The sequence below is a fragment of the Alloyangia pacifica genome (assembly GCF_900116195.1).
Lineage (GTDB): Bacteria > Pseudomonadota > Alphaproteobacteria > Rhodobacterales > Rhodobacteraceae > Salipiger > Salipiger pacificus.
This window is the reverse complement of sequence record NZ_FOZW01000019.1, coordinates 1-57249: the sequence shown is the minus strand read 5'-3', so window position 1 is coordinate 57249 and position 57249 is coordinate 1. Positions and strand designations below refer to the sequence as shown.

Below are 57249 nucleotides of genomic sequence, written 5' to 3'. Positions count from 1 at the left end.
CTGCGTCATCTCCTGCGCGAAGGCAGCGGGAGCCGCGGCCAGCGTCAGGGCGAGTGCTGCAAGGGTTGTTTTCATCAGGTCGTCTCCATTGTGCATGAGGCGGCCATAGGGCCTGCAGCAGGGGTCATTCCCTGCCTGCCCAAATGAGATGGCGATGCCGTATTGGCGGATAATGCCAGCGGTTCGGGACACGCTCATGAGGGGACCTCATGAAAGCCCAGCGTCACCACCCCGACTCCTCCCTGAGCCCGGAGACGGAGTACCCTTTGCGCGCTTCCGGTTTCATGAGCGTCATTCATGGCTGCATGCACTGAGCGCCCGATTATCCTACGTAGCGGATAGATTAGATGATGCGCTGTCCGATGCCCTCTCGCCTCGGTCTTCGATGACCCAAATGGAAAGGATCAGCCATGACCAAGGTACATGTGACTGTCGGAGAGGCGGTTCTTTCCGCCACGCTCGATGACACGCCCGCCGGGCGTGACTTCGCAGCGCTTCTGCCGCTGGAGCTGACCCTCAGCGACTATCACGGCATCGAAAAGGTCGCCGACCTGCCTCGCAAGCTCGACACCACCGATGCCCCGGCGCGCTACGCGGCGAAGGCCGGGGACATCGCGCTGTATGCGCCATGGGGCAACCTCGCGATCTTCTACAAGCCGTTTCAGGCCGCGCCGGGCCTCGTCCGCCTCGGTGCCTTTGACGGCGATTTCGAGCCGTTGCTCCGGCACGGCAGCTTCAAGGTGAGCCTGGCGCGCGCCGACTGACCCGGCCCGCAGCAAATTCACCCGTGGCGCCGCAAGAGGCCAAAAGGCCCGTCCCGGCGCTCCGCATTCCCTGGAGTCAGGTTGCATTGGATCCTAGGGCCCTGCGTGTTTCGCGGCTCCAACAACGGAGCGGTGACATGAACGACGTCTTTTGGCCGACCCACGCGCAGATGGCACGGCTGGAGCCTTACTTCTCCAAGTCGCACGGCAATCCCCGGGTTGACGACAAGAGGGTGCTGCGCGGGACTATCTTTATCAACCACAATGGCTTGCGCTGGCGTGACTCTCCCGCTGCTTATGGTCCTCACGAAACGCTTTGCAGGCGATGGAAGCGTTGGAGCGAAAAGGGCATCTTCGCGCGGATGATGGCCGGGCTGATGGCGGCGCTTGGCGCAGTACCAAGGGCCGCCATCCGACCACTCACCATGCACCGGCGCGGCGGTTTGCCGGCAGCCACATTGGATCGTCCGCTTCGATGCCGAACGCTTCATAGAAGGCATTCACATGCTGCAACAAGGCCGTCGAGCGATTGCAATTCGGCGCATGCCCATCGTTCGCAATGAGCGTCTGAAGGTACTGTTCTGTCGCCCACATCGTGGGGAACTGCGACCAGGCAGTGAAGCAGCGCTCGGCGGGGCTGAGGCGATCCAGCCCGACATTCTCCTCGGGTTGCTCGCCGAGTTGGTCCATGAGCGCCTCCTAGGCGAGGCTGGTGCCGCCGACAGCGGCCAAGTTCTCGCCGGCGCTGAGCGCGCGATTGATGAACAGCCCCGGAAGCACCTCATAGGCATCTCAGGGCCGGTCACCGCGCCGATGCAGCAGAACTTCAGTGGTGCGTCCATATCTGCCGAGGCCTCAGACCGGCTAGCGCAGGGCTCAGGCCACGAGGGCCCGGCGCTTGGCCAGGGCAAAGGCCCCGCTGAAGGCCGCCGACAGATCACCCGGGAACATCTCGAAGCCATGGATGGCACCGGGATAACATGTGCCTCGACTGGCACGCCGGCGCGGGACAGGCGCTGCGCGTAAGTCTGGCTTTCCTCCAGGAAAAGGTCCAGTGATCCGATGGCGATGAAGGTCGCGGGCAGGCCCTCGAGCGTCTCCGCCTCTGCGGGCGAGAAGTGGCCAAGTCGCTCAGCCGGGATCTCGGACGTGCCACGCATGGCCGACAAGCCGAAGAGGTTGGATTCGCGCACCCAGCCGAAGGTACCTGTGGTCGAGTTGTCGACCGGCGCCGCCTCCATTGCGGTGCGGGCGTCGAGCATCGGGTAAAGAAGGAACTGCGCCTTGACGGATGGGCCGTTCAGGTCGCGCGCCATTTGGGCGGTTGCCGCAGCAAGGCCTCCGCCTGCGCTCTGGCCGGAGATCGCGATACGTGCGGCGTCGATTCCGAGCATCCCCGCCTCAGCGGCCATCCATGTGAGTGCCGCGTGGCAATCCTCGACCGGGCCGGGGAACGGGGTCTCGGGCGCGAGGCGGTATTGAACGGACACGACGACCGCGCCCTGCTCTTCGGCCAGTTTCGCGCTGGCCGCCGCCATCATGTCGGGTGTGCCTGCAACGAAGCCGCCGCCGTGGCCGTAGAGGATCGCCGGAACCGCGCCTGCCGCCGATGCGGGGCGGTGAATCAGAACCCGCACGTCCGGCGCGCCGTCCACGCCGGCACATGGCGCGCTTCGAACGGGGCGTCGCTGGGGGGATAGAGGCCGGGCACCGCCTCGCGCAGCGCGGGCAGCAACTCGACCGTGGGCAGCAACGGCGGAAACTCTGCAACGATGTCGCGGACGTCGGGAGCGACAAGGTGAAGGTAGTCCATGTTCAGGCAAGCTCCTCGGGCGTGCAATCGGTGGAAAGGGCGATCTCGCGCTGCGCGTCGAGCGCGATGATGCGCGCCATGAGGGCCTCGCGGATCGCGGTGTGGGAGGTCGCGCCAAGGGCAAGGCGCAGCGGCATCTCGGGGGCGTCGGCGGTGGCGATCATCGCGTCGACCATGCGGACCGGATCGCCGGTGATGACCCAGTCGCCGCCCAATGCGGCATCGCGGGTGTCGTGGGTAGGCGTGCCGTCATAGGCCTCGATCGGCTCGGGCTGTACGACGCCGCCGACGAAGTTGGTACGGGCCGGACCCGGCTCCACCATCGTGAAGGAGATCCCGAAGGGGGCCATTTCCTTAGACAGCGCCTCGACGAAGCCCTCGATGCCCCACTTGGTCGCGTGGTAGCGGCTGAAGCCGGGATAGGCGATCTGGCCGCCCTCGCCGGAGACCTGCAGCACGCGGCCGCCGCCCTGTGCGCGCAGATGTGGCAGGACCGTCCGGATCAATGCGCACCGCTCTGCGGCGCGGATCCTCGTCACCCAGCTGGTGCCGCGGGTGCTTGCCCGGCAGGGCAGTGAGGGCGTCGTCGATGTGACGGGGCGTGTGGTACTCGATGATCAGGGTCTGATGGTCGAGGCGGCCCTGGCCGGGGCCGGGATCGCCTATGTCATCGACACGGACGCCAGCCGGCAGCTTGCCTCCGGCAGGCTGCGCACGGTGCTGGAGGATTGGTGCCCTTCGAGTGACGGGTTGAAGCTCTACTACTCGGGGCACCGCCGCGTACCGCCCGCGCTTCGTGCTGTGCTCGATGTCGCGCGGCAACTGGCGTTTGATGATGTCGAAGGGCTGTGATCGCGTGGAGTCGCAGAACCGCGGAGCGTTCCGGACGTTGAGAAGGCAGGGCAACTTGTGCCCTGCCTTCGCCGCCGCTCAGGCGCCGAAGCCGCCGTCGATCGTGTGCATCGCACCGGTGACGAAGCTTGCCTCCGGCCCGGCGAGCCACGAGACCATGCCCGCGACCTCTTCCGAGGTTCCGTGACGCTTGATAGCCATGAAGCCGTGCATCAGCTCCTTCATCGGGCCGTCGGCCGGGTTGGCATCGGTGTCGATGGGGCCGGGCTGCACGATGTTGATGGTGATGCCGCGTGGCCCGAAGTCGCGCGCCAGACCGCGCGCCATGCCCTGCAGGGCGGACTTGCTGAGCGCATATGAGGCCATGCCGGGGTTCGGCATCCGGTCGCCGTTGACCGATCCGATCACGATGATACGCCCGCCTTCGGGCATCTGTCGCGCGGCCTCGACGGAGGCGTGATAGGGCGCGTGGATATTGATGGCGAACAAGCGGTCAATCGCATCGGGGTCCTGCTCCAGTGCATCGCCGAAGACGGCAATGCCGGAGTTGACCACCAGCACATCCAGCGGCCCGCTGTCCTTTACCCGCTCGATCACGGCATCGCGGTCGGCGCTGTCGGTTATCACGGCGGTGGCACCGGTCTCGGCTGCAAGCGCCTCGGCGGCGGCCTGCGACCCGGCGTAGGTGAAGGTGACGTTTGCCCCCTCGGAAGCGAAGCGGCGGACGATGCCGGCGCCGATGCCGCGGCTGCCGCCGAGGACGAGAACGGATTTTCCAGTGAAGTCGGGCACGGTGGCCTCCTTGATATGTTTTGTAACGGAAGCTACATAAATATCCGAGCGCGGCGATCAAGGGGATAATGTAGTGACTGATACAAAAAAGGGACGCACACCCGGGCGGCCCCGAAATTTCGATGCGGACCAGGCCGTGGCCAAGGCTCAGGGCATGTTCCACGCCCGCGGGTACGATGCGGTGAGCGTCGCCGATCTGACCGCGGCCCTCGGGATCAAGCCGCCCAGCTTCTACGCAGCCTTTGGCAGCAAGGCCGGGCTCTACAGCCGGGTGCTGGAGCGCTACTCGGAGAGCGGAGCCATACCGTTTGCGGCCCTCCTGCGCGCGGATCGTCCGGTTGCCGTCTGCCTGGCGGAGGTGCTCGAAGAAGCGGCCCGCCGCTATGGTGCATCTGCCGATGCACCGGGGTGTCTGGTGGTTGAGGGAACGCGCAGCAACGATCCAGACGCGCAGGCAGCGGCCTGCGTTCACCACGATGCGGCAGAAGCACTGATCCACGACTATATCGCGGCCCGCTTTCCCGAAGGGGCGGACCGCATCACGGATTTCATGGACACGGTGATGGCCGGCCTCTCGGCCATGGCGCGCAGGGGGCACGGGACCGAGCGGCTTATGGCTTCGGCCAAGATGGCCGGTCGGGCGCTGATGCGGGAGTTCTCAGAGGATCATGCCTGACAAGGCTTGGATCAGGGGCGGATGAAGATTGCCACCTGCTGCTGACAATGCCGCGCAACCGGACGGCATGCCGGCGCTCTTGACCTCGGCTCGGGAATCTCTGTAACGAAAGGTACAGACTTTACTCATCGTTACGGAAATCGACATGCACCGCTATTTCACGCGCAGTCTGCCCGCGCCGGACATGAAGCTCATCCTTCTGGCTGGCCTGGGTGGCGTCCTTGCCATCGCCGCCCTGCGCCTCATGTCCGACAGCGCCCATATGCCGCTGATCATGGCGCCCTTCGGTGCCAGCTGCGTCCTCCTCTTCGCCGTGCCGGGAAGCCCGTTGTCCCAGCCCGCGAACGTGGTCGGAGGCCATGTCGTCACGACCCTCGTCGGGCTTATCATGCGCCTCTGGCTCCCCGATGACTGGTGGGCATTGGCTTTCGCGGTCGGGCTTGCCATCGCGGTCATGGTCGCCCTGAGGGTCACGCACCCGCCGGCGGGCGCCAACCCTCTCGTGGTCTTCGCGACGGATCCCGGCTTCGGCTTCCTCGTTCTGCCGGTGCTCGCCGGGTCGCTGTTTCTCGTGGCGCTTGCGGTGACCTTCCATCGCCTGACCGGGCAGGCCTACCCGCAGGGAAGAAGCTGATGGCCCGTATCGTGGCGGAGAAGGCCGACGTGGTGCCTGTCCTGGCCGAGATTTTCCGGCAGCACGGGTACGAAGGGACAAGCATCGGCATCATTTCCGAGCGCAGCGGCCTCGGACGCGGAAGCCTCTATCATTTCTTCCCCGGCGGCAAAGCGGACATGGCGGCGGCGGTCCTGGATCACGTTTCGGACTGGTTCGAGGTGAACGTCTTCCGCCCGCTGGAGGTTCTTCCTCCGGAGGCGGCCATCAACACCATGCTGGATGCGGTGCTGACCTATTTCGAAGGCGGACAGAGGGTCTGTATCGTGGGGGCGTTCGCGCTGGATCAGACTCGCGACCGTTTTGCCGGTGCAGTTGGCAGCTACTTTGCCCGCTGGGTCGCCGTGCTCGCGGCCTGCCTGCGCCGCATGGAGCCCTCGGCTGGCACTTGCCAGGAGCAGGCACACCGGATGATCGCGACCATTCAAGGAGGCATCGTTCTGGCCCGGGCGACCGGTGATGCCGAGACTTTCCGTACACTCATCAACGAACTGCGACCCAACGAAGGTCGCACAAACCATGGGGCCTTCAAAGCGCATGACTGATAAAGTTGCTAGCAAGGTGTTCTAATTTCCGGAACCACCTCGGTCCCTTTCAGTCTCAATCGCCCAATCGGCCACGGAGGATCTTGTCGATTTCATAGCTGCGCATCCGGCGGCTTGACGCGAAGATGATGATCTCGCCAATAAGGCCCAGAGCCATGATCTGGATACCCAGCACCATGATCATCACCGAAAACACCAGCGCAGGTCGGTCAGCCAGCGCGGTGCCGAAGGCCAGCCGGGAAACCACGAGCCACGCGGTGAAAAAAAAGCCCAGCGTCATCAGCGGCAGGCCGATCGCCCCGAAAAACCGTAGAGGGCGTTTCAGGAATTTTAGTGCGACGTAGAGCGAGGCCATGTCAAAGAATGCATTGATATGGGAGCCTGCATTCAACCTATGGAGTTCCGGCGTGACCGCATTCTCAGCCGAGGCGACCGGCACAGGCTCCACATTGTAACCCTCCGAAGCAGCAACCAGGGGCAGGAAATGCTGGCGGACGCCAAGTTCCGCCACTTTCTGGAAGGTTTCGGTGCGGCCTGCTCGGCTACGGCAGAAGATGTCCTTGAGAGATTGGCCGAAGAGCAACTTCAGCACGCCATGGGCCAGCGCGATCCTCGGACGATTCAGTGCGGACAAACCGAGGTCGGTCCGGCAGCCGGTCGCCATGTCTACGTCTTCGCGCGAGGCGGCTTCAAGAAGCTTGGGGATCTCACTCGGTGCGATTTCCTGCCATCCAGGCAGCGTCAGCACAATCCGTCCCGTTGCCCGGCGAATACCCTGGATGAGCGCAGCATCGAGCCCACGCCACGGCCGAGGCGAGACAAAGCTGACCTGGGTCCTGCCCTCCAACTCGGCAATCGCGCGTCGCATGCCAGGCTCTTTGTCGTCGCAGATTACGGTGGCATCGAAGCTTTTGCCAGTGGACTCCAGCGCCGCACAATAACTGTCAATCAAAGCCACCAGGCCCTGTCCATCGCCATCGGCGGCAATGATCACCGAAACCTCGGGCTCGCCAACGGAGGCTTCGTCAAACGTTTTATGAAGAGTCATGAAATCACCTGTGATCAAAATAGCGCCTAGCCTTCATCGAGCCACGTCGGCCGCATATGGGGGGTACGTTCAAACACCACTGCGGCCACAGTGCCCAGCAGGATCAGGAACACCGAGAGCGATCCGAAAAGCATCGTGACCGCGGTCAGGATCATCACGCTGCCACTGCCCGACGCACCCGAACCGAAGACGACCTGCCAGCCGGCGAGCAGCGCGCAGAAGGCAGACAGAAGGGCGAGGCCAACGAAGCGCGAAAGCGGTTTTTGGGCAAACAGAAGGATCATCTTGATCGCAATCAGGTCCAGAAGCACTTTGTAGATCCGTGAAAGACCGTATTTTGACTCGCCGAATTGGCGAGCATGGTGCCTTACGCCTACCTGCGCCACACGCGTACCGAGCGGCGAGGCCATGGCCGGAATGAAACGGTGCATGTCGGAATAGAGCGGGACCTTCTTGATAACTTCGGCGCGATAAACCTTGAGCGAGCACCCATTGTCGCGGATCGGCAGCCCCGTGACCTTGCCAATCAACCGGTTCGCGACCATGGAGGGCAGCTTCCTGGACAGCCACTTGTCCTGTCGCTTGATCCGCCAGCCCACGACAAGATCGTACCCCTCCTCAATCTTCTCCAGCATCATCGGAATATCGCCCGGATCGTTCTGCAGATCGCCATCCAGGGTGACCAGCAAGCGCCCGCGTGCAAACTCGATGCCCGCGGTCATCGCCGCGGTCTGCCCTGCGTTGCGGCGGAATTTGAGAACCACGACCCTCGGATCCCTCTCGGCCATTTTCGCAAGGCGGGGGAAGCTTTGATCCGTTGATCCATCATCGACGAAGATCAACTCGAAGTTGCGCCCGAGAGGTTCGAGCGCCTCGAAGACGCGATCCCTCATAAAGGATACGCTCTCTTCTTCATTCATGATGGGGACGATGACAGAGATATCTATGCTCTTCATGAAGCTCATCGCAAATATCGTTCGGAAGAAAATGCAAGAAAATAAAAATCCATAATCATGGTACGACGAACTTGGGAGCGCTCAAAGAAACTTTCCGGCCAAATTTTGAACCATCCGGAGATGAAGCCTAGGTTAAATGACGCCAAATCAAAATCTTATCTGACACTCCTTGGCACCAGGCCTCCCAGGAGGTGTAATTTTATTGGCTGATTTGCACATTTTCACGGCACCTGAGGGTCGCATCCGGCTTCGGAGCGTGACTTTTCCTAGGCCCCACCACAGACTGAGCCCATATTAGATTGATTCTTTGACAGACGCCCTTTGCTCCCGCGCTTCATTTTACTGAGGTGACGCTTTTGATTATTTACGGCAATTGCACTCCGATCTCCGCGTGCGTGGATACGCGCCAATCAGCGGGTCGGATATGAAGATTCTCGTTCTGGCACCGCAGCCCTTCATGACACAGCGTGGCACCCCCATCGCTGTGCACATGCTGCTCGAAACGCTTTCGGCCCGCGGCGATGAGTCCGACGTGATCTGCTTTCCCGAAGGAGACGATGTCGACATTCCCGGCTGCCGAGTGTTTCGCGTGGCCGCCCTGCCCGGCCTAAAGAACTTTCGACCGGGCTTTTCGGTCAAGAAACTGTTGGCCGACACTCTTATGTTTCCCATGGTCGCGGCGCGGATGCTGCGCGGCAACTATGATCTCGTCATCGCGGTCGAAGAAGCCGCCTTCATGGCGATGGCTCTGAAGCCGATTTTCGGGGTTCCCTATATTGCGGACATCGACAGCTCTTTACCCGAACAGCTCGACGACAAGTTTGCGCTCCCTGGCTGGCTGAGGCTTTGCTTCGAAGGAGCCGAAGCTGCGGTGATGCGCCGCGCCGACGGGGCGATCACCTGCTGCCAGGCGCTCGAGAAGATCGTCCGCGACCGCGCGCCAGGGATCCCTGTGCGCACGCTCGAGGACGTCACCATGCTGAGCGGTGAGGACAGCCAACCGGCAGCCGAATGCGCCTTCGACAAGCCGGTCGTGATGTATGTGGGAAACCTCGAACCCTATCAGGGCGTGGATCTTCTCATGGAGGCAGTGGCCGTGCTCGACCCGGAACGGCATCCCATGCGGCTCGTGGTGATTGGCGGGACCGGCGAGGATGTCGCTGCGGCGGAGCGGCGCGCGGTAGATCTGGGCATCGCCGCTCATGCCAGTTTCCTCGGCCCGCGCCCGGTCAGCGAGCTTGGGCACTACCTTTCGGCAGCGGCAGTCGTGGTATCGCCGCGTCGACAGGGACGCAACACTCCGATGAAGATCTATTCCTACCTCGACAGCGGCAGGCCGCTGCTCGCCACGCGCCTGCCGACGCATACGCAGGTCCTTGACGACCGGATCGCATGTCTGGTGGAGCCCACGCCCGAGGCGATGGCCGCCGGGTTACGCGACCTTCTGGGCGACCCCGAATTGAGTGGCCGGCTTGTTACTGCCGCCAAGGAACGTGTGGCGGCGGAGTTCACACCCGACGCGTACAGCCGGAAGCTGCGGGCGTTTCTTGAAACAGAGATCGAGCCCCGCCTGCCGCGTTCCCCTCGCCCGACGGTGGCGCAATGAACCGCATCGACCTTGCCCAAGCCAAGGGCCGCAAGTGGGACGTGATCCTCGTGGGCACGAGCTTCGCGGCAATGTTCTTTGCACATGCGCTCCGCGACCGAGATATTGACGTCCTCTTCGTCGAACGTGGTCCCTATATGGATCACGGAACCCAGCTTGCGGGCCGCCAAAGCGACGTGCCGCCGCAGATGGTGCAAACGAACAGTTCAGGCCAGCAAAAGGACTGGGCGCTTCGCTACCAGTTCGGAGGATGCTCGAACTGCTGGTGGGGCAACACTCCTCGACTGCATCCGTCGGATTTCGCTCTTCGCAGCCGCTACGGCGTCGGCGCGGACTGGCCGATCTCCTACGACACGCTGGAGCCATGGCTCTGCAAAGTCGAAGAGATCATGCAGGTGGCAGGCGGCGGTAACAACGCGATCTTTCCCCGCTCGCGCCCCTACCCCTATCCAGCGCACACCCCAACCCGAGCGGAGCGGCGGCTGTTCGAGAGCGACAAGAGCTGGACACCGATGCCAACCGCCCGCGCCAACGGTGGTGACCGCGGCACATGCTGCGCCTCTGGCGCCTGCCATCTGTGCCCGGTTGATGCGAAGTTTACCATTCTGAACGGACAAGCGGATTTTGAGGATCCGCGGTTCTACCTGCTGACCGGCGCGGAATGTCGTGCAATTCCCACGGCAGCGGGCCTCGCAACAGGGATCGTCGTACGTACGGTTTCGGAAGTGGAGACCGAGCTACGAAGCAGTTTCGTCGGACTGGCCGCCAACCCCATGGGCAGTTCCACGATCTTGCTGCGCTCCGGGCTAGGCGGGGAGCGCGTCGGACAGGGCATCCACGAGCAACTCGGACAATTCGCTTGGGCAGACATTCCCTTCGACAATTACTACGGCGGCACCTCTATAACGGGCGTAGGCTATGCTCTTTATGATGGCTCTTTCCGCAGCGAGGCTGCCTCTGTCCTGATCGAGAGCTGGAACGCCCCGCCTTCGCTTCGTCTCGAACCGGGAAAATGGCTGCAAAGGCTCAAGCTGAAATTCGTAGCCGAAGACCTCCCGCAGACATCAAACCGGATTGTGCTCGAGAACGATGAGCCTCGCCTGATGTGGGGCGGTCACAGCGCATACGCCTTTGCCGGGCTCGCGCGCGCGCGCAGCCGCGTCGCAGACCTCGTGAGTTTCGCCGACAACTTCAGCTTTGGCGGCTTCGAGCCGACCGAGGCGCATATTATTGGCGGAACACCCATGGCAGAGCGGCGCGACGACGGTGTCGTCGATCCAGAGTGCCGGCTTTTCGATGTGCCCAACCTCGCCTGCCTCGGAGCCAGCACCTTTCCAACGAGCAGCGCAGCCAACCCGACACTGACCTTGTCAGCCTTGTCCATGTTTCTCGGGAGCCGTTTGTGATGCGCCTCACCCGCCGTGCCGTTCTGACCGGAGGCGCCGCCGCCGTCACCGCCGCTGCCGTGCCTATAGCAATGGGGGGAATTCAGTCATTCCTGAACCGTATCCTCGCCGAGCATTTCGGTCCAGAAGTGCTGAAAATCGAAGGGGTCGATGGGTTCGTGTCGGACTACGCGGCGCAGGCAGGCAGCGGCAACTTCGCGAAAAAGGCTGCGGCAGAACTCTATTTCGCGTGGCACGGTGAACACCTCAAGATGACCCCCCAGGCCCAGGAGCTCAAATCTCTGTTCCTGCAGACCTTTCTCGTGCGCAGCAACATAATAGCGATCACCCAAGGGCGGGCGGAGCATTTCGATTACACCGAGGTCAATCCTTGGGAGCCGACCTGTGGCCTCTATCTGTCGGCCCTCGCGGAAGGAGCCGTTTGAGAGCCGCAAGATGGTGCTACCTGCGATGCTGTCCCGCACGAGACCCGGTGCAGCAAAGTCCAAGACTGCCAGCCACCAATCTCTTTTCCACCTGTTTGTCTCCGGAGCCGCGCAGGTACGCCCATGAAGATACCGCTGTTTTTCGATGGATACGATCTCAAGGCCTACGATCTCCCCTTCGGGCAAAACCTCTCGCAGCTTCGCGAAAGGGCACGATACCTTTACCGCTCCGCAAAGGGTGTGCAGCCACGCACGGGCTTCTATACGGCCTTTGCGAACCTGGTCCGCAGCATCGAAAGTACCGGGCACGAAGTGCATGTGAACAACTTCCGTCTCGCCCGCAACGATCCGGCGCGGCCGATCGGCATGAGTGGGTTCATGCCACCCTTCGCACGCTTCGGCCTCACCAACCCGGTGATCTACGGGCCCGGACGGGTACCGGACCCCAACGATCTCGACGAGCTCCGCCAAACACTCAATCTCAAGATCGTTACATATCCCTCGGAATGGCCAATCGAGCTCAACGCACCGGACCGACGCGACCTCTTCGCGACGATGTTCGTTGGCATCGACACGGACGCATGGCCCGACATTTCCAGCGAACCAAAGACATGCGACGTGCTGCTCTACAACAAGGTACGCTGGCACCAGGCTGAGCGCGAACGCGATCTGCTTCGGCCGATCCGCAGCATGCTGAAGCGACGCGGGCTGGGCTGGAAAGAACTGCGCTACGGCGCGCACAACCTGGAGACCTTCCGCAAGACCGTCACCGGCGCGCGAAGCATGATCTTTGTCGCCGAGCACGAAACCCAGGGCCTCGCCTACCAGGAAGCGATGTCTTCAAACCTGCCTGTCTTTGCCTGGGATGACGGCGAACTCGTCGATCCGTCGCAACGCAAGCTAGCGGGTGCACATCTCAGGGTGTCATCGGTGCCCTACTTCGATCAGCGCTGCGGGCTGACATTCACCCGGGACAACATCGAAGAGCGCTTCGAAGATTTCTGGAAGCGCCGCGCAGACTTCCGCCCGCGAGACTATGTGCTCGAGCACCTCTCGCTGGAGCGTGGTGCGCAGCGCTTCCTTGATCTCTACGCGACGATGTTGTGATCGAAGAACCTGGTTCAGGACGTTACCTTTGCGCGCCCGCGCGCAGAAGCCCAGCGCCCTATACAAACCAGCCACCACGCGACAACGAGTAAAAGTCCGGCATAGGAAGCGTAGTCGCGGATTCCGGCTCGATGCCTGTGTGTGGCGTCAACCGCGATGGCGTCGCGGGCAGAGAAGTGCCCTCGCAGGGAGAAGACCCCCTCTGTGCCTTCCAGCAGCCCGTTCAGCGCAATCCGCTCCCCGGTCCACAACAGAAGCTCAGAGCCTTCCGGGGTTGCCACAATACGGCCGCGATCCACCTCAACGGGCATGTTCTCCCGGACTTCGGCCTGGCGCAGTGTGCGAGTGTAGTGCAAGTCTGCCATCTCGACCGCGCGCGAGAAGCAGATCGGGCCGACGATGTAGACGGCCAGTGCCCCGCTAGCCAGCAGAGCCAGCCCCGGCCCTGGTAAACGCAGGTCAGAGCCGATTTTGGGTAGACGGCAGAATGCAACCCCAGCAACGGCGACGCCGAGCAGCGTAAACAAGGTCGTGGTCAGGTCCTCCGGCCAGAACAGGCCGAAATTCACCAGTTCCCATCGAAACGGCGCAAAGAGAACCACGCCATTTGCCCACTTGAGTTGCAGTGCATCGAGAAGCAGGTGCATCATGCTGCCTGCCGCGAGCAGCCCGAAAGTGCGCCATCTCCAGCGACTGAAGCAGGCAAGCCCGGCGCAGAGCACTAAGCAGAACAGCAGCGAGCTCTGAACAATCGCGTAGAGACGCAGATCGATCATGTCGACCCCAGGCCAGGCGGCCCGGATCATACGCTGCGCGATCCACGGCAGGTCCGGCACAATGCAGGCGAGCCAGACCCATTTGACATCCGCATCGCGAAACACGCCCCGGCTGACAAGGGTCTGGATGCCAAGGTGCGCCAACGTGTTTGGCACTGCTCAGCCCCTCCTCTTCCGAATCTGCATCGCCACCTGCCGGCGCAGGAACTGCCGCCCCGAGGCGAGTTGCCCGTAGGTCTCGGGAGACGCGGCACATGCACGCAATTGAGCAGCGATCGCACGAAAGGTCAGATCGCCTGTGGAGATCCCGCCGAGAACGATCCCAAACCTGCCAGGATCGCGATCCCCCTGCGGTAGCGGCAGCGGATCGGTGCCCGCAAGCACGCGCCATCCCAGCGCCTCGGCCCGAGCAAGACGGGTCGGACGCGGCATCAGCGCGGGGCGCACACCATTGTCGGCGAGAAAGACCGAAGTCCGCGGCACCCCCTGCTCGATGCACCAGTCGATCCGCGCGCCGCGCGCGCCGGTCCACTTGCCAACGCCCCAGGGCAATACCACCAGGGCCTCCGCCTCGAGACCGCGCTCGATCACCTCCGCTAGGGGGAGCCCGTTCGGGATCATCCCGCGAAAACCGATCAGCAGCACTTCGAGCGCCTCGGAGGTGACTGTTTGCCGTCCCGCGACAAGGAGGAGCCGGGTACCATCCGCGCGAAGCGCCTGCCGCACGACGGCTTCGGGGGTTTCGCTCACCGTCCAGCGGCCGTATCTGCCCGTCAAAGTGTCGAACACATTGAGACCCGCGTTCTCCACGAGGCAAAGCACGCCGCGTTTGTCGCTGCCAGGTACCGCCGCCATATGGCTGGCAGCGCTCGTAAGGCAGCAGTCGATGCTGAACCCTGGATAGAAGTGGACATGCGTGTCCACGGGAAGGCTCGAAATCAACGCCATGCGTGCCTCGGTGCCTGCGCAATAGCAGCTCGAAAAAAAGCCGCTTGTTGCGAGAGGTATGAAATATTGCGCGAGCACCGAGCCCATCTATTGTCGGAGTGGCAACAGTCCCTGACGGATGCGGCATCATGCAAGATGAGAACTACGATCTGGTCATCGTCGGCGGTGGCATCCACGGGTTGATGATCGGCCTTCAGGCGGCCGAGAGCGGTCATCGGGCACTGCTGCTCGAGAAGGACAAGCTCGCGGCGGGTGCGACCGGTGGCTGGTACCGTATCCTGCATGGCGGACTGCGCTACCTGCAAAGCCTCGACATGCGCCGTTTCCGCGCCTCGCTGGAAGACAGCCGCTGGTTTCTCCGTTCGTTTCCCGATCTTGTATCGCGGCAGGCGTTTCTCATGCCGCTTTACGGAGAGGGCCTCAAGCGGCCCTGCGTATTCCGCGCCGCCTTCCTTATGGAGCGGAGTATCGGGCCCGATCGCAACAGGGGCGTACCGCAGGAAAAGCGCATCCCCTCCGGCCGGGTTCTGAGCCCCGCTGCCACGCGCGACGCTTTTCCCGGTGCCCGAAGCGAGGGCCTCTTGGGAGGTGCCCACTGGGAGGAATTGGTGGTGCCGGACAGCAACGCACTGATTGCCGCACTCGCCGAGCGCGCCCGAGCGGCCGGGCTGGACATCCGGGAGGGGCAGGAAGTCACCGGGGTGGAGTTTGAAGCGGAGCACGTGACGGCGGTACGCTGCGGCGCAGGGAAAATCGGCGCGATGCGCGTGATCCTTGCCGCGGGATACGCCACGCAGGCGCTCGCTGAAAGCGTCGATCCTACCTGCAGGGCGCGCTTCGGATTTCCAGCAAATGCATTCAATCTCATGGTAAAAAAAGATTTTCCGGCCACCTCCGGTCTGTCGCTCTCGGTACCGGGCGATGCGGGCGGAATGATCTTTCTCTACCCTTCCGAAGGGAAGACCTTTCTTGGCACCGGGTACATTCCTGTCGATTGCAGCCATCCCGACACCGAGGTGTCCGAGGAGGCAATCGCGCGCTTTCTCGCGCGTTGCAACCTCGCCTGCCCCGGGCTCGACGCTCGGCCGGAAGACGTGACGTCGGTCAGCCGTGGAATGTTGCCTGCGGCCGCCCCATCGAGCCTCAAGCTGCTCGACCGCGACGTAATCCACGACCATGGCGCGGAGGGTGGCCCGAGAGGGTTGGTCAGCCTGTCCAGCATCAAGTTCACCACCGCCCCCAGCGTCGCGCGCCGGGTGCTGCGCTGTGCCTTTGCGGCAGGATGACGCGCGCATGACACGCATCGGTCACAACTGGGTCTTCTTGAAGATCGGCTCGGGGATCGACCGGATCACCGCCATGACCAGCGCCCAGATAGGCCGGACATATATGGCGTTGTGGCGTTTGCCGACCGCGGCATAGATCGCGTCGGCTACCTCCTCGGGAGCGGCGGTCAGACGTTTCGGAAGGTCCATGCCCTCGGTCATCTTGGTCCGCACGAAGCCGGGCTTAACCGTCAGCACGTGAACCCCTTTGTCGGCAAGGCGGTTGCGCAGTCCCGACAGAAAGGCGGTAAACCCCGCCTTGGCTGAGCCGTAGATGTAATTCGACGCTCGCCCCCTGTCGCCCGCTACAGAACTTACGCCGACGATGGTTCCGGTCCCGGCCTTTGCCATGCGCTCGGCAAAGAGTCCGAGTATCAGTGCGGGCCCCTCGTAATTGGTGCGCATTATCAGCGCCGCCGCCGCCGGAGAACTCTCGCTTTCAGCTTGGTCGCCCATCGCACCGACGACTGATACGACAATCTGCGGCTCGGGTGAGATCTGCGCGACAAAGTCGGCCATGCCCCCCGTGTCGAGCACGTCGAATTCCACCAGAGTCGCCTCGACGCCATGGCGCAGCGAGATATCCGCGCGATCCTGCTCAAGCTCGCTGGCACGGCGAGCGGCCAGAATGACCGCGTGGCCGGCGGCGGCGAAGCGGTGCGCGACCGCGCGGCCAATGTCGGAACGGGCCCCGATCACGAGAACCGGAGGAAACGTCACAGTTGTCATAACAAAAGCCTTTGGGATTGAGCCGAGGCGAAAGCGTGATCCAGTCCGGCACCGCGGCGCAAGTCTCGGTATTGGGCCGCGCGCGGGTCCGCCTCATGGAAAGTTGAAGCAGAGAGACGCGCGTCCTTGGCGAGGTAAAAGCGACCGCCATGCGCGAGCGTGATGCGGTCCAGTTGGTCAAGCAGGGCAAACGTCTTCGGGTTCGCCGGAAAGTCGAGTGCGAGCGTGAAACCCTCCATCGGGAAGGAAAAGCGGCTGTCCTGCGCACCGAAGCGCTTCAAAACGGCAAGAAAGGAGCCCTGACCCGCGCGCGCCGTCGCGGTGAGCAGAGCGATGAGACCCGCTTCGGCCCTGTCCAACGGAAGCGCGCATTGGAATTGCACAAAGCCCCTGCGACCATAAATTCGGTTCCAGCCGAGGATTGCATCCAACGGATAGAAATAGCTGTCCCAGTCGATCAGGACCTCCTCGGGACCGCCCTGCCCCTTGCGCCAGTAGAGCGCGTTGAAAGCCTTTACCGAGTACCTGTTGAGCGCCAGCGCCGGAGCGTCGAAGGGCACGGTTCGCTTTTTCTTGGTCGGCGTCGAGAGCGGGCTTGCGCGGAAAGCATCAGGGACTTCCTCGACGCGCGCGTGCTCGCCCAGCATTATGAGCGAGCGCCCGAGCGCGCATCCCGTGGCCAAGCAGTCGATCCAGGCAACCGAATAAGTGGCATCCTGTGCCTCTTCGAATCCCGCCATTGCCGCGCGCAGGTTCGGGGCAACTATCGTGCGCTGTCGGATCCAGCCGCTTTCCACCGGCCGCAGGCGGATCGCAGCGCGCAGGATGACCCCAGTAAGGCCCATGCCCCCAAGTGTCCACTCGAACAACGGATCGTTGTCGCTGCGGCTCAGCCGCCGCATCTTGCCATCTGCGCCGACGAGATCGACCCACTCGACGAAGCTGCCGAAGGCACCGTCGCAATGATGGTTCTTGCCGTGTACGTCGGATGCAATGGCGCCGCCAAGAGAGACGAACTTGGTGCCAGGGGTCACGTAAGGAAACCAGCCACGCGGCAGGAAGGTCGTGATGATGTCCGCAAGCAGCAGCCCAGCTTCAGCCACGAGGACGCCGGTCGCGGGATCAAACGACAAGATACGGTTCATCCGCCGCATATCGAGCGTCGCGGCGCCCCCGAGCGCGCTGTCACCATAGGCCCGGCCATTGCCGCGTGCGATGACCCCGCCATGGCGCGCGAGCGTGGAAACCTCGCTCTCAGTGCGCGGCGCCGTCACGAGGCATGGCTTGCTGGGATACCTCCCCCAACCGGTAAGAACTTCTCTGCGCATCATGCCGACCCTGCCACCGCTCCTTTCACAAAGACGAAACGGCGGTCCAGCCAGTATTTCACGATATAGCCCGCCGTGAGGCCCAGCACGGCCCCGAGTTCACGCATGGCGTCGCTGTGGAAGGCCAGCCAGAATGCCGTCTCCATGCCCCAGAAGATCGCCGTGGTCATGATGCCCATGGTCACGTAGAGCGGGAATTTCCGACCATGAGCGGCGATCCCGGTAGAGCGGTCATTGAAGATCCACTGCTTATCTAGCAGGTACTTGAGAACGAGCCCGACCATCGTTCCGAGGAAGACTGCAAGGGCGAAGCCCGCAGCACCGTCGTCCACTGAGAGCACCAGTCGCTGTGTCCCAAGATTGGCCAGCGTCGCCAGTACCGCGAAGGCGCTGTAACGAAAAACGAGAGCCATAGGGCTCATAGCATAACCCCGGCCGTCGCCAGGACGAAAATCGATACCGCACAAACCAGTGAAACGCGGTCCTTGGCTGCGAAGATGACCGGATCATCCTGCATCCATCCCCGGTGCGTGATCATGACGGTACGGCTCACCCAGAATAGAAGCACAAGGCATATCCCCCAGAGCGGCGCGGTTTCATTGTACAGTCTTCGGACAGCGTCGGTGTTCAGGTAAAGCGCCATGACCAGGATCGAGATGTACCCGGAAGCGACCGCCATGTTCGCGACGACCGGGATGTCTTCGGTGGTGTACCCGCGCCCTTGCGCCTTGATATTGCCTTGAGCTGCGCTCGAGACCAACTCGGCCTGTCGCTTCACGGCAGCCAGAGAGAAGAAGAAGAAGACCGAAAACGCCAGGAGCCAGACGGACAACGGCGTCTGCGTCGCGACCCCGCCAGCAATGATGCGAAGCGTGTAAAGTCCTGCCAGTGTGCAGATGTCCACCACGAGCTTGCGTTTCAACGCCAGCGAATAGGCGGTAGTCATCACGAAGTAGAACGCCATCACCGCAAAGAATCCGGTACCGAGAAAGGCCGCCAGCGCGAAGCCTGCAAGCAGCAGTGCAGGGGTCATGACCGTCCCCCAGGACAACGGCAGATCGCCTGCGGCGAAGGGGCGTGTGCGCTTGCGCGGGTGCGCCCGGTCGGCTGCGAGGTCGAGCAGATCGTTGAGCAGGTAGACAGAAGACGCGATGAGGCTGTAGGCAACGAAGGCGAGCAGCGCTTGCGTGATTGGCAACCACTCGAACTTGTGCGCAGCCAGCAGAGGCAGGAACACCAGAACGTTCTTGAGCCATTGGTGCGGTCGCAACGCCCGGAACGCCGCATGCGTTCGGTCCGCTCCACCTGTCTGAAGATGCTTCACCTCTCCGGCCTGCTGGTCGACGCGTTTGGCCAATGCCGGCGAGACGTCCACCGTCACAGCACGCTCGGCGGCGTTCCAAACTGGAACATCCGCTGAAGAATCTCCGACATAGACGAAATTCCCCCGACCATAGAGTTCGAGCAGTCGCTCTGCCTTGGCCTCACCTTTCAGGTTATGCTTCCCATCCGAGCCGTGGACATCGTCGAACAGGCCGAGATGCGCGCTTATCCGGTCAACGATCCTCTGATCGGACGCCGACACCAAAGCAGTGCGGCCGCCCTGCGCCCGCCAATCCTTGATATGGGCTATGACCTCCGTGTTGTAAGGAAGAAAACCGGGCTCGACGGCTCCGAGTTCCTCTAGGCGCCGTTTGAGCGCCGCACGCCCTTGGCACACTGCGTGAAGGGCTGGAACGAGATTGAGCCATCTGCGTGAAATCGCCGACCAAAACGTCTCGTAGAGCATGTCACTACGTATAAGCGTGCCGTCAAGATCGATGACCAAGGTCAAATCATCTTGGGCAATACGAAAATTGTGTGAATCGTCCATGCACATTTCTCGCGAAAATTAATATCATTGAAAAACTTACGGAAATCAAATTGAAGGCCACAGAAACCTTTACGAGGCTTCATCGCGCACTCTCCCAAATCAAGGATTTTATGGCGTCGCCATAGGTTAAATGCGCCGCCAGCCCGCATTTGCGGATTTTTTCCCCATCGGGGAGGATGTTCGATCACTTTCGGGGCTCGCGTCCGGGCGTCGCGATTCTGTCTGAGCGCAGATGTCTTTCAATGCCAGCGCTGTCTCGGCCTGCGCCGGAGGTACTTCAAGCTATGTTGGCCGCGTTAGAACGTGTTCCGGAAGCGCCTATTTGGTGAACAGGTTTTCCATCTTGAGCCGCAGACACATCCCATGCAGAAAATGCCCCCTCGCAAGTTCGGCGCAGCCGCGAAGCTCAACGTTCGCCCGACACGTCCCCCGATGGAAACCATTTCGGAAGACGCGGCACTTCCTGACACCCGACGCCGGGTGTTCAAAATTTCAGCGGTGGGACGAGCTTTTCGGCATATTTCCTTCCCTTCGCTTCAGAAGCATTCAACTTCACGTTTTCCAGAATCAGAGCAAAGGATATGTTCCGTGGACATCATTCCTTTGGGGAATTTTCAGATGAAGAATTTTAATATTTATTTCATGACTGCAGCTGTTCTGGCAGCGAATCTACTTTTGACGTCAAACGTCGCCCTCGCGGGCGGTCAGGGTGGAGGCAATGGCAAGCCGCCCCCTAAGGATAAGTGCCGACATGATTGTGTCGCCGTGCCCGAGATCCACGCAGAAGGAGCCGCAGCCGGCCTTCTGTTCGTTCTCGGCGGCATTGCCGTGATGACTGGGACTCGGCGTCGCCGTTCCTGATCAACCGGAGTTGCCGGCTCCGATGAATATTGATGAACAGCTTGCGAAGCGTCGCGTTGCGCCGCGGATCTTCATTGCAACATCGGTTCTGCTTTTCGAACATCTGACTTTATTCGTAAGCCTGACCGTCCAGTACGAAGAAGATGTCATCGAGCGCCTGCCAACCCTTTGGCAGGCTGCCATCCTTTGCGTTACGCTTGTTTCGGGAAGCCTGATTGTCGCCCTCTGCGCCCTGTGGCTCTACTGGGGAGAGCGAATTCGATCAGAGATCGAAGTTGCCAACGCCCGGTTGGGTAGATGGCACGGAGAGTGGCTACTGCTGCACTTCTTGCTTGCCCTGTTGTTCTTCTGCGCAAGCTTTGCGATTTTCGGGCTGCCCTGGTTTGCAGCCTGGGGCGGCCCGGCACTGATGGTGCTTTGGATCGCCAGCGCTGTAGCGATGGTTTTTTCAATACTTTTCGCGGCGCTGGGGGGCGCACTCGGCAGCTTGGCGGCACAATTGCGGCCGGTCTTGTTCGGTGCGCTGCTTGTCGGTTTCGGCTTCGCCTTGGTAGTGCCGCTCGTTCAGCCATTTTGGTTGGAGATCTCCCTCCCGGTGCTGTTTCTGACCTTCGGGATCCTCAGCGTCTGCTGCGAGGGCGCTTGGGTTGATCCCGACATATCGGCGGTCGGCTTTGACAATTTTGCCGTGGTGGTGAACCCCAGTTGCTCGGGAATCGCCGGGATGGCTCTGGTCGCCTTGTTCCTGGCCGGGTACCTGTGGCGCTTCCGCGAAGAACATCGCTTTCCGCAAGCTCTGCTCCTCGTGCCCTTGGGCGTCGGCCTGTCCTTCTTGGCCAACGGCCTGAGGATCTCCGGACTCATTCTCGTCGGCCAAAACTTGGGACCAGAAATCGCCAATGGCGCTTTCCACTCCTTGGCAGGCTGGGTCTTCTTCTGTCTTGTAACACTGGGGATTGTCGCGATCAGTCGACATATCACATGGTTCCACGCACGCGATATTTCATCGGCACAGGCCTCCGATAGCGCCACACCAGACTTCCTGCTGCCCGTTCTCGTCTGGCTAGGTGTCGCAATGCTGACCGGAGCCTTCTCGGTTGGTCAAGACGCGCTCTATCCCCTGCGGGTGGTCGCAACGGTGCTGGCATTGTTCTGGCTTGGCGGGGGCGTTTTCACATTGGTGGCAAGATGCAAAACTTGGCTCGCATATGCGCCGCAGCAGATCATCGCGCCCCTGCTCATCGGAGTTTCCGTCTTCCTACTCTGGCTTGCGCTTCACCCTCCGGCAGCGCCTGCGCGCAGCCTGAGGGATGTTGCCCAGGCAGAAGGTTGGAGCATTGGGTACATGTGGGTGTGGCTAGGGTTCCGGCTGGTCGGCAGCATTCTCATTGTGCCGGTTATCGAGGAGCTGGCGTTTCGGGGCTACCTGCAACGTCGCCTGATTTCGGCGGACTTCACAAAGGCTCGCTACGACTGGCATTGGCCCGCGGCATTGATCAGCGCTGCGGCGTTTGCGCTTCTCCATAGCAATTGGATTGCCGGTCTGCTCGCCGGGTTGGCCTTCAGTTTCGCCGCTTCGAGGCGCGGCAAGTTAAGTGATGCCGTCATAGCACATGCCACGGCGAACCTGCTGGTCGCGGTCGCCGTCTTGGGGGCGGGGCGATGGGACCTTTGGTGAGGTCATGCCAAATCCCGCGAGCCTTGGATCAAATGCAAGAGAGAGGGCCGAAGAATGAAGGTCAACACGTTGTCGAGAGCCGTCGCTGAACCCGCTGACGAACCCTGTCGCTCGGGCGCCAACGTAATTTGCGTCGGCGTGCAAAAATGCGCGACCTCCTTCATTCACTCCGCGATGGGTACGCATCCACAGGCAGGCATATCGGCGCCCAAGGAACTGGATTTCTTCAGCTATTTCTTCGATCGCGGCTATTCTTGGTATGAGAAGCATTTCTCCGCCTGTGTAGCACTTCCGGTGCGTTTCGAGGCCTCTCCGTCCTACTTTTATGATCCTCGCAGCCCGGAACGCATCCGTGGCTATCGGCCGGAAATGAAGATCATCGTGCTTCTCCGGGACCCGGTAGAGCGTGCCTATTCCAACCACCTTCACGAGGTCATCCAAGGCCATATTGGTGCTGTCCCTTTCGAAGAGGGTTTGGCCAACAATCCCGGCTACATTGATCAGGGCCGTTACGCGACCCATCTCCGCCGTTGGTTCTCGCAGTTCGAACGGGACTCGATACTGGTCATGTTCGCCGAGGAAATATCGGCTGACCCGATTGGCGCCGCGCAAAAGGTCTATGCCTTTTCTGGACTTGACGCAGAGCATGTCTCGCCTGTGCTTCTCGAACGCAGGAACGAGAGCGATCGCGCAAGACTGCCCGCTCTGCGGGCGGTGCTCAGAGCCGGTGGCGACAAGCTGCGCGACCTCGGCCTAGAAGATCAGTTGGCGCGAGTGAAAGCAGCGGGACCTGTTCAGCGGCTGCTGGCAGCCAACAGCCAGAATATGCGCGGCATCGTGCCTCCGATGAACGAAGCCACGCGCGCGCGATTGACCGAGGTCTTCGAAGAAGAGCTGCTTGCGTTGCCTGAGCTCTTGCGTCGAGAGAGCCTTCCATGGGCGACGTATGAGAGACTTTGCGGACTCCCTGCAGCGAGTGGTATCGGTTAGCCGACGGACGGCTCTTCCTCGATCATCTTCTTGGTCGGCTCGGAGTACCGCGGATCAACTTTCGGCGCGGCTTTCACTGGCTTTTAGCAGAGCGTGCGCCGGGGAATGCCTAAACACGTGCTGAGCTTGGCGATGGACACCGTGACGCCCTCGGCCAAGAGGCCCTGCTGGATGCGCAGGACGGGAATTGATCCGTCGCCCCCAACGGGGCCTGAAGCTTTTTTCGGAGCCGTAGCTCCAGCATGGCCTCGCCATAGGCTTCCTGCAGGTCCCGGGGCTGGTTCTCGTCTTGCTCCCGGATGTCGGGCGGGTTGGCGTGCAGCGAGTTCTCCATACCCCGCCACACGTCTTCGACCCAGCCCTCGATCTCGGAGGGTGTGAGGTCAATGATCGACTTGCCTCCGACACGGTCGTCTTGCCCTAAATGGTCGCGATGACGAGCGCTGTCTTCCGCTTCGCCGTCCACCGCTTGATGCTGCCGTCCATCGTCATACCCATCGCTGCGCTCTCCCCTGCAGCATGAGCAGGTTTTCACTGACTCGATTCAGTGCTTCAGAACCTGCTCGGCTGGAGACTTCCGTGTTCCGGATTTCCGTCTCAACTCGATCCCTTGGCGGCCACGATGAGCCGGAAACCCTCCTTTCCGAAACCAATTCAGATGTCCCATGAGCGCTGGCGACGGGGAACTGTCTTCGCATCCGCAGAAAGACACGATGAAATGCGTAGATTTCGGCTTTGGAATATCCTAGTGTGTCTCCTGATTTGAAGAAGAAATTAAACACCTATGCGGTCTTGAGATCGCGATCTGTAAAATTTATTGCGTTGCCCGAGAATACGAAAATACACCAACTCAACTTCTGCGTGTTTTTTGTGTGAATTTCAGAATAAAAAATAAGAAATTGTTTCGACGTGCTTTTCGGGGTGATGCATTGACTCTGAGGGATGTGTCATGGGGATTTTCAGATTGGATTGTGTCTTATGAGCAGCCAGATTGCTCCTAGGGCTCTGTTGACCCAATGCGGGATGGAAATATCGGCAGACGGCCGTGCTGACTTGAAGATCGCCGAGTCCCCTAGGCCCGTGATCGTTCTTCCTTGTGAGGTCTTGGTGGTAATTCCGACGTTAAACGAGGCCGAGAGCATTCAAGCGTGTCTCGAGAGCCTTCTGTCGGACAAGCCCTTCATGCGTACTGTACGGGTCGTAGTTGCCGATGGTGGCAGCACTGATGGGACACAAGAGATTGTCCGCGAACTGTGCCAAGAGCTTCCCGAACTCAGGCTGATTTCCAATGTCGCGCGTCTTCAGTCTGCAGGCATAAACTTGGCTGTCTCTTCCGAGGCGGCTTCAGGATTCGTCTATCTCGTCCGTTGTGACGCACACGCGCTCTACCCCAAGGGATACGTTCGCGAGGTCGCCGAAGCGATGGCCTTGAAGCCGGAAGCGGCTTCGATCACCACGGTGATGGACGCGACGGGGAGCAATTCCTTCCAGAGAGCTTGCGCTTGGGCGATGGACACGCCGTTGGGCTCTGGCGGTTCCGGACATCGGGGAGGGACCAAGTCAGGATGGGTCGACCACGGACATCACGCAGGGTTCCGGCTCGAATGGTTCCAACGTATCGGTGGCTACGATTCGTCTTTCAGCCACAACGAGGATGCCGAGTATGATCATCGCCTTGGCCTTGCCGGCGGGCGGGTCTGGCTGGACAGCAACATTCGGCTCCAATACCAGGTGCGGCCCAACTGTCGATCCCTGATGAAGCAATATTGGCGCTACGGAAACGGGCGCGCGCGCACCGTTCTTAAGCACCGTATGCGGCCTAGACTCCGCCAATTTGTGCCGGTTCTAAACCTTTTATCGATAGTGGCCAGCTTAGCCATCGCAATCTTCTGGCCCTATGCCCTGCTCCTGCCATTGCACTATCTGCTGACTTTGCTGACCATCTCGTGCGTCGGTGCTCACAGGCTGCGCAGCCTGGCGGGGCTGCACGCCGGCACGGCGTTGGCGGTCATGCACAACGCGTGGGCCCTCGGCTTCCTGCTACAATGCGCGCGAATAGGTCTCCGCGGGGATTGCGTCGCGGCCAGATCGACTGGGCGCAGGTCTACCTGAGCGTAAAGAGGTCCACCGCGACCCGCAGCCTCTGACGGTCGAGCATGACGAGCAGGCCATAAGCCAATAGGGCAAGTACCATCGCTTCGACGATACGCGAGCTCGGCGCAAGGCTGTGCCAAGGGTGCACAAAAACATAGGTTGCCACTGCGACAACCGAAACCGCGATCGGTCTCAGTAGGACCTCTGCGCAGGCGCGGATACTGATCGGCACCACCTGCCGTGCCAGCATCCAGCCGCGTGGGATGTAGATCAGGGCCCAGAGCGTGAAAACACACGCAACGGCCTCGAGGCTCACCGAGGCGCTGATTACCACCAGGACCACTTTCAGGACAGTCCCTTCGATGACTAGGCGCACTTGCAGGTCGGTCCGCCCCAGTGCACGAAAAATGCAAACGAGGCAGGTGATGGTCACGGCCTCCGCGACGATCCCAGGCATTGACAACGCGAAGATCGGGGCGACGTGGCTCCATTTGTCGGACAGCAAGACGCCGAAGAGATCACGCCCGGAAACCGCGATCATCGCCATCGCCGGTATCAGAACTGCGGCCAGCAGCCTGGAGGCAGCCAGGTAAATTGCGGCGATCGTCTCGGGCGATTCCTTCGCCTTGGCCATGCGCACGTAAACGACAGAGGAAAAGGGCCCGGCAAGCCCGAATTGCGGCAGTCGGGAAAACCTCTGATTCATGGCGAACAGCCCCAGTTGGAATGATCCCAGCAACTTGCCAATCGCCACAAAGGCGGACTGGTGCTGGACAACCGAGATTATTGACGTGACGATCGTGTCCCTGGCGAAACCCAGATGCCCCGACAACAATAGCCTCGAGAACGACAGCGACGGGCGGAACTCCGAAAGGTAGAGCACCCCCACCAGCCGCACCGCAGCAAGCACCACTTGCTGCCCGACCAGTGCCCAGACTCCGGCTCCGACCAAGGCGAGCAGAACCGCGACCAGCAGGCCTGTGCCCGCCGCAACGATCTGAAGACGGGCAAGCGCGGTGTAGTGTTCCCGGCGCTCGATTTCAGCATTCGGAGTCGCCGAGATCGATTGCATCAGCGGGAGGACAGACAATGTCGAGATAATCGGCAGCAGCATCGGCTCGGCAAAATACCATGCCCAGATCGGCGCCATGAGCAAAACGCCAGCGCAAAGCCCAAGCCCCAATCCGGTCAGCAACCAGAACACGCTCGACCATTCGACGGGATCATAGTGCGAGGTCCGAATAAGTGAACGGCCCAATCCGCCGTCACTCAGAACCGAGGCGAATATCACCACGGTCATCGCCAGCGCCATGATCGCGAACTCCTCGACCGTCAGGTACCGCGCAATGATCGGCAGGACGAGCACTTGCGAGAGCGCAAGAAAGCCGCGTGCCAAGACAAGCGCCGCTACATTCGTGAAGAAGCCGCGCTTCTGACGTTGATCCGGCGCAGAATGGCTCGAGTTCAGCGCCATGGCATTACCTCAGGATCACGATATCGGACCATTCCATGACGGTGAGGCTAGGGTCGTGCGTCGCCATTTCGAGCCATTCCGGCGTCGCAAACCCGGGCCAGCACTTGCTTTGCTGCCGGAAGAGCACCGGACGATAGCGGCGCCGGAACTCAGCGTCTCCGAAGAGCCCGCCGAAAGCGTCGTCATTGGACGCCCAGTACTGCTGGGTCCCGCCCTCCGTGCAAGGCCTGTTGAAATTCGCGATCACGTCCGGGCTGTACTGCCAAAAAGTCGGCTTGTCGAAACTGGCGTGATTGCGCATGCCCACTTTCACCGGGTTGGCATGTGCCATTTCGACCCAATTGAGGCCTAGCAGATCGTAGATATATCCATCGTAGCCCAAGGCGATGCCGCCAGCCGGACCGACGCCGATCGATGGTCGAGGCGAGACCTCGTTGAGGTAGGTACCAAATTCAATGCCTTGCTGGTTGAGCCGGAACTCCTTCGTCACATCGAAGCGGTTCACGCGGTATTGCATAGACCCAATCAGAACGTATGTGGCCGCAGCAACGATTGAAATGGACAGTGTGCCGGTCCTTGCTGCGGCTCCCAAAGGAAGGATGCGGAAAAGCAATGCAATCCCGATGGCGAAAGCGACGGGGACGAGCGGCACCACTGGCTGATAGAAGCGCCACAGCGCGAAGTGGTCGCCGCCGAGACAAGCGTAGATGGCCAGAAAGCCGAACACTGCGGCAGCCCCAACCAATAGCCCGCGACTGCCAGGCACGCCTTTGTACGCGCGCTGAATTCCCCATGTCGCGGCCGCCACCCAAGCCACGATGAAGACCTCGACGAAGGGTGCGCGCAAGACGAACCTGTTCGCATATTTGAGACCGTCAATGAGGTCCTGCATTCGATCGGACGAGACCTTGGCATAGAAGGTGTTAGGAAAGGGTTGACCGAAGTACCAAATCCTAAAGAGCGTGACTGCGGCAAAGGCGGACAGTGACGCCGACATCAGGATGAGGCCTGGCAGACGCAGTCGTCGATCTAGAAGTGTCCCGAGGGCGATTATCCCCACCGAGACTGCGACCCCCTCGGGACGCGAAAGCGGCAAGGCGATCGCAGGGACGAGCGTTCCGAAGGACAGCGCGGCCCCACTCTTCGGTCCTGCTTCGACGCACCCGATCAGCTGCCGAACCAGAAGCATCACCATGCAGGACCACAGCGCCACCTCCATCATGCTCCAGACGGACCAGAGGAAATAGCCGGGGCTGCCTAACAAAGCCACCCACAGCGCAGCCACGGAAATCTGGGGCGAGGCGCGAAGTCGTTCAGAAAGCGCCCTGCATAGCTGAAATACGTTGAAGACCGCGAAGGCTGTCATCAGGCCCGCTAGCAGAAGGACCAGTATCTCCGGCTCCGGCGTCAGCCAGTAGAGGAATGCCACCATCATGGTCCAGAGGAAGCTGGTCGAACCTTCGACGCGCTCGCCACCGGCGTTGTACACGTAACCTAGGCCGTTCGCGAGGTTCTCGGCATAGGAGCGCGTGATCGCAGCATCATCGATCCCGATCGCTGGCAGGCCGCCGGCGAGGAATGAGGCCAGCGCCGCGCCAACTGCCGTCAGTGCAAGAGCGGCCACCCAGTCCAGAAGGACAATTCGGCGCTCGTTCGATTGGCCGCCGCTGCACGACCGCGCCTCCGATAGGCCGCCCGCCGCTCGGGATTGGTCAAAGAAACCTGATGTCATTTGTGGCTCCCTTCGCGCTTTTTGTCATGTCACTCCCCTAGCCCGCTTGGCGCTGCCTTCCTTCGCAATTTGCCTTGGCGGACTCGCGCGTCCTGGGTGCAGGTCACCCACGCATCCGCAACCCAGTCAGGACAGCGCCTTCCATCGTGAAGTTCAGCGAACGAAACAGCGGATAGCCTTCCTTGGCAGTCTTCACCCGCGTGCGTTTCGAGCACACCGCAAGAAGCCCCATGTCGATCGGGCTCGGCAGACTGACGAGGTCGGACACCTCGAGCAGTCCCGGCGCATCGATCAGCAACAGGTCGAAGCGCTCGCAGAGGTCCTTGATCAGTCGGTCCGCCCGAGCGGTCCCGAACAAGGTCGCCGCGTCGGTCCTCCCGGGGATCATCGGCAGCAAGGAGACGCCAAGCGGCGTATCCTCGATGATCGCGTCTTTAAGGGGAGCCTCTTCGTAGAGCACTTCCACAAAACCGGCCGAAGGATTGACCTCGAACCGCTTCGTGAGACCTGCCGTCCTCAAGTCGGCATCCAGGAGCAGACATTTCTTTCCCTGCTGCGCCGCGGCCCAGGCGAGGAGCATCGCCAGGGTGGACCTTTCCTTGTCATCCGACAACGAAACCAGCATGGCCGAACGTGCTGGCCTGCCAAGCGTAAGATCTAAATTGCGAATGGCGGACCTTGCGGCGCCGCCGAGCACCCAGCCCGCGCGGTCGCTCAGCCGCGTCGCAAGATTGCGGGCCGTGTCCTTGATGGGCAAACGCGGCAGATGGCCGAAGACGCGAAGCCCGAGTGCACGCGTCACCTGATCGGATGTCACGAAACTCTTCGGTAGGAGTTCGAGCAGGAATATCATGCTCATCCCAAGGAACAGCCCGCCGAAAATCGCCAGCACCACCGTTGCCTTCTTGCGCGGCAACGCCGGCGCGTTTGGAGGCGAGCCATAGGCGATCACCTCGGCATCGGCCTGGCGAAGGTTCTGAATCTCACTCGATTCCTTAAAGCGACTAAGAAAGTCGTTGTAGAGGCGCCGGTTGGCATCCGCGACACGAACCAGTTGGTTGAGCTTGATCTGATGCTTGGAGCGGGCGAGCATTGTGTTCTCGAGCCCATCAAGGTTTTCGCGCAACGCCGTCACGTTCAGCCTCAAGACCTCGGCCTGGTTCAGCAATCCCTGCACGGCGCGATCAACCTCGTCTTGTAGCGCATCCGTGAGCGCCATGGTTTCGCGTTTGATTGCCATCACACGGGCGCTATCGTCGGCAAAGCGCTCGAGCGCGAGTGCCGTGTCTGCTCGGAGCGCGGCGAGGCGGACCACGTAGTTGTCCATGGCCGGCGAGGTGAGGATCGTCGCAGCCGCGATGAGGTTTCCGTCAGCCAAGAGTGCCTGCGCTTTGCTGCCCTGAGCTTCGACTTCCGCCAGCCGACTCCTTGTATCGACCAGTCGGGAAGTCACCTCCTGCATTTGCTGATTGAGCCGCTCCGGACTGTCGATCTGGCTGTCCGCGACAGCCTCATAGGAAATCACTGCAGTTTCGGACACTTCTAAGACGTCCGCGAGCTCGCCGACGCGGGTCTCGAGCCAACGTGTGAAGCGCTGCGCTGCTTCGAAACGTCTGTCGCTTACGAAGTCGATGTATTCATCCGCCACCGCGTTCGCGATCCCCGCGGCCTTGATCGGATTTTCCGAGGTCGCTGTGACCTCGACGACGAAGGAGCTGCCGCGCTGACGAAAGGACAGGCTGCGCCGAAGACTATTGGCCACACCGCTATATTCACCGAGCATCGCATCCCGCGCGGTGGAAGCTTCGGCGAGCCCCTCGGAGACCTCTTCTGCGTCCTGCTCCGGCGCGGGTGGAGGCAACAACAGCACTTTAATGAAGTCGACAGCGGCCTGGAGAGCGTTCTTGATCGGATCGATCACTGGCACAGGTTCCGGCGGCGGGCGCAGGGCTGCGTTGAACTCCGGATCCTTGTCCAGCTCTAATGCGTGAACCACCCTGATCAGCAGCGCGCTCGAACCTAGAATGGCAAGTTCGCCTTGGATGGCAGTGTCGGTCAGCGCACGATCTTCCAAAAGGTCAGAGGAATTTCTGGTCGCGCCGCTCTGAGTTCCGAGCAGCATGTTCGTCGACGCGACATACTGCGGCGGATAAGTCGAAAGAGCGAGCACCGCGATCGAAAAGCACACGACCGTGGTTGCTAACAGAAGCCACAATCGCTTGCGAATGATCGTGATGAAATCATCGAGGCCGAACGGAGCCGCACGCTGAGACGCTTCCTCGTCTCCGGGAAGCCCTCCGCGTGGGAACATCGGGATCGGCTGTGGACCGCCGCGCGCGTTCACAGGCGGCTCCGACGTACCTGCACCGTCCTAAACCGAGAGTTGCTATGGGCCTGTGCGTGATTGTTACGGAGAGAAAGCCCCATCCAGACAATGTGGCGCTTCCTTGGTCTGGGCGCCGCGCCTCCGGAATCAAATTGAGAATAATTCATGTAAGTCCAGAAAAATATGAAAAAATATACTATGCGAAAGAACTCCAGAGCTTTCCTCTAATCGGACAGCTTACTGGCACTCGGTAACTCTAACGCTAACCGAAGCTAGACCAACTCCTTGTCATCGACGACCGAAAATCCCGCGATGTAGCATTGCGGCTAAAGATCAGGCTGAATTTTTGGCGTAGGCGCCAATCGATGCCCGAAAATTTGTCACAGCAAGAGTCTCGGGGCCTCTAGCCGAGGCGAAAGGCAGGGTACGCCTAGATTGACGGAGGTCGGACTGTTACGCTGATTTCGCCATTATACCGCAACATTTTTTCGGATATTTCATGAATTTGCGCATCGATCAAAGCGCTCGGTTGCCCGACTTCATTATTGGCGGGGCTCCCAAATGCGGGACAACTTCCCTTCACTTCATTCTTTCTCAGAATCCTGCGGTCGGCATTCCCGATGACGAGATTCATTTTTTCGACGCCGATGACCCCATAGGCCACCCGGATTTTCTGTTTGATGGTCCGGATGGGCTCGACTGGAGGGACCCGAACCCGGGAAATCTAGAGAGCCTCGGTTGGTATGCGGGGCGCTTCAGCAAGCTGGCGGGGTGCGCGTGCCTGGGTGAGGATTCGACTATCTACCTCCAATCCGAGGTGGCCGCTGAAAGAATTGCCAAGATGCTTCCGGACGTGCGCCTGATCTTCATGCTGCGCAATCCAGTCAAACGCGCCTACTCGCAATACTGGCACCTCATGACAAGGGGACGAACCACATGTAGCTTCGAGAAGGCGCTCCGTGTTCACCCGTCCGTCATCCTTGGATCGACATATGCGCCCCACCTTCGCCGGTACTTGGAGATCTTTGGACCCAATCGCGTTCGCATCGTTCTTTTCGAGGATTTCCTTGCAGACCAGCAAGGGTTCATCGACGGAATTACCGACTTTCTCGATGTCCCGAGGATGCAGGTGACAAGCGGCAATGCCTGGTTCAACCGCACCTATTACCCATGCCACCTCGGCATGCAGCGCGCGATCAACCTGCTAAGCAGCCGGATAGTTAGGCAACAATACCGCAACCACTTCAATCAGCGGCGCGGACCGCGCGAACGCGCCCGGAACAAGCTACACTACTACTGGTTTCGCTATGCCCATCCGGTTTTCCTCAAGTCCACCAAACAGCCGCCGATGGCGCCGAAGACCCAGAGATTTCTCGAACAGCACCTTTCAGCGCGCAACGGTGGGCTATCGACCTTGCTGGGGCGCGATCTGTCAGCCGTTTGGCCCCGGTTCACGGGATGAGCCAAACCAGCGTCGATATTGCGGTTGTCACGGACCCGCGGTTTTCCGGCGGCACCGCGTCGTCGGTGATAAGCGACGTGGCCAGTTTCTTGCGGCTGGGTCTGTCGGTCGGGCTGGTGCTGATCCGCTCTCGATTCTTCGATAGCTCGGCGGATCAGGCAAACCCGCAGGTCCTTGCACTTCGGGACTTGCCGGGCGTGAAGGTGATGGGTGGCGAGGTCCATGCCAACCTAGCATTCCTGCACCACCCGATGGCCTTCTTCCGCGGGGTGGAGGACACCATTGCTATCCGCGCGCCCAGTTCGGTGCTCGTCGCCCACCATCCGCCATTTCGCGGTGATGGCTCGTTGGAATACAATCCTCTGACGGTCGAGAGGCAGGTTCTCCGAAGCCTGGGATGTAGGCCACGTTGGTCGCCGGTGTCAGGCACGATCAGAGCGCAGTTGCGCTGCTTTGCGCCGTTCTTGGCCCTAACTTGCGAAGACTGGGTCAATACGTTCGACGCAGGGTCCTGGCGCGCTGAGTTGCCGGCATTCACCGACGGTCGCGCAGTGGTCGGCCGGCACGGAAGAGCTGATGCGCTCAAATGGCCCGAGCGTTTCGAGGAAGCTGTTGGCCCGCTGTCTCCCGGAGCAGGATGGAAGACCCGGATTATGGGTCTCCCGCCGGGTCTCGAACAGCAGATCGCCGCAGCCGGCGTCGATTGGGACCTCGTGCCGTTCAACGCCGAGCCCGTGCCGGACTTCCTAAGGAGTCTCGATGCGTTTTGCTACTTCTACCACCGGCTATGGGTGGAGGCATTCGGCCGAACCATTGGTGAAGCGATCCTGATGGAGCGGCCTTGCGTTCTCGACCCGCGCCTTGAGGCCAACTTCGGAGAGCTTGCGTATTATTGTCGCCCCGCCGAGGCCACGGCCTGCCTCGAGCACCTGCGCACCCATCCTCAGGCGACGCAGAATGCGTGCCGAGTGGCGCGTTCCCGGGCAGTAGAGCGGTTTGGTGATGCCAGTATCGCGCGCCGTCTCCGGGCGCTTTTCGCTGATCCGGGCACGCGCTCACGCCTAGGGCCGAAATCCGCAACTGCACCCCAGACCCTTCGCAAGGTCGTTGGCCTCGCCCTGCGCGAGCAGGCCGAGGCCACGTCAGTCTGATGGCGCGGATCGGTCCGGAAACTGCACTCCTCACGACGTACGACGTTCTGGTGGTCGGCGCCGGCGCCGCAGGGCTGGCGCTGGCGGATGCGGCCAACTCGGCAGGCCGCAAGGTCTTGCTGTTGGACCGGGGCGGCCTGTCCGCCGCCACACCTTCGCTGGAACCGGAGCTGCCCGACGGCTCGCCACACGACCTGCCGCACAAGACCAACCGGTATGGGCTTGGTGGGACCTTGGCGATCTGGGGCGGGCGTTGCGTCCCCTTCGACGAGGCCGATTTCGAATCCCGAGCATGCATCGCGTCCGGGTGGCCGATCAGCTACTCCGAGTATGCCGCGTGGTTGCCCGCTGCATCGACGATGCTCGGGGTCGAGGCGAGCTATCAACGCCCTGCGCCGCTTGCATGGCCGAAGTCCCCAGGCGTTTGCATGGATTCTGTCGAACTGCTCTGCCGGGACTGGATTCCTGCCTGCATGACAAGGCGCCTGCTCCGGGACACTGGTCCCGATATCCTGCTAGACACGGAGATCACCGGGCTTCTCTGGTCGGCTCGGCGTATCAGCGGGGTGGTGTCCCGCAGTGACGGTGTCACGCGGCATCTGCGCGCAAACGAAGTTGTCCTCGCTTGCGGAGGGCTGGAGACCACTCGGCTTTTGCTCGAAGAAGAACGGCGCGCCCCCGGACGTTTAGGGGGCACCGACTGGCTGGGCCGAGGGTACATGGGGCACCTGACGGGCAGCATCGCGGAAATCACATTCAACAGTTCCACGGCGGTATCCGAGTTCGTCTACAAGCACCGTCGCGGGAACAGCCCTGCCCGTCGTCGCTTTCTCGTGACCCCGCCGGACAGCCCTCATGTCGCCTTCTGGATCGAGTCGATCGCACCAGAAGACGCCCGACACGGCTCCGCTGACCTGTCCCTGAAGGCAATGTTGCGGGGCGCGCCCAAGGGAACACGCCTGCGGCACGTCCGCAACGTTCTGGGAAATCCGGGCGACGCCCTTGCTGGGGTGGGCGCCGCCCTCATTCACAATCTAGAGCAAAGCAAACGACATCCGGACAGACTGAGCCCACGGCGACGAGGGCCCTACCGACTGGCGTATCACGCCGAGCACCTACCGAACGTGGAGAGCCACGTCACTTTGTCGTCACGTGTGGATGCCGCTGGCCGGCACCCACTTCGTATTAGCTTTTCCTACGACGAAGCAACGCTGCGTGGAACGCTGGCGGCGCATCGCCTTCTCGCCGCTGCGCTCGATGAGGCCCAATTCGCCGAGCTGACGCTCGACGAAGAAGATGAGGAGGCGATGAAGAAAATACAGGCCATGGCGCGCGACGGCTATCACCAGATCGGTCTGACCCGAATGGCGAACTCTCCATTGAACGGAGTGGTCGATCCAAACTGCCGCGTCTTTGGCACCGAGAACCTTCACATTGCAGCGGCCAGCGTCTTTCCAGTGTCCGGCCAAGCCAACCCGACACTGAGCGTTGTGGCGCTGGCACTGCGTCTGGCCGCGCACCTCTCCAATCAGAAGCGCTGGACACAGGGCGGGAGCGCCGCAGCATGAGCAGGCGCATTTCCATCCTAGGCAGAAGCTTCGACATCTCAGCGGAGACGCGCGATCATTTCCTGGTAACCGTTTGGCTACTGGTCACGGTCAAGCAGTTTCGCTTCGATGAGCTGATACTCTATCCGCTCGCCCTCTACTTTTTCTGGGCTTTCATGCGCGACTTCCGGCAGATTTTCGAAATTCTCGCGCGCTCGTACGTTCTGTGGTTCTTCCCGATCTGGTGGTTCTTGTCTCTCGCTTGGGGCGAACATCCAGGCCAAACGCTCAAGAGCGGCCTGCAACTCGTGCTGACCCTGATGATCTGCTACGGTGCCGTGCTCCGGCTTCGCCCAAGACAGATCATGGTGTCGGTGTGGATCGCGGCAGGGTATTTCGGCCTCTTGAGCTTTATTGTGGACCCATTGGGTTCGAGCGCCAAAGGTGTGTTCAAGAGCAAGAATTCGCTCGGCGGGGCGATGGTCTTGTTCTGGGTCGCGGGGTTGTGCATGGCCCTCGATCCGGGCCTGACTCGCAAGATCAGAATCGCCGCGGCAGCGTCGTTGCCACTGGCTTTCTGGATGATCCAGGTCTCGAACAGCGCCACCGCGACCCTGCTGGCCATGGGCTCGTGTACCGCAGTGGTCTTCTTACGCTTCCGGAGCCTTTTGTCGCCGATCGCGACGGTCGCCACAGTCTCCTTGCTTGTCAGTTTCGCCCTGATCTACGGGAGCTACGCGGCGCTGGACGTCGTCGAGATCAATCCCGTCAAGCAGGTGCTCAGAGCCTTCGGCAAGAACACGACGCTGACCGGCCGAACGGTCTTGTGGGAATACGCGACCGTGGAGATACGCAATCGCCCGTTGCTGGGCGTTGGTCCCGGCGGTTTCTGGACACCAGAAGACCCATTTTCTGTCGCCCGCCGGATATATGACGAGTTTCACAAAGTATACAGCGCCACTTTCGGGTTTCACAATTCATATTATGAAACCGCCGTGCACTTTGGACTTATCGGCCTTGGTCTACTGGTCATCACGACACTGTGGACGTTCTGCCGGATCTTCGCCTTTGCCATCGTCCAAAACGAGGTCTGGGCCATCTTCTTCACCTGCATCGCGCTCATTACGATCGCGACAAGCGTAACGGAGGTCGTTCTGATGTCAGCTTTTCACCTGTTGTTCATGCTTTTCATCATGGGATCGCTGCTCACGTGCAAAAGCGCGTCTCCTTCAGCACTGGGCACAACTGCGAGGCCGGGAAAATGATCCGCAAATCGGCCCAAAAACAGATAATCACACGCATTTCTGGCGGAGTTCGAGTAGGCGCAGCATCGATCTTCGCGTTCTGGCTAACACTTGCAGGAGCCGCGGCGGAGCCGACGGCCGAGAGCTTTTTCGAAGACTTTGACAGCATCAACACCAAGCGCTGGCGCGTTTCTGATGGCTGGACCAATGGGGCATGGCAGAACTGCATTTGGAGCAAGGATGCCGTGCGCGCCAAGGACGGAATGCTCGCCTTGAGGATAGAACGGATCGCGCAAACCAAAGGCGAAAACACCGAAGTCGCAGACGGAGATGGGCAAATCGAGAAGACCCAGGCACAGGCAGTTGAGCCGCCACTATCAAAGGTCGACGAGAAGAAACGCCGCCACGCTCGCAATTTTGCGTGCGGCGAGATCTTCACGCGGGCCCGCTACGGCTACGGAACCTACGAAGCGCGGTTCCGCAGCGACCGCGCCTCGGGAGTCAACGCAGCATTCTTTACCTATATAGGTCCGATTACCGGCGATGCGCACCATGAAATTGATTTCGAGGTTCTGACCAAGGATCCCTCGAAGGTTTCTGTGAACACGCACGTGGACGGTGTTCCCCAGAATGGTGGGCCAGTCCCTGTCTTGGCTGGGGCTGACAAACAATTCAACAACTACGCTTTCGTGTGGGAAGCCGACAGCCTCCGCTGGTACGTGAACGGTGTGCTGTATCATGAGGCCAGAGACACGCTGCCAAGCCTGACGCAGCGCATCTACTTCAGCCACTGGGGGACCGACAAGCTTACTGCCTGGATGGGGGAGTTCGAATACCCTGACCGCCCTCTCGAAATGCTGGTCGACTGGGTTGCCTATACTGCCCCCGGTGAGCGCTGCCGGTTCTCGGAATCCATCACCTGTTAATTTCCACTGCCCCTTCTGCTCCCTCGTTCACAGCCGGAGTTTGCAGGTTGGTTGTTTTCTCCCCAACGCTGGACCAGTTCGTCGCGCGGTAACGGGCGGACTTGGGCTTGCTCATGCAGCTCGTCTATCCGGATGGATTACCGATGTGAATCCTTCGCCGACTGAGTTCTGCAACAACCCGCAGGGGGCGGGTCACGGAACAAAGAGACCCGAAATTCCAAGAACTAACGTTCCAGTTTTGGGGAATAGAGCACCCGCTCGCTGCGGCAATCAGTTTTGCACCGGCGCGGAAAGGCCGTAGACCTCGCGTTTGGGCGGCTTGATACAGCCCGACAATACACCGAAATGAAAGACGGACCGCATGATCCAGAAGGTGCAACGGTCCAGACGTGGCACCACCAGAAGCGCGCGCAGGCCGCAGTACGCGGCCTTGAGCATGCTACAAAAGAATACCGTGCTCCGGCGCAACAGATCATCAGGCGCGACACAAGTGCCATAAATGGCGCCAGTCATGAAACGCCGCCGGACCAGCCAGTCAAAGCGCAACCGGTTCGGCACAACTTTCTCGCGCACCAGTGCATCATCGGCGATCGTCATTTCTGCTCCAGCGCGGTTCAGCCTGAAAAAGAAATCAACATCCTCACCCCCTGTTCGACCAAAAGCCAGATCGAAGCGCATGTTCGAGACCCGCGGATTTCCGAGGTCGATAAGGACGTTGCTCGTGTTTCCAGTTTCCACCATGCCACGGCGACGCACCGGCGTGTTGCTATGAAAGTCATTCTTCCGCATCCAATGCGGCGCAACTTCCGGATAGATTGCATGTGCCGGACCGAAGACGACTGCGGCGCCGCTCTCCTGCCATGCCGTTACCAGACCGATGAGCCAGCCCGGATCCGCGATTTCGTCATCGTCAATAAATACCAGGACACTGCCGCGCGCCGCATCCATACAAGCATTTCTTGCTACGGAAATGTTACGCGCAGGCGCGTGGACATATGTGAAGGACAGCCCGAGATCTATACAATAGGCAACGATGCTGTCCCGTTGTGCTGCCGTTTCATCATTGTCAGCGACAATAACCTCGAGGGTTGCACCAGAGGGAATTTCTTGCGCCGCAATGCTTTCAAGTGTGTCCAGCAAGCTCCGGCGCCTGTAGGTACAAATTCCGACGACAATACGCATTTCCGGGCCCCGTAAAAAGACGTTCGAACTCGAACCTTCGCAGCATTGGTTGCTTGAATTTGAAGACAGTGACACTATCTACTGCAGCATGAGGAGGCAGTGCTTCTACCATGAACGTGACGGCTACGTTATCGCGTCGTTGTGGGGTATGACGCGTCAGGGAAAGGAGAACATGCTCTGAAAAAAAGTGACCGAAACGAATCGCGCAAACTTCGGCTCAGCTTGCGGGCGCAAGTGTTGCTGCCGCCGATAATCATTCTTCAAATTATTTGCATCCTATCAAGTTTCTTCTTCGGCGGAAGCATTTGGTGGTGGATGTTGCTTGGCTGGATCGCAGCCGCACCCACAACCTTACTATGGGCTCTACTGACGACGGGCTCAACTCAAGAGCAAGTGCGTGGTCAGAAGCGTGGAGAGGACTCCGGCGCACTCTTGGCATCAAAGAAGACGGAGTTCACTTCGCGCCACCGAGTTGACCAGTGATGAATGCGACGACCGTGCGCCACAAGATTGAGAGGTCCCGCCACACACTAGGGTGCTCGATATACCAGACATCAAGGTTGACCCGCTCCTCGTAGGTGGTCTCCGATCGTCCCCCGACTTGCCAGGGCCCAGTCAGGCCAGGCTTCACGGAAGTGTAGTGATTTCTGTAACGTCCGTATCTTTCGACTTCGTTCTCAATAACTGGTCTCGGCCCGACGAGGCTCATGTCGCCCCACAGGACATTGAAAAGTTGTGGCAATTCGTCCAAACTTGCCCTGCGCAATAGGTGCCCGACTTCCCCCAAAATTCGCGGGTCCTTCTCAAGCTTGAAGTTCCTCTCCCATTCCAACAGAAGCGTTGGATCGTGAGCGAGCGCGTGCTTCAGGACCTCGTCGGAATTGCGCACCATTGTGCGATACTTCAAACAATGGAACGGCTTGCCATCTTTTCCGATCCTGCGGTGCCTGTAAAGGATCGGCGCGCCATCTTCGCGCCAAACCATGAGCGCGATCAGAATCATGAGCGGCGCAAAAACGACAATCATGGCGAGTGCAAGGCAGATATCTATCGTCCGCTTAAGAGGAGCATGGACGTTGGATGCAATTTTATCCGCACAAATGTTCCGATCGTCCGTCTTCACTGAACTCAGGGTCGCGTCACGTTCAGTTGAAATGGAGCCATTTGAAACCTCCGGCACAATTCTATATTTCTCCATAATAATATCCCCAGCTATAACGCAGAATATTAATGCTCGAACATAGTCACATGAAATGAAACATCACGAAAGGTACATTCTCACCAAAATTACGGCCAAGCGAGGTTGCGCCGGAACAAATCGATCAATAATTAACCAGAAATTCGCGACACATGGCTGCGCTTCGACATTCTGGAAGAACTTTACTCCGCAACCGTTGGCACGCGCCCTAATTCAAGACCATCTTGCATCCCCCGGTCCGAAATGAGTGCGGAAATCCTATCCACACTTTCCAGAACTTCGACCGACTCTGAAAGTGGCATCACCGGGCTCTCGAGCTGCCCCGCCGCAAGGCACCTAGCCACCTCTTCTGCTTCAAAACGCAACCCATAGCCCACGAACGGCCTCCCGAAAGCGACGCCTTCCCGCCCGGTTGCGCGTCGCGCAAGTCCTCGAGCGACCGGCCAGAGCCGGCTTCCCCGAAGTGCATCTCCAAGAGCCGAAGGCCGCTCCGCTGTCCGCCCACGTGGCCCAAGGGGCGACATACGCGCCTGTATTGCGCGAATGAAAGGCGCATCGACAGAAATTCGACCCCGGCTGCCGCTAATATCTAGGGCATTTCGCAATTCTGTACTGTGACTGGCCCGGATCGAACAAAGTGCGGGTCGCTTCATTTTCTCGTGCAGGAAAGTAATTGATACGTCCCGAACACTCCCAGTTGGTGAAATCACAGCCTCTGCCTGAATTTCGCGAGGCATGCCCAGAAGATCATGTGCGAGAGATACTCCATAGATTCCTAGGTCGAGAAGCGCGCCACCGCCAAGAGCCGGATCTGTGAGCGTCGCATTCGAGCTTTCTTCGTTGTGAACAAAACCCAAGTCCACGCTCATCTGCGATATATCCCCGAGCTCGTTTCGCTTCAGCTTTCCGCGAAGCTCATTCATGGTTGGAAGAAAGCGTGTCCACATGCCTTCCATACAAAAACACCGAGCCCGACGCGCAGCCTCGACGATCTCTCTCGCTTCTTCCGCATTGAGAGCAAAAGGCTTCTCGCATAGCACTGGCTTGCCTCGAGACAGTGCCTGAATCACGTGGAGGTGATGAAAGGCGGCGGGCGTCGCAATATAGACCGCATCAACGTCATCAGCGCGCAGCATAGCTTCGAAACTCTCGGAGGCTTGCGCAGCGCAAGCACGAGCAAGCGCTTGTGCCGCGACGAAATCCCTCGAAGCGACGCGGCTCACACGGCCGGTCACTCCGTAACTTAAGTCCCTGGCAAACTTCGTGGCGATCCACCCCGCCCCCAAGATGCCCCAGCGTAGTCGGCCGGACACTATCTCGTCTCCTTTCGCGTACTCCCCGCGTCTGCCGAGAGCAGTGCCCCGCGACTGCGCAAGAACGCCTGTTCAACGAGTTTGCCTAGGATTGTCATGATCACTTGCGGCGGAGCGGCCATGCACTGCGCAATTTGCGAAACATCGCGCGCTTTCACCGCTTCGATCAACCAGAGCCAACGCCAGCGCTTCTGCGTCTCGATCTCATGCTCACGAAGTGCCGACCGCTCGGCCGCGCTAAGGCCAGGCAGATTCCCCATCCTCCGGTCAGCGGCAACCAGCGCGCCAAGATCCGCTGCGCAGTGCCGACCGCTCAATGAGTCAGCTCTTGTGAGTGCATCATACCCCAAGGGGTCAACTAGCAGAAAACTCGCACCCGCAGCGAGCGCCATTGCATAGAGCGCATAGTCCTCCCCCAACCGCATGCTCTCGTCATATCCGAGGCGGTTCTCTATAAGAAAATCCCTTCGAATAAGAGGTTTGAAAAAACCCATCTCGCCACGCCCACCATGAAGACGTGTCAGGTTGCCACGCACGAAGGCCTCTAGGTCAATCCTCCGCGCGCCAATCGGGTGTTTGCTGAACATGCGCGTCCTTGCCGCGGACTTCCCGTGTTCGGTCACCTTGTGGAGATCGTCGGCGACCATATCCCAATCGCCCTCCTTCGCCAGCGCGAGCATCGCAGCAAGTCGACCCGGTTCCATTCGGTCGTCGGAGTCAAGCACCGTTACATATCGGGCGCGGGTCGCCTCCAATGCGCGATTGCGAGCCGCAGCCGGGCCAGCGTTGCGCGTATTGCTCAGCACTTTCAGGCGCCGATCCGCAGCTGCGACGTTTTCGAGTTGCCGTAGGGTTCCGTCCGTAGAAGCGTCATCAACAGCAATGACCTCCACTGCCACACGTTCCTGGGCCAGGGCGCTATCAACAGCCGCGCAGATTGTACTGCTGGCGTTGAAGGCCGCCACAATTACGCATACGTCGGACATCTTGAATGCCTTTAATGAAATAAAACTGAATTCACTTAACCGCCCACGCAAAGGGCGCCGCTAATCTCAGTGACGATAAAATCTCTTGAAACAGAACAACTCGCTGGACACGAGAGCCCTTGAAACCCAAAGTTAACCAATAAATTTATTATTTTGACCGAAATCAGCCAATTCAAGCGACGAGGGCAAGATGGTCACAGTTACAGTTGCGATCGCAGCTTGGAATTCGTCCACGACCATTGCAGAGTGCATCCGGAGCGCGCTAGACCAAATCGACGTCACGAGCCAAGTTCTGGTGGTTGATGATGGATCTTTCGATAATACAGTCGAGATCGCTGAAAAATGTGGCGCTCGTGTGATCCGCTTAAGCGACAACGGCGGTCCAGGCAGAGCCCGGAATGTGGCATTGGATACTGCGAGCACGGATTGGTTGGCCGTTCTCGATTCCGACGACCAAATGGAACCTTGGCGCCTTCGAGACATGCTCAAGATTGCACAAGAGCACGATGCGGACGTCGTTTTGGGGAATCTGAGTCGCGTTGACGAAGATGGCCGTCCGATCGACGGACTGCCATTCGTCAATGGCCCCGATTACGAAGAACCAATTCCCTTGGATCTTGACACATACATCGTCAGGAACCACGATCCACACCGACGTGGCGCCCTTGGATACCTCAAGCCTTTGCTAAGAGTTGATTTTTGCAACAAGAACGGCATTAGATACCCGACAGAGACCTACAATGGCGAAGACTATCATCTGATGCTTTCCTGCCTCGCGGCCGACGCCCGAGTCATCTTCTCACCGGCACCGGATTACATCTATACTTCCCGAAGAGGTTCGATCTCGCATAGAGTAGACCCCTCTCATATTGAACCTCTGATACAAGCCGATCGTGCTTTCGTCGCGCAACATGCAAGCCGCCTCTCCAACTTAGCAAGAAAGGTTTTTGCGGACCGCCAGGTGATGTTGGATCGCACGCGATACACCGAAATCGTCCTACAGTCCCTGAAGCGCGGAGATCTCCGAGCAGCGGTCAGCGCGCTAGCGCAGCGGCCCTCCGCGATCGGCATGATCGGAGCCAAATTTCTGGAAGCTGGCAGTAAGCGCCTCCTTTCGAAAGGTTGCGCCAACAGAAGGACACCCAGACCGAGTGGTGAATTTACGATTACCCAGAGAGGGGGAGGCAGCTTGCTCAAAGGAAGCTCCGGAGGCGGCACCCACTCCTCAAGCACATCAACCGAGCGCGACGATTCTGGTACATCGGCGCCTCGATGACGCGCTCTCAGGATCAAGTGTCTACCTGCTCACGCTGGTCGACAAGCTGAAAGACTGCGGATTTCGCGTCCAAATCATTTGCACCCCGGCTTCCAGCTTCGGGAGCATCCCGGTGATGCGTCCAGCCCGGGACTACGCTCTACGCGGATGCGAAATTCTCGTACCCCGAACGCTAAAACTTTGGAATTTTCGGATCGCAACCTCGCCAGACGTCTGGATGCGGGCGCTCTACCGCGGCTGGAACCTTCTACGCTGGGCCGCATCCGGACGGAAACGCGGCTCACGTCCGGAATTTCCCAACACTCTCGGCCAGCCACCGAAAACACAGGACAGAAGCCTCACGATCAAGGCGGTCAACGCAAACCCTCCGCTGCTTCTCATTGCAGAATATAGTTCGATGGCCCCTATCCTGGACGCCTGTCTCGCAGATTGCCGGGCGGCATTGCTGCATGATGTCTTCTCACTTCGGGCCGAGTCATTTCGGCGCGCGAATCTATCACCCGATCATGCCCCCATATCACTGGCGACCGAGGCGAGCTGGCTCGAGGCCGCAGATCTCTGCATCTACGCCTCCGCCAAAGAGGCTCGCCTTCTAAACAAAAAGCTGCCCGAAAAGCAGCACATCTGGTTGCCGCCGGCCGTTCGGCGAAAGGCTTCTAGCGATGACGGACCACCGCGCGCCGTGTTCATCGGCGTCCGTCACGCTGGCAATCGTGACGCTTTGAACTTCCTACTCCAGGACATCTGGCCCCGCACGCATGCTGCCCGGCCAGGGGCAGAGCTGCTCATCGTTGGCGAAATCGGCGCGGAGGTACACAATGCACCGTCGGGTGTCCGGGTCCTCGGACGCGTGAAGGATTTATCCACCATAGGAGGAACCTCGTCCATCGGCCTCGCACCGACAAGGGCAGGCAGCGGTGCCAGCATCAAGATCGTGACCTACCTCGAAAACGGCATGAGCGTTCTCGCCTCCAGCAAGGCGCTCGAGGGCTACGACGGCGCGCTTGACGGATTGGTGGAGCGCGCGGACACGGCCCACGCCTTCAGTGACAAACTGATAAACCTCCTAGCAAATCATGACTACCGAGAGACGACCGCGCAGCATGGGGCCTGCATGATTTCCGAAAGCATCGACAACATTGAGCTGGACCGCACCCTCAGGCGAATTGCCCGAGGCTCGATTGCCCCTATTGCATTACCTCTTCGGTCTCATCAGACACCAACTCGGTCGTGACAGTCAGCACGTCACCAGACACCATGCGTTCGGTCGGGCCAATGTCCTGAACGACCTCCTGATCCGCCACGCTGACTCGAGCCACCTTGAAACGCGTTATGACTTCAGTCCGAGGAAGCGACGCCACTCCGACGCCTTGTGAACGCAGCACATCCTCGAGCACCATCCGAGATAGTCTCAGATGTTCAAGCTTCGCCTGTACCTCCTGCAAATCAAGAGTCGCCTTGGTGTGTTTTCGGGCGCTCAGCTCGATGATCTCGCGCTCGTTTTCGGCGATGCTCTGGCGGGCGGCGAAGATGCCATTTTGCATGTCCGTATCGCGGCTCTCTAGCTCGAAAAGGCTTCGCTGACTATCCGCCAACCGAGTTGCCGGGGCGTAGCCGCGCTCGTTGAGCCCAGCCAAGTTCTCAGCGATCTGGCGAGAAAATCGCAACTGCTCCGCCAGCCCGGCACGTTTGCTTTCGAGCCCGGCCACCCGGCTCTTGAGCAGAGCCTTGAGTTCCTCCAGCGATGCGAGCTCACGCTCGAATGCAGCCTTGTCCGAGGCAAAGATGGCCCTCTCCTCGTTCAGCACGCCGGCCAAGGCTGCAGCTCCATCAGGGTGTGATAGGTCCTTAGGAAAGGCCACTCCGTCAGCGCCGGCAAGGATCGCTTCCAATCTTGCCCTTCGGGCCCGCGCCCGGAGAATGTCTGTGAGAAAGCCGCGCAAGTTTCCGACAATTCGGATGCTGTCGGCTTCCGCCCCGCCCTGGAGCCCGCCAACAGTCCGCAGACCGCCGGCCAACGCCACCGCCTTCAGCGGGGTCAACCCCGGCACACCTGGATAAGCTCCGGGCCGATTGACATCGCCCAAAACATAGAAGGGCTGATAGCCCACGACCTCGACAGCGATCCGAGGCGCATCGTTCATGCCACCGTTCTTGGCAATGGCGCTCGCGAGAGCCTCGGAGAGTTCGCTAGCGGTCAATCCTCGCGCCTGCACCGAACCGGCCAGCGGCACGGATATGCTGCCGTCGGGTTGCACCAAATACTCGCCAGCCAGGATCGCCCAGTTTTCGTACGCCCTCTGATCTTCATTCCAGATCACAGCACGCAGGGACAGGCGGTCTTGAATTCCGATTTCGTACGCCTCGGCTTGAGCCTGCGGGGCACCTACCAACATGACAACCAGCGTGAGAAAAATGTATCGCATTCAATATCGCCTCCCAATTGAGAAATTTTGGTTAGAAAACGCTCTTCTGAAAGAAATGCTGCGCCGGCGGTCAGCGCGTCGCGACCACCATGCTGGACAATTTATCGACGGCATGCACCCTTTAGTGAATTCTTAACCAAGTTTTTTCCCAGGCGAGCCTGCTATGACCGCGATCTCCGCGATAATTGCCACATACAATCGCCGAAACTACCTCGAAGAGGCCATCGCTGGTCTGCAAACTCAAACCCGACCGGTAGATGAGATCGTGATCTGGGACGACGGCTCAACCGACTCGACCGAAGGCTTCGGACGGGCGATCGCCGAGCGTTCCGCCGGAAAAATCCTGTACCGCCGCGGCAAGAATAGAGGCAAGTCCTGCGCGCTCAATGCAGCACTACAGGAGGCGACAGGCACCTACATTTGGATCTGTGACGACGACGACATCGCCTTGCCGATCGCCGCAGAGCGCTTAGCCAGCGTACTCGACCTGGGCGATGTCGGCCTCTGCGCCGGCCGTCACATTCGGTTCCGGGACAATCCGCAGACCGGTGAACGCGAGGACCTGGGAACCGGGTATTGGCCGGATCTGCGAACGGGTAGCGTGTTGCGCCACCTTCTTGAAGATGTGTTCTTCTTTCAGAACGGCACGATGGTGCGGCGGGAGGCACTTCGGAAAGTTGGGCCTTTCCGCGAAGACCTGGCGCGCTCGATTGACTACGAGATGTTCGTGCGTCTGGCTGCCCGGTTTCCGGCGACGATGATTGACGACGTGCTTTTCCTGCAGCGAAAGCATGACGGCGCGCGTGGACCAAGCTCCATGCAACACTGCGCCAGCGAGTCCGATTTGGTCTGGCTCGATCACGACCGCAAAATCTTTTCAGATTTCCGTCATGTACTCCCGCTGACACTCTATGAAGCCCTGTTCGACAGCGACGATATCCTTCTGCGACGTCGGGCCGGGTTGTTGCAGCGTGCCTGCGTCTATGCTCGCCGAACCGACTGGGGAAGCGCGCAAACCGATTTCCGGCAGGCAGCCACCCTTGCGCCGGAGCTGCCCCTTACCCCCACCGAAAGCGAGATTGTCAGGCGCGCGATGTCCGGCAAGCATGGCTCGGCGGCCGCCTTCCGCGCGCCTGTCCTGACCGACCTGCTTTCCCTACGCGATCTCGGGCCAACTGGACGTGGGATAGCTAGCGAGTTGGGCCGCGGAGCACGCTGGCGCGCCCGCGCGGCCCTAGAAGCCCATGATGTGGCGGAAGTAGCCCGCATCGCCGCCTTCGTCGCAAGGTTGTCGGGCTTTTCGTCTTTGCGTCGGAGCGCTCCTGCGCCGCCCTCGCACCTGTGGGAAAAGCACAAGTTGGAGCCGAGCGACTATGCCTGGTAGCCCAAGCGAGCTTCCCCCACCTCATGTTGCATTCTTCGGCCACAATGTCGGCGACGCCGCGGTGAGGCGACGCGCAACAGCCTTTCGCGGCGCCGGCTTTTCGGTCACCGGCTTCATGCCCCGTCGCGGCAAGGTCGTCCAGCAAGACTGGCCGCTCGTTGATCTGGGTGAAACGCGCGACAACGACTATCGTCAACGTCTGCTAAGCATCCACTCCGGTAGCCGCATTGCCGCACGACACGCTGATCAACTTCGCGCCGCCGACATGATCTATGCGCGCAATCTCGATATGCTGGCGCTTGCGAGCCGCACCCGGAAAATGGCGCGGCTGCACATACCAATGATCTACGAATGCCTGGATATCCATCATCGCCTGATAGGCCCTTCGCCTACGGCCAGGGCGCTGCGCAGCCTTGAAGCGCGACTTCTTCGGAAATGCGCGCTCGTCGTGATCTCCTCGCCGCGCTTCAAGTCCGAATACTTCGACAGGTACCATCCGGGACAGAGTCGCTTCATGCTGATTGAGAACCGGTTGGTTGTGGACGATACCTTCGCCGCCCGCCCGGCACCACGCAGGGCATCGCCGAAGGGAGCGCTGAGGATTGGTTGGTTCGGCAACCTGCGATGCCGCCGCTCGATGTCATTGCTCCGCCAAGTCGCCCGCGACTTTCCGGAGGATGTGGAGATCGTCCTGCGTGGTTATCCCGCTCCCGGGGTCTTTCCCGATTTCGAAGAGCAGGTGTCCGGGCTTTCGAACCTGTCCTATGGCGGTCGCTACCGTGCGCCGGAAGACCTCTCTGAGCTCTACGAGGGGATCGATCTCATCTGGGCGGGAGATTGGTACGAAGCGGGCGCGAACTCCACCTGGCTGTTGCCGAACCGGATCTACGAGGGCGGCTATTTCGCGACCCCTGCCCTGGCTCCTTCAGGAACAGAAACCGAGCGCTGGCTCAGAGAACACGGAGGCGGCTTCTTCCTGAACGAGCCGATAGAGGACACCTTGCCCGAGACTATCGCGGACTTGGCGAAAGACCGGAGGCTAATAGATGCGATGCGCGCGCGGCTTCTCTCGGAACCACGCGAAGCTTTTGTCGAAGAGCCGGGCACCGTCCAAGCGCTCGCGGCGCTCGTCATGGCTCAAAACTCGCTCCAGTCCATCGGCTGCACTGGTCCTGGCGCGCTTATCGGCCGGTAAACAGTTCCAAAGCGTTCGGGATGCTGGATCGCCAGCGACACCTCGGTCACATGCAGCGAGAACGCACCTGCCAGCCTAGGTGCCCGCCCCGAACGCAATGCCAGGGCCATTTCGGCCAGCCCAAGCGCGAAATCGATCGGATACCCGCGCCGCGCCGTGGAAATGCTACGGCTATGTGTCGGCTTGATACGATGGCCGCCGTCCCAGCCCAGGAGCTTCTGCGCTTGTCGGCGGAGCCGCGTTTCGGCCAAGGGAACTGCACGAACCGGCGTCTTGAAATCCCATGTCTCGGCAGCGTCGAGATAGCCGTCTTCACAAAAAACGCGAAACCGATGATCGTGCGGCGCAATGATACTGTTGGTTAGTCGCGCAACCATACCATCATCGAACTCCAGACAGGCGCAGGAGAAATCCGGCGTATCGTAGTCCGGAGGGGTGTCCGGGCCCTTGTCGGGTATCGCGCAATGGGCGACCGTGACCACCCGGCGAACAGGGCCGAACATCGCCACGAGCCAGGTCAGCGAATATCCGGCGTGTTCGAGCGTACATCCCGTACGAAACTCGTCCTCGGCTGGCCAGCGCGCGCCCGTGCGCGTGATCCAGTTTCGGTATCCGATGCGGTGCACCATACCGTCATCCATTTCGACATAGGCCAGCACGGGCCGCCCAAGTACCTTCTCGCGAACAGCCTGCCAGAAAGTCTGGGCTGCTTCCCCCAGTACTGTTGCAGGCGCCGACACCAAGTGTAGGCCCCGTGCTTCAGCCTTCTGTACAAGTTCCTGTGCCTGCTCCAGCTCAAGTGCCAGCGGCTTTTCCGAATAGACATGCTTTCCTGCCTCGAGCGCTCGGAGCGAAACCTCATAGTGCTGGGCTGGGTTGGTCAGGTTGACAACTATTTCAACGCTTGGGTCAGCGAGGACTGCCTCCAAGCTCTGAGCGGGCTTGACCCCGTAGTGGCTGGAGAAGCGATTGAGCCGATCCGCGTCACGATCGTGAACCACTCGCAGATCGAGAGCCGAATCCCAGTTCGGGAGGGTGTTCAGGTAGAGGTCCGCGACATATCCAGTGCCAACGAAACCAAGCCCCACGCTCAAGATGCACCACTGGTGCAGTGCGAAGTGTCAACAGTCCCCAAGCATAGGAACGAGACGCAAAAATACATCAAGACAATCCCTAAAATAACATTCTCAAATATAAATATGAATGCGCGACCAGTGCAGAAAATTCAACCAGACCTATTGAACTCAAGTTATCCAATCGAGGACTGTGAAGGGCTATAAATTGAAGTCGCCCGCCTGCGGACAACCGCAGTCAAAAACATATCCTATTGTGCCTGATCTTCCTCCAGCTCGCATCCGAACATTCACCCCCACCGCGATGAGAAGATCTCTCAGCCAGAATAAAATTAAGCCGCCAAGTGTCCAAATTGGACGTCCGACCCGTCGAGGGGAGTCTCGTCAGGTCAATATCAGGAGCATCGAAGAAATTTTCAACTAGCGCGAGACAAACTGGCGCTCTCAACTGCGCCGATGCATGAGAAACAGGCAAATGTGCGATTTGGTCGGCCGGCCGATGACAGGTAACTTGACGCTAGATCGACCACATACCTAGGGTGACGAAGAAGGGGTGGTTGCCCTTCTCCAAATTCTTTTTACTCCAAGTTCATTTTACAAGAACGCGCACGCGGGGTCTAAATTGCGTCCCTATCTCAAGAAGTCTCTTCAGGTTGTGGCAAGCGCAGCGCTCTTGGCGACGCTGGGACTACTGGTGAACTGGCCAGACGTACTGCGAAGCATCGCGGCAGCAAATCCCATCTGGCTCGCCCTCGCCGCTTTTGCGATCCTTCTCGCACGGTGCGCGATCACTTGGCGATGGAAAGCGCTGCTGGATTTTTCGGACAACCGCATTTCCTGGCAGCGTCTCTTCGGCATCGTTTCCGCGGGGATCGGTGTAGGCTCCTTGCTGCCGACGTCAGTCGGACCGGACGTCATGCGCGGCGCAATGTTGGCGCAGCAGAACCGAAGGATCGCCGGCCAAGCGCGGGTGGGCAATGTGGTGACAAGCCTACTGCTCGATCGCATCGTCTCTGTTTTCGCAACTTTACTTGTCGCGCTCGGAGCAACCACGGCAACTTCGCTTTGGCAAATCGCGATCCCGCTGGCTGGGGTCCTGACGGCCGGACTGTCTGTGATCGCCTTTGTGCTCCTCAAAGGTCAGTCCACGCTCGAGAGGAACAATCCGTCCTGGCTGCGACCCATCGCCATGAGACTGAGCGAGGCCTTGTTGCAGATAAACCGGCCAGAGTTCGTTTGGCGCGCCCTGCTTCCGTCCTTAATGGCTTCCATACTTATGACACTTGCGCGAACGATGGTGTTCATCTTCCTCTATCGCGCCCTCGGCTATGCCGTTCCCTTAAGTCATGCTCTGGTATTGATACCGTTGCTGATGATCGCTCTGATCTTTCCTTTCTCGGTGGGGGGGGTGTGCGTAAGAGAATGGGTGCTCATCGTCGGCTTTGAAGGCATCGGCATCCCCCCGGAGGCAAGTATCTCCGTCGGACTGATGTCCTTCGGCCTCCAATTCCTTGTCAGTACACCATGGTTCGTCACCTTTGCGCTCAGACGCGATACGCGCGCAAGCGCGCAAGCCGCAATTGTCGAAGCGGAATTGCCATGACACCCATGCCACCGCAGCCCCGTGACTTCCGCGACGACGCAACCACATGCCAGCGGCCTATCCTGATTTTCGGTGCGCCGCGCTCGGGAACGTCGTTGCTGAGCAGGCTACTCAACGCCCACCCCAATATTTCGATCCCGTTCGAGTCCCATCTCTTCAACCAATGGCAGTCTCGCAGTGCGCTCTACGGCGATCTGTCCAGTAGCGACGCGCAGCTGCGGTTGATCGAGGACATCATACGGTTCGGGGTTGTACACGATTGGAACCCTCTGCCACGCCCGCGCGAGGTGTTGGCACATGTCGAAGGCAACAGTTTTGGCGCCATCGCACGCGCCTTTCTCAGCAATGCGGCCGCGGCGCAAGGCAAGCCCCGCTGGGGCGAGAAGACGCCTCACCATACGCTCTTGCATCGCGATGTGCTCGAGGCCTGGAGCGATGCGATGGTTATCTGCATTGAACGCGATCCTCGCGACGTTGCACTTTCGTGGAAGCGCGCGCGCTTCGGTGGAGATCACGTCTTGCCCTTCGCCAAGGCGTGGGTCCGCTATTCGCAGGCGTGCTCCGAGGTAAAGGAAAATTTCAGCTCCGATCGCGTATTCGAGCTGAAATATGAAACTCTGGTCCGTCGCCCCGAAGAGACTCTTTGCACTCTGATGACGTTCCTCGGCGAAGCCTATGACCCCTCACAGCTTCACTTCCACGAAGCCTCATCTCCCTGGAAAACCGACAGTCGCAATCGCGAAAAGCTTCGAACGCCGATCTCCCCGCTAAGTGTCGGTCGTTGGGAACAGGGACTGCACGCGCGAGAGGTCCGGCTTATCGAGGCCATAGCAGGCTCGATCATGCAACAGAAAGGCTACGCGCTTTCGACTCTCGGAGACGGGGCAAGCTCGGGCGCCATGGCGTTCGCAAGATGGATCGTGGCCCCGGCAAAGCGGATCTCAGGCGCGGCACGAAATGCCCGAGGCTTCGTGTACCTTGGCCGGGATATCGCGTGGCGGCTCCGCGCCGTTGGCGGCAGGAAGGTGCTCCGCGCATGAACATGAAACATGACACTGCCGAGCGTCCCATTGGTTTTGAGCAAAGCGCTTCTGTTGAAAAGGACCGGGTGATCGAGGCACTCTCCGAAGAAAGCTCTGCGCTGCGGAAGTATCAAAGGTTCTTTGTCGGCACGTCCGGGATTGGGCCCTTGCTTCGCTATGAGGCCGCAATGTGGCTCGCGGTCGGGATGCCCGGAGCTCTCGGATACGCAGCACGCAAATGGTTTCTGCCTCCGCTCTTTGGCGAAGCCGGAAAGGGCGTGACCTTTGGCCGAAACCTGATCCTCAGATGCCCCAACCGGATCGTTCTGCACAACAACGTGGCGATTGACGACAATTGCACCCTCGATGCGCGCGGTTCCTCGGAACCCGGTGGCCTGACAATCGGAGAAGGCACGTTGATCGCCCGCGACGTGGTCATGGTCGTCAAGCAGAACCAACTGAGCTTGGGCCGGCACTGCTCGATCGGCAGCCAGACCACGTTCTCGGCGGTGTCTGGTATCGAGATCGGCGACCACGCGATCATCGCAGGGCAATGCTATTTCGGCGGGGGCCGTTACAGGACTAGGCTGGGGTCCGAACCGATGGTTCGTCAGGGCCTCGTGACCAGAGGCCCGGTGCGGTTGGGCTCCGACGTATGGGTAGGCGCAGGCGTACGCGTTCTCGACGGTGTCAGGGTTGGAAGCGGCGCAATTCTTGGTGCTGGAAGCGTTGTCACATCAGACGTTCCGGAAAACGCAATCATGGGCGGCATTCCCGCACGGCAGATCGGGGAAAGATTTTGAGCGGCCGCGTGCGCAATTGAGATATGGGTAAAGTTTAATGATCTTCCACTCTGGAAATCTCTCAAACGCTTCTAAATTGGACGCCGATGTGTGCATCGTCGGTGGCGGCGCCGCGGGCATTTCTATTGCTCTCAAGATGTCTGGCAATGGCGCCAAAATCTTGGTGCTCGAAAGCGGTTTCGACGGTTACGATGAACGTGCGCAATCGCTGTACGCAGGAGAAAATATCGGGCACCCCGCCGATCCCCTGAACGAGGCCCGGTTGCGGATGCTCGGCGGCTCGACCAATCATTGGGCGGGAAATTGCATGCCGCTAGACCCCATCGATTTTGAGGCTCGTCCGGGAATTCCGCATTCCGGATGGCCAATCAGCCGCAGCGATCTGGACCTGTACTATCCCGCTGCCCAAGAGTTGGTCGAAACACCCAGTGATACCCTTTACGATACGTCCGAACATTTCTCGAAGATTCCCGACCACCCGATCGCTTTCGATGAAAGCAAGCTGACCAGTTATCTCTACGCTTTGAGCCCGCCTACACAGTTCGGCTACGTCTATGAAGACAGATTGAAGCAAGCTTCGGACATTTCTTTGGTGCTCAACGCCACCGTGCTCGAAATCCTGACCGATGATACGGCCTCGCAGGTCACCGGCCTTAGGGTAGCTGGCATAGATGGCCCGGCCTTCGAGGTACAAGCAAAGCTCTTTGTGCTGGCACAGGGCGCCGCCGAAACGGCACGCCTCCTGCTGCTCTCCGACAATGTCGAAACCCGAGGCCTGGGGAATAGCAACGATCTTGTCGGTCGCTATTTCATGGATCACGTATCGTTCCGCCCTGCACTTCAGGCGATGGTGGCAAGGGACAACAGCCAATTCAGAATCTACACAGAAGAGCATCCGGTCGGTGAGCACTACATGCGCTGCGCGATCAGAGCGAGCGAAGACCTTCTCCGGGCTGAGCAACTTCCGAATTTCAGATTTATCTTTTTCCACGAAGAGACCGGCTCGCCAGGTCAGAGTTCGGCTACGACCATCAAGCGCGCTCTCGAGAAGGGACATGCACCCGATAATCTGCGATGGCACCTCGCAAACGTCTTGTCCGACTTGGACGGATTGACCAACGAAGTCTACCGAACCCTTCTCCGCAGTGAGGAAGACCTCATTCGACGCGACTGGATAGAGCCATGGCTCTCGGTCGAAAGCTTGCCAAACCCTGACAGCAGGGTTCTGCTGACCGCAGACCGGGACGATATTTTCGGCCAAAGACGTATCGCGCTCGACTGGCGGTTGACCAACGCGGATCTTGCGGCAAATCGGCGGGCGACCGAGGTGCTCGCCGCCGAACTCGCGCGCCTCGGATACGGTCGCGCTTGGTCAGTGCTTTTCCGCGAAGACTACGACTGGCCCAAGCCAACGACCTACGGCAAACACCATACCGGAACGACGCGGATGTCCGAGGACCCAAAGCATGGCGTTGTAGACGAGAACTGCCGGGTCCACGGCATTTCCAACCTCTTCGTTGCGGGAAGCGCAGTATTCCCGACGCAAGGCCACGCGACACCTACGCTGACCATCGTCGCGCTGGCAGTCCGACTTGCCGATCACCTGAAGGCGCGACTTGCAGAGGGGCAGCCATGAGTCAATCTGACCGATTTGAAGCCCATAGCGAGGCATCGTTCGCCACGGACCGAAGAACCATGCTGGTTATGGCACTTGCGGGATGTGCATTGGGCGCATGCCCATCGACCAGCATTGCCTCGCAGCATGCGCCAGCAGCAAGTTCCCCGGCCCTTGCGCTTTCACAATTACTGCCGGGCCCGAGCGCAAGGGTCATCGGCCGAAAAGTGCTGGAATCCCTTCAGTCACTCACTTCACTCGACGACTTGCAACAGAGGCTCTCCGCTCGCGCGCAACCTACACCGGCAACTGGGAATCCCGATCTCTTGAAACAGATCTCCAACCTCGTTTTGGAGGACCTCCGGCAAGAGAAGATGCACTATGTGGACGGATGGATGCTGACTGAAACAGAAGCCCTCACATGTGCGATCATTGCGCTGAGCGAAGCGAGGCGAGACAGCGATACTCGATATTCATAAAGGAGAAGAAATGCCTTCTATGCTCATCAAGATCTTTGTCGCTGTCGCGCTCATTTTGGGCACTCGCACCTATTTTCCGGCAAGTTTCTATACCATCACTGGATTCACCCTTTTATTCCTACTCTCAATACTTCTATTTGGACGAAAGCGCGCCACGCATGACTCCTCTAAAATCGCAACTGCCGAAGCGATGAAGCACGGCCGAACAGATGGCTAGATTCACTCGCCATATCTCCCGGATCCATATGGCGCCGACATTGCAGGCGACAGAAAATCAACCGACGCACAACCTCACGAAAATTTCCAAATTCGGTCAGAAATATTCCACATAAAGATATCCTAAACACTCAAGCTAAACGGCGCATTAGGCGCCCTGACTTTTACTACTTTGTTTCATATCATAAATCCCACATACCACACAAAACATCTTGAACACCCCTCCGTTCTTCTCATGAAATTTTCAACGGAGCAAACATGCCAAAGTACAATGCATTTAATACCGATTTTTCCGATTTGAGCTCAGAAGACTGGCTCATATCAAATTACGCCAACTCTCAGGATTGGATAGATACCGCATTTTCTCCTGACTATATATTCCTGTCCGATGGAGTCCTGTCCGCACTTCTCGACGGCACGGACACGAGCGGCAAAGATTATACGGGAGGCGAAGTCCGAACGCAGGAGCGATATTTCTACGGCCTCTATGAAGTGACGATGCAGGCCTCGCCGGACGATGGGACCCTCAGCAGTTTCTTCACCTATACCGGCGCGCCGCACGGGACGGCGAGAAGCGAGATCGATTTCGAATTCCTTGGGGCTGACACGACAAGGGTGCTCCTGTCGTACTACACTCCTGATGGCGACGAGAACGTGATCGTCGACCTTGGCTTTGACGCCGCCGAAGGGTTCCACCAATACTCCTTCGATTGGCAACCGGATTCCATAACCTGGTATGCCGACGGCGTCGAACTGTGGTCCGTCACAACATCCGATATCGGCTTCCCTTCCGAGCCCTCCTATATCTACTTGAACATTTGGACTGGAGCCAACAGCTTCACCGGAACGCCATCACATGGCGTCTCCACCACCGCGTCCTATTCGGACCTAAGCTACACGCCTCGCACAGCGCCGGTCGCGGTCGAGGACGAGCTTCGCGTCAGCCGCAACGGCGCAGCTGAGATCGATGTAGTCGCAAATGACGGCATCATGGGAAACGTGCTCCTCGCCGAGACGGTGAGCATTGTCCGCCCCCCCGAGCATGGCATGGTGAGCGTCGACCCCACGAGTGGACGCATCACCTACACTCCGGACAGTGGGTACAGCGGTTTCGACACATTCAGCTACACTGTCTCGAACGAAACGGAGACATCGAACGAGGGCGATGTTACGGTCGTCGTCGGAATTCCGGTCTATGAAGATTTTGCCGACGGGGCTGACAGCTTCACCTACGTCGATGATGCGTTCCGTGGCACGGACCAGCCGGATTACGCGAGCGGCGCGGCGGAGAGCGGTCTGCTCCGCGTCACCCTCGGCGGGCAATCTCTGCGCGCCACCGTCTCCGATATCTCCGGCGGCTGGAGCCAGGGCTTCGACAGCCTCGCCGGGCAGGCTGGCACGCTCACGCTGCGCTACCGCCTGGCGCTGAGCGCCGATCTCGACGCCGGGGAATACGCGGAGGTCCTGGTGCTGATCGACGGCACCGAATACGTCATCGACCTGCTGGAGGCCACCGACGACGACGATGAGACCCTCGACACCGGCTTTGTCGAGGTCGTCCTCGAGCTCGGCGAGCTCGGCGCGGGTGGTCACGACATTGTCCTCGGCGGCTACCTCAACCAGCGCTCCCGCCCGAATGAGGTCGCGACCATCGAGTTCGACAGCGTGCAGCTCACGCTCTCGGACCCCTCCCCCGCCGATGATGACGGAAATCTCGCGCTCAGCGCCCCCGACCTCATCATCGATGCCAACGAAGCCGGCAACGTCATCTTCGTCATCTCAGGGCTCGACGCGGACGCAACCGCCGAGGTCATCGTGTCCGACGGCGACAACACGGCCTCGGGAACTTCGGGCTCGGACGGCGAGGTCGTTCTCGACCTGTCGACGCTCGCGGAGGGCACGCTTACCACCAGCGTCACCGCGACCGATGGCGAGGGCAACACCGCCACCGCCCAGGGGCCCGAGATGCTGCGCGTTCCCGCAACCGGTGACGACGACGGAAATCTCGCGGTCAGCATCGCGCAGACCGAAATCACCGCTGCCACCTCCGATGCCGTCGCCTTCACCATCACCGGCATCGATTCCGACGCCGCCGCCGAAATCGTCGTCTCCGACGGCAGCGATACCGTCGTCGGCACGCTCGCCGCCGATGGTCAGATCACCCTCGACCTGTCACCGCTTGCCGACGGCACTCTCACCGTGACCGTCACCGCAACCGACGAGGCCGGCGCCACAGCAACCGTTCAGGGCCCGGAACTGACACTCGACAGTTCCCCCGCGCCCATAGCCCCGCTGGAGTGGGACTTCACCGACGGGGCTGGCAGCTTCACCTACGTCGATGATGCGTTCCG

The 57249-nt window shown here is 60.1% G+C and carries 51 protein-coding genes and 2 pseudogenes (1 of these 53 only partly in view); 30 read left to right on the top strand and 23 right to left on the bottom strand.

Going from position 1 to position 57249, the window contains the following annotated elements; translation table 11 throughout:
• On the bottom strand, window positions 1-75 hold the start of the coding sequence (locus BM397_RS26590) for a (R)-mandelonitrile lyase (RefSeq protein WP_092430562.1). It extends 384 nt beyond the left edge of the window; 75 of the gene's 459 nt are visible here — the first part of the coding sequence; its start codon is at window positions 73-75; its stop codon lies beyond the left edge, outside the window.
• A 335-nt stretch (window positions 76-410) separates the two neighbouring features.
• Between BM397_RS26590 and BM397_RS26585 the strand changes: the two genes are divergently transcribed.
• Window positions 411-764, top strand: a complete 354-nt coding sequence (locus tag BM397_RS26585) for a cyclophilin-like fold protein (RefSeq protein WP_092430560.1) — start codon at window positions 411-413, stop codon at window positions 762-764.
• Between the two features lie 137 nt (window positions 765-901).
• Window positions 902-1156: pseudogene (locus tag BM397_RS26580) on the top strand (transposase); the annotation flags it as partial.
• Between the two features lie 28 nt (window positions 1157-1184).
• On the opposite strand, the gene BM397_RS29835 reads toward BM397_RS26580, so the two are convergent.
• From BM397_RS29835 to BM397_RS26560, 4 genes and pseudogenes are all read right to left on the bottom strand, one after another.
• Entirely contained in the window at window positions 1185-1454 is a 270-nt protein-coding gene (locus BM397_RS29835) for a M13-type metalloendopeptidase (RefSeq protein WP_092430594.1), read from the bottom strand.
• 296 nt (window positions 1455-1750) lie between these two features.
• A pseudogene (locus tag BM397_RS30020) lies at window positions 1751-2401 on the bottom strand (alpha/beta hydrolase); the annotation flags it as partial.
• Window positions 2389-2577 carry a hypothetical protein gene (locus BM397_RS29445; RefSeq protein ID WP_092430556.1) on the bottom strand — a complete coding sequence of 63 codons (189 nt, stop codon included), beginning with the start codon at window positions 2575-2577 and terminating at the stop codon, window positions 2389-2391. The gene BM397_RS29445 and the pseudogene BM397_RS30020, both read right to left, overlap by 13 nt.
• A 2-nt stretch (window positions 2578-2579) precedes the next feature.
• Window positions 2580-3083, bottom strand: coding sequence for an SDR family NAD(P)-dependent oxidoreductase (locus tag BM397_RS26560; RefSeq protein WP_176806928.1), 504 nt, complete (start codon window positions 3081-3083; stop codon window positions 2580-2582).
• Between the two features lie 40 nt (window positions 3084-3123).
• Here BM397_RS26560 and BM397_RS29555 point away from each other — a divergent pair, with 40 nt between their 5' ends.
• A complete protein-coding gene (locus BM397_RS29555; RefSeq protein ID WP_342707646.1) occupies window positions 3124-3429 on the top strand; it encodes a LysR substrate-binding domain-containing protein in 306 nt (101 codons plus the stop codon).
• Window positions 3430-3507: 78 nt separating this feature from the next.
• On the opposite strand, the gene bdcA is transcribed toward BM397_RS29555, so the two are convergent.
• On the bottom strand, window positions 3508-4221 hold the full coding sequence (gene bdcA, locus BM397_RS26550) for an SDR family oxidoreductase (protein ID WP_092430550.1): 714 nt from the start codon (window positions 4219-4221) through the stop codon (window positions 3508-3510).
• A gap of 73 nt (window positions 4222-4294) precedes the next feature.
• Between bdcA and BM397_RS26545 the strand changes: the two genes are divergently transcribed.
• The 3 genes from BM397_RS26545 to BM397_RS26535 all read left to right on the top strand — a co-directional run bounded on the left by BM397_RS26545 (window position 4295) and on the right by BM397_RS26535 (window position 6115).
• Entirely contained in the window at window positions 4295-4897 is a 603-nt protein-coding gene (locus BM397_RS26545) for a TetR/AcrR family transcriptional regulator (RefSeq protein WP_245696237.1), read from the top strand.
• A gap of 145 nt (window positions 4898-5042) precedes the next feature.
• Entirely contained in the window at window positions 5043-5531 is a 489-nt protein-coding gene (locus BM397_RS26540; protein WP_092430548.1) for an HPP family protein, read from the top strand.
• Window positions 5531-6115 carry a TetR/AcrR family transcriptional regulator gene (locus tag BM397_RS26535; RefSeq protein ID WP_092430546.1) on the top strand — a complete coding sequence of 195 codons (585 nt, stop codon included), beginning with the start codon at window positions 5531-5533 and terminating at the stop codon, window positions 6113-6115. The genes BM397_RS26540 and BM397_RS26535 overlap by 1 nt, the downstream gene beginning before the upstream one ends.
• Before the next feature lie 55 nt (window positions 6116-6170).
• Here BM397_RS26535 and BM397_RS26530 read toward each other — a convergent pair whose 3' ends face one another.
• Window positions 6171-7163, bottom strand: a complete 993-nt coding sequence (locus BM397_RS26530) for a glycosyltransferase (RefSeq protein ID WP_092430544.1) — start codon at window positions 7161-7163, stop codon at window positions 6171-6173.
• Window positions 7164-7189: 26 nt separating this feature from the next.
• Complete coding sequence (locus BM397_RS26525; RefSeq protein ID WP_092430542.1) at window positions 7190-8128, bottom strand: glycosyltransferase family 2 protein; 939 nt, start codon at window positions 8126-8128, stop codon at window positions 7190-7192.
• 415 nt (window positions 8129-8543) lie between these two features.
• On the opposite strand from BM397_RS26525, the gene BM397_RS26520 reads away from it, so the two are divergent.
• The 4 genes from BM397_RS26520 (at window position 8544) to BM397_RS26505 (ending at window position 12663) form a co-directional block, all read left to right on the top strand.
• Window positions 8544-9725 carry a glycosyltransferase family 4 protein gene (locus BM397_RS26520; RefSeq protein WP_092430540.1) on the top strand — a complete coding sequence of 394 codons (1182 nt, stop codon included), beginning with the start codon at window positions 8544-8546 and terminating at the stop codon, window positions 9723-9725.
• On the top strand, window positions 9722-11131 hold the full coding sequence (locus BM397_RS26515) for a GMC oxidoreductase (RefSeq protein ID WP_092430538.1): 1410 nt from the start codon (window positions 9722-9724) through the stop codon (window positions 11129-11131). The genes BM397_RS26520 and BM397_RS26515 overlap by 4 nt, the downstream gene beginning before the upstream one ends.
• Window positions 11131-11556 carry a hypothetical protein gene (locus BM397_RS26510; RefSeq protein WP_092430536.1) on the top strand — a complete coding sequence of 142 codons (426 nt, stop codon included), beginning with the start codon at window positions 11131-11133 and terminating at the stop codon, window positions 11554-11556. Before BM397_RS26515 ends, BM397_RS26510 begins: the two co-directional genes overlap by 1 nt.
• A gap of 123 nt (window positions 11557-11679) precedes the next feature.
• Complete coding sequence (locus tag BM397_RS26505; protein ID WP_092430534.1) at window positions 11680-12663, top strand: glycosyltransferase; 984 nt, start codon at window positions 11680-11682, stop codon at window positions 12661-12663.
• A 14-nt stretch (window positions 12664-12677) separates the two neighbouring features.
• Here BM397_RS26505 and BM397_RS26500 read toward each other — a convergent pair whose 3' ends face one another.
• A complete protein-coding gene (locus BM397_RS26500; protein ID WP_092430532.1) occupies window positions 12678-13595 on the bottom strand; it encodes a metal-dependent hydrolase in 918 nt (305 codons plus the stop codon).
• Window positions 13596-13598: 3 nt separating this feature from the next.
• Window positions 13599-14474 carry a hypothetical protein gene (locus tag BM397_RS26495; RefSeq protein ID WP_143015442.1) on the bottom strand — a complete coding sequence of 292 codons (876 nt, stop codon included), beginning with the start codon at window positions 14472-14474 and terminating at the stop codon, window positions 13599-13601.
• A 41-nt stretch (window positions 14475-14515) separates the two neighbouring features.
• On the opposite strand from BM397_RS26495, the gene BM397_RS26490 reads away from it, so the two are divergent.
• Window positions 14516-15673: an FAD-dependent oxidoreductase gene (locus tag BM397_RS26490; protein ID WP_092430528.1), complete on the top strand. Its 1158-nt coding sequence runs from the start codon at window positions 14516-14518 to the stop codon at window positions 15671-15673.
• A 21-nt stretch (window positions 15674-15694) separates the two neighbouring features.
• On the opposite strand, the gene BM397_RS26485 is transcribed toward BM397_RS26490, so the two are convergent.
• Genes BM397_RS26485 through BM397_RS26470 form a run of 4 tightly spaced genes read right to left on the bottom strand, consistent with a single transcriptional unit; the run spans window position 15695 to window position 19642 of the window.
• Complete coding sequence (locus BM397_RS26485) at window positions 15695-16441, bottom strand: SDR family oxidoreductase (protein WP_092430526.1); 747 nt, start codon at window positions 16439-16441, stop codon at window positions 15695-15697.
• Window positions 16438-17772 (bottom strand): FAD-binding oxidoreductase, encoded by a 1335-nt coding sequence (locus tag BM397_RS26480; protein ID WP_245696236.1) that lies wholly within the window; start codon window positions 17770-17772, stop codon window positions 16438-16440. The genes BM397_RS26485 and BM397_RS26480 overlap by 4 nt, the downstream gene beginning before the upstream one ends.
• Window positions 17769-18191, bottom strand: coding sequence for a GtrA family protein (locus BM397_RS26475; protein WP_092430524.1), 423 nt, complete (start codon window positions 18189-18191; stop codon window positions 17769-17771). Before BM397_RS26475 ends, BM397_RS26480 begins: the two co-directional genes overlap by 4 nt.
• Window positions 18188-19642 (bottom strand): UbiA family prenyltransferase, encoded by a 1455-nt coding sequence (locus BM397_RS26470; protein ID WP_092430522.1) that lies wholly within the window; start codon window positions 19640-19642, stop codon window positions 18188-18190. Before BM397_RS26470 ends, BM397_RS26475 begins: the two co-directional genes overlap by 4 nt.
• A 363-nt stretch (window positions 19643-20005) precedes the next feature.
• Between BM397_RS26470 and BM397_RS29140 the strand changes: the two genes are divergently transcribed.
• The 4 genes from BM397_RS29140 to BM397_RS26450 all read left to right on the top strand — a co-directional run bounded on the left by BM397_RS29140 (window position 20006) and on the right by BM397_RS26450 (window position 25283).
• Window positions 20006-20503 (top strand): hypothetical protein, encoded by a 498-nt coding sequence (locus BM397_RS29140; protein WP_143015441.1) that lies wholly within the window; start codon window positions 20006-20008, stop codon window positions 20501-20503.
• A 22-nt stretch (window positions 20504-20525) separates the two neighbouring features.
• Window positions 20526-22181: an exosortase E/protease, VPEID-CTERM system gene (gene xrtE, locus BM397_RS26465; RefSeq protein WP_092430520.1), complete on the top strand. Its 1656-nt coding sequence runs from the start codon at window positions 20526-20528 to the stop codon at window positions 22179-22181.
• A 54-nt stretch (window positions 22182-22235) separates the two neighbouring features.
• Window positions 22236-23171: a sulfotransferase domain-containing protein gene (locus BM397_RS26460; RefSeq protein ID WP_092430518.1), complete on the top strand. Its 936-nt coding sequence runs from the start codon at window positions 22236-22238 to the stop codon at window positions 23169-23171.
• A 978-nt stretch (window positions 23172-24149) separates the two neighbouring features.
• Complete coding sequence (locus BM397_RS26450; protein ID WP_092430515.1) at window positions 24150-25283, top strand: glycosyltransferase family 2 protein; 1134 nt, start codon at window positions 24150-24152, stop codon at window positions 25281-25283.
• Here the strand turns inward: BM397_RS26450 and BM397_RS26445 are convergent.
• The 3 genes from BM397_RS26445 to BM397_RS26435 form a co-directional block, all read right to left on the bottom strand.
• On the bottom strand, window positions 25276-26739 hold the full coding sequence (locus tag BM397_RS26445; RefSeq protein WP_092430513.1) for an oligosaccharide flippase family protein: 1464 nt from the start codon (window positions 26737-26739) through the stop codon (window positions 25276-25278). The two genes, BM397_RS26450 and BM397_RS26445, sit on opposite strands and share 8 nt — an antisense overlap.
• Before the next feature lie 4 nt (window positions 26740-26743).
• Window positions 26744-28471 carry a hypothetical protein gene (locus BM397_RS26440; protein ID WP_092430511.1) on the bottom strand — a complete coding sequence of 576 codons (1728 nt, stop codon included), beginning with the start codon at window positions 28469-28471 and terminating at the stop codon, window positions 26744-26746.
• Between the two features lie 103 nt (window positions 28472-28574).
• Window positions 28575-30815, bottom strand: coding sequence for a GumC family protein (locus BM397_RS26435; RefSeq protein ID WP_143015440.1), 2241 nt, complete (start codon window positions 30813-30815; stop codon window positions 28575-28577).
• Between the two features lie 481 nt (window positions 30816-31296).
• Between BM397_RS26435 and BM397_RS26430 the strand changes: the two genes are divergently transcribed.
• The 5 genes from BM397_RS26430 to BM397_RS26410 are packed head-to-tail and all read left to right on the top strand — an operon-like array spanning window position 31297 to window position 37127.
• On the top strand, window positions 31297-32259 hold the full coding sequence (locus BM397_RS26430; protein WP_092430506.1) for a sulfotransferase family protein: 963 nt from the start codon (window positions 31297-31299) through the stop codon (window positions 32257-32259).
• The gene (locus BM397_RS26425) at window positions 32256-33410 is read left to right on the top strand and encodes a glycosyltransferase (protein ID WP_092430504.1); all 1155 of its coding nucleotides are present in this window, start codon (window positions 32256-32258) and stop codon (window positions 33408-33410) included. The genes BM397_RS26430 and BM397_RS26425 overlap by 4 nt, the downstream gene beginning before the upstream one ends.
• Complete coding sequence (locus BM397_RS26420; protein WP_092430502.1) at window positions 33410-34978, top strand: GMC oxidoreductase; 1569 nt, start codon at window positions 33410-33412, stop codon at window positions 34976-34978. Before BM397_RS26425 ends, BM397_RS26420 begins: the two co-directional genes overlap by 1 nt.
• The gene (locus BM397_RS26415; protein WP_092430500.1) at window positions 34975-36222 is read left to right on the top strand and encodes an O-antigen ligase family protein; all 1248 of its coding nucleotides are present in this window, start codon (window positions 34975-34977) and stop codon (window positions 36220-36222) included. The genes BM397_RS26420 and BM397_RS26415 overlap by 4 nt, the downstream gene beginning before the upstream one ends.
• The gene (locus BM397_RS26410; RefSeq protein WP_092430497.1) at window positions 36219-37127 is read left to right on the top strand and encodes a family 16 glycosylhydrolase; all 909 of its coding nucleotides are present in this window, start codon (window positions 36219-36221) and stop codon (window positions 37125-37127) included. Before BM397_RS26415 ends, BM397_RS26410 begins: the two co-directional genes overlap by 4 nt.
• Before the next feature lie 270 nt (window positions 37128-37397).
• On the opposite strand, the gene BM397_RS26405 is transcribed toward BM397_RS26410, so the two are convergent.
• The 4 genes from BM397_RS26405 to BM397_RS26390 all read right to left on the bottom strand — a co-directional run bounded on the left by BM397_RS26405 (window position 37398) and on the right by BM397_RS26390 (window position 41806).
• Window positions 37398-38309: a glycosyltransferase family 2 protein gene (locus BM397_RS26405; protein ID WP_092430495.1), complete on the bottom strand. Its 912-nt coding sequence runs from the start codon at window positions 38307-38309 to the stop codon at window positions 37398-37400.
• 454 nt (window positions 38310-38763) lie between these two features.
• Window positions 38764-39507 (bottom strand): sugar transferase, encoded by a 744-nt coding sequence (locus BM397_RS26400; RefSeq protein ID WP_092430493.1) that lies wholly within the window; start codon window positions 39505-39507, stop codon window positions 38764-38766.
• Window positions 39508-39689: 182 nt separating this feature from the next.
• Window positions 39690-40820 carry a Gfo/Idh/MocA family protein gene (locus BM397_RS26395; protein ID WP_176806923.1) on the bottom strand — a complete coding sequence of 377 codons (1131 nt, stop codon included), beginning with the start codon at window positions 40818-40820 and terminating at the stop codon, window positions 39690-39692.
• Window positions 40820-41806, bottom strand: a complete 987-nt coding sequence (locus tag BM397_RS26390) for a glycosyltransferase family 2 protein (RefSeq protein WP_092430489.1) — start codon at window positions 41804-41806, stop codon at window positions 40820-40822. The genes BM397_RS26395 and BM397_RS26390 overlap by 1 nt, the downstream gene beginning before the upstream one ends.
• Window positions 41807-41996: 190 nt before the next feature.
• Here BM397_RS26390 and BM397_RS26385 point away from each other — a divergent pair, with 190 nt between their 5' ends.
• Together BM397_RS26385 and BM397_RS26380 are read left to right on the top strand one after the other, a co-directional pair.
• Window positions 41997-43082, top strand: a complete 1086-nt coding sequence (locus BM397_RS26385) for a glycosyltransferase family 2 protein (RefSeq protein ID WP_092430487.1) — start codon at window positions 41997-41999, stop codon at window positions 43080-43082.
• A gap of 217 nt (window positions 43083-43299) precedes the next feature.
• Window positions 43300-44316 (top strand): glycosyltransferase family 4 protein, encoded by a 1017-nt coding sequence (locus BM397_RS26380; RefSeq protein ID WP_176806921.1) that lies wholly within the window; start codon window positions 43300-43302, stop codon window positions 44314-44316.
• Here the strand turns inward: BM397_RS26380 and BM397_RS26375 are convergent.
• Window positions 44270-45508 (bottom strand): polysaccharide biosynthesis/export family protein, encoded by a 1239-nt coding sequence (locus BM397_RS26375; RefSeq protein ID WP_092430483.1) that lies wholly within the window; start codon window positions 45506-45508, stop codon window positions 44270-44272. The two genes, BM397_RS26380 and BM397_RS26375, sit on opposite strands and share 47 nt — an antisense overlap.
• Window positions 45509-45671: 163 nt before the next feature.
• On the opposite strand from BM397_RS26375, the gene BM397_RS26370 reads away from it, so the two are divergent.
• Window positions 45672-46892 carry a glycosyltransferase family 2 protein gene (locus tag BM397_RS26370; RefSeq protein WP_092430481.1) on the top strand — a complete coding sequence of 407 codons (1221 nt, stop codon included), beginning with the start codon at window positions 45672-45674 and terminating at the stop codon, window positions 46890-46892.
• Window positions 46882-48087: a glycosyltransferase family protein gene (locus BM397_RS26365; protein ID WP_092430479.1), complete on the top strand. Its 1206-nt coding sequence runs from the start codon at window positions 46882-46884 to the stop codon at window positions 48085-48087. Before BM397_RS26370 ends, BM397_RS26365 begins: the two co-directional genes overlap by 11 nt.
• On the opposite strand, the gene BM397_RS26360 is transcribed toward BM397_RS26365, so the two are convergent.
• Window positions 48030-49175: a Gfo/Idh/MocA family protein gene (locus tag BM397_RS26360; protein ID WP_245696240.1), complete on the bottom strand. Its 1146-nt coding sequence runs from the start codon at window positions 49173-49175 to the stop codon at window positions 48030-48032. The genes BM397_RS26365 and BM397_RS26360 overlap by 58 nt on opposite strands.
• A 607-nt stretch (window positions 49176-49782) precedes the next feature.
• On the opposite strand from BM397_RS26360, the gene BM397_RS26355 reads away from it, so the two are divergent.
• The 6 genes from BM397_RS26355 to BM397_RS26330 all read left to right on the top strand — a co-directional run.
• Window positions 49783-50763 (top strand): lysylphosphatidylglycerol synthase transmembrane domain-containing protein, encoded by a 981-nt coding sequence (locus tag BM397_RS26355; protein ID WP_177239602.1) that lies wholly within the window; start codon window positions 49783-49785, stop codon window positions 50761-50763.
• Window positions 50760-51803 carry a sulfotransferase family protein gene (locus BM397_RS26350; protein WP_176806916.1) on the top strand — a complete coding sequence of 348 codons (1044 nt, stop codon included), beginning with the start codon at window positions 50760-50762 and terminating at the stop codon, window positions 51801-51803. The genes BM397_RS26355 and BM397_RS26350 overlap by 4 nt, the downstream gene beginning before the upstream one ends.
• Window positions 51800-52588: an acyltransferase gene (locus BM397_RS26345; protein ID WP_176806914.1), complete on the top strand. Its 789-nt coding sequence runs from the start codon at window positions 51800-51802 to the stop codon at window positions 52586-52588. Before BM397_RS26350 ends, BM397_RS26345 begins: the two co-directional genes overlap by 4 nt.
• A 37-nt stretch (window positions 52589-52625) precedes the next feature.
• Window positions 52626-54224 carry a GMC oxidoreductase gene (locus tag BM397_RS26340; protein WP_092430469.1) on the top strand — a complete coding sequence of 533 codons (1599 nt, stop codon included), beginning with the start codon at window positions 52626-52628 and terminating at the stop codon, window positions 54222-54224.
• On the top strand, window positions 54221-54682 hold the full coding sequence (locus BM397_RS29130) for a hypothetical protein (protein ID WP_143015439.1): 462 nt from the start codon (window positions 54221-54223) through the stop codon (window positions 54680-54682). The genes BM397_RS26340 and BM397_RS29130 overlap by 4 nt, the downstream gene beginning before the upstream one ends.
• 474 nt (window positions 54683-55156) lie before the next feature.
• The coding region (locus BM397_RS26330) for a family 16 glycosylhydrolase (RefSeq protein ID WP_143187080.1) at window positions 55157-57249 on the top strand (2093 nt) is incomplete at its 3' end.

What these genes read in the sequence shown, in the direction of transcription:
- BM397_RS26585 (WP_092430560.1), top strand. Translation starts at nt 411, where the DNA reads ATGACCAAGGTACATGTGACTGTCGGAGAGGCGGTTCTTTCCGCCACG.
- BM397_RS29835 (WP_092430594.1), bottom strand. Translation starts at nt 1,454, where the DNA reads ATGGACCAACTCGGCGAGCAACCCGAGGAGAATGTCGGGCTGGATCGC.
- BM397_RS29445 (WP_092430556.1), bottom strand. Translation starts at nt 2,577, where the DNA reads ATGGACTACCTTCACCTTGTCGCTCCCGACGTCCGCGACATCGTTGCA.
- BM397_RS26540 (WP_092430548.1), top strand. Translation starts at nt 5,043, where the DNA reads ATGCACCGCTATTTCACGCGCAGTCTGCCCGCGCCGGACATGAAGCTC.
- BM397_RS26535 (WP_092430546.1), top strand. Translation starts at nt 5,531, where the DNA reads ATGGCCCGTATCGTGGCGGAGAAGGCCGACGTGGTGCCTGTCCTGGCC.
- BM397_RS26530 (WP_092430544.1), bottom strand. Translation starts at nt 7,163, where the DNA reads ATGACTCTTCATAAAACGTTTGACGAAGCCTCCGTTGGCGAGCCCGAG.
- BM397_RS26525 (WP_092430542.1), bottom strand. Translation starts at nt 8,128, where the DNA reads ATGAGCTTCATGAAGAGCATAGATATCTCTGTCATCGTCCCCATCATG.
- BM397_RS26520 (WP_092430540.1), top strand. Translation starts at nt 8,544, where the DNA reads ATGAAGATTCTCGTTCTGGCACCGCAGCCCTTCATGACACAGCGTGGC.
- BM397_RS26515 (WP_092430538.1), top strand. Translation starts at nt 9,722, where the DNA reads ATGAACCGCATCGACCTTGCCCAAGCCAAGGGCCGCAAGTGGGACGTG.
- BM397_RS26510 (WP_092430536.1), top strand. Translation starts at nt 11,131, where the DNA reads ATGCGCCTCACCCGCCGTGCCGTTCTGACCGGAGGCGCCGCCGCCGTC.
- BM397_RS26505 (WP_092430534.1), top strand. Translation starts at nt 11,680, where the DNA reads ATGAAGATACCGCTGTTTTTCGATGGATACGATCTCAAGGCCTACGAT.
- BM397_RS26495 (WP_143015442.1), bottom strand. Translation starts at nt 14,474, where the DNA reads ATGGGCTCGGTGCTCGCGCAATATTTCATACCTCTCGCAACAAGCGGC.
- BM397_RS26490 (WP_092430528.1), top strand. Translation starts at nt 14,516, where the DNA reads ATGCAAGATGAGAACTACGATCTGGTCATCGTCGGCGGTGGCATCCAC.
- BM397_RS26485 (WP_092430526.1), bottom strand. Translation starts at nt 16,441, where the DNA reads ATGACAACTGTGACGTTTCCTCCGGTTCTCGTGATCGGGGCCCGTTCC.
- BM397_RS26480 (WP_245696236.1), bottom strand. Translation starts at nt 17,772, where the DNA reads ATGATGCGCAGAGAAGTTCTTACCGGTTGGGGGAGGTATCCCAGCAAG.
- BM397_RS26475 (WP_092430524.1), bottom strand. Translation starts at nt 18,191, where the DNA reads ATGAGCCCTATGGCTCTCGTTTTTCGTTACAGCGCCTTCGCGGTACTG.
- BM397_RS26470 (WP_092430522.1), bottom strand. Translation starts at nt 19,642, where the DNA reads ATGGACGATTCACACAATTTTCGTATTGCCCAAGATGATTTGACCTTG.
- BM397_RS29140 (WP_143015441.1), top strand. Translation starts at nt 20,006, where the DNA reads ATGCAGAAAATGCCCCCTCGCAAGTTCGGCGCAGCCGCGAAGCTCAAC.
- xrtE (WP_092430520.1), top strand. Translation starts at nt 20,526, where the DNA reads ATGAATATTGATGAACAGCTTGCGAAGCGTCGCGTTGCGCCGCGGATC.
- BM397_RS26460 (WP_092430518.1), top strand. Translation starts at nt 22,236, where the DNA reads ATGAAGGTCAACACGTTGTCGAGAGCCGTCGCTGAACCCGCTGACGAA.
- BM397_RS26450 (WP_092430515.1), top strand. Translation starts at nt 24,150, where the DNA reads ATGAGCAGCCAGATTGCTCCTAGGGCTCTGTTGACCCAATGCGGGATG.
- BM397_RS26445 (WP_092430513.1), bottom strand. Translation starts at nt 26,739, where the DNA reads ATGGCGCTGAACTCGAGCCATTCTGCGCCGGATCAACGTCAGAAGCGC.
- BM397_RS26440 (WP_092430511.1), bottom strand. Translation starts at nt 28,471, where the DNA reads ATGACATCAGGTTTCTTTGACCAATCCCGAGCGGCGGGCGGCCTATCG.
- BM397_RS26430 (WP_092430506.1), top strand. Translation starts at nt 31,297, where the DNA reads ATGAATTTGCGCATCGATCAAAGCGCTCGGTTGCCCGACTTCATTATT.
- BM397_RS26425 (WP_092430504.1), top strand. Translation starts at nt 32,256, where the DNA reads ATGAGCCAAACCAGCGTCGATATTGCGGTTGTCACGGACCCGCGGTTT.
- BM397_RS26420 (WP_092430502.1), top strand. Translation starts at nt 33,410, where the DNA reads ATGGCGCGGATCGGTCCGGAAACTGCACTCCTCACGACGTACGACGTT.
- BM397_RS26415 (WP_092430500.1), top strand. Translation starts at nt 34,975, where the DNA reads ATGAGCAGGCGCATTTCCATCCTAGGCAGAAGCTTCGACATCTCAGCG.
- BM397_RS26410 (WP_092430497.1), top strand. Translation starts at nt 36,219, where the DNA reads ATGATCCGCAAATCGGCCCAAAAACAGATAATCACACGCATTTCTGGC.
- BM397_RS26405 (WP_092430495.1), bottom strand. Translation starts at nt 38,309, where the DNA reads ATGCGTATTGTCGTCGGAATTTGTACCTACAGGCGCCGGAGCTTGCTG.
- BM397_RS26400 (WP_092430493.1), bottom strand. Translation starts at nt 39,507, where the DNA reads ATGGAGAAATATAGAATTGTGCCGGAGGTTTCAAATGGCTCCATTTCA.
- BM397_RS26390 (WP_092430489.1), bottom strand. Translation starts at nt 41,806, where the DNA reads ATGTCCGACGTATGCGTAATTGTGGCGGCCTTCAACGCCAGCAGTACA.
- BM397_RS26385 (WP_092430487.1), top strand. Translation starts at nt 41,997, where the DNA reads ATGGTCACAGTTACAGTTGCGATCGCAGCTTGGAATTCGTCCACGACC.
- BM397_RS26380 (WP_176806921.1), top strand. Translation starts at nt 43,300, where the DNA reads ATGCGGGCGCTCTACCGCGGCTGGAACCTTCTACGCTGGGCCGCATCC.
- BM397_RS26375 (WP_092430483.1), bottom strand. Translation starts at nt 45,508, where the DNA reads ATGCGATACATTTTTCTCACGCTGGTTGTCATGTTGGTAGGTGCCCCG.
- BM397_RS26370 (WP_092430481.1), top strand. Translation starts at nt 45,672, where the DNA reads ATGACCGCGATCTCCGCGATAATTGCCACATACAATCGCCGAAACTAC.
- BM397_RS26365 (WP_092430479.1), top strand. Translation starts at nt 46,882, where the DNA reads ATGCCTGGTAGCCCAAGCGAGCTTCCCCCACCTCATGTTGCATTCTTC.
- BM397_RS26350 (WP_176806916.1), top strand. Translation starts at nt 50,760, where the DNA reads ATGACACCCATGCCACCGCAGCCCCGTGACTTCCGCGACGACGCAACC.
- BM397_RS26345 (WP_176806914.1), top strand. Translation starts at nt 51,800, where the DNA reads ATGAACATGAAACATGACACTGCCGAGCGTCCCATTGGTTTTGAGCAA.
- BM397_RS26340 (WP_092430469.1), top strand. Translation starts at nt 52,626, where the DNA reads ATGATCTTCCACTCTGGAAATCTCTCAAACGCTTCTAAATTGGACGCC.
- BM397_RS29130 (WP_143015439.1), top strand. Translation starts at nt 54,221, where the DNA reads ATGAGTCAATCTGACCGATTTGAAGCCCATAGCGAGGCATCGTTCGCC.